General features: G+C 60.1%; 49 protein-coding genes and 4 tRNA genes (1 of these 53 cut by a window edge). 38 read left to right on the top strand and 15 right to left on the bottom strand.

What is annotated here, in order from left to right; genetic code table 11:
• Positions 1-501: 501 nt before the first annotated feature.
• The 12 genes from V7714_RS14730 to V7714_RS14675 form a co-directional block, all read right to left on the bottom strand.
• The gene (locus tag V7714_RS14730; protein ID WP_335710386.1) at positions 502-1,293 is read right to left on the bottom strand and encodes a TIGR00266 family protein; all 792 of its coding nucleotides are present in this window, start codon (positions 1,291-1,293) and stop codon (positions 502-504) included.
• 70 nt (positions 1,294-1,363) lie between these two features.
• Positions 1,364-1,972, bottom strand: coding sequence for a flavin prenyltransferase UbiX (locus V7714_RS14725; RefSeq protein WP_335710385.1), 609 nt, complete (start codon positions 1,970-1,972; stop codon positions 1,364-1,366).
• Positions 1,969-2,829 carry an RNase adapter RapZ gene (gene rapZ, locus V7714_RS14720; protein ID WP_335710384.1) on the bottom strand — a complete coding sequence of 287 codons (861 nt, stop codon included), beginning with the start codon at positions 2,827-2,829 and terminating at the stop codon, positions 1,969-1,971. The genes V7714_RS14725 and rapZ overlap by 4 nt, the downstream gene beginning before the upstream one ends.
• A gap of 6 nt (positions 2,830-2,835) precedes the next feature.
• Positions 2,836-3,777, bottom strand: a complete 942-nt coding sequence (gene hprK / locus V7714_RS14715) for an HPr(Ser) kinase/phosphatase (protein WP_284197147.1) — start codon at positions 3,775-3,777, stop codon at positions 2,836-2,838.
• Positions 3,778-3,847: 70 nt separating this feature from the next.
• The gene (locus V7714_RS14710) at positions 3,848-4,303 is read right to left on the bottom strand and encodes a PTS sugar transporter subunit IIA (protein WP_335710383.1); all 456 of its coding nucleotides are present in this window, start codon (positions 4,301-4,303) and stop codon (positions 3,848-3,850) included.
• Positions 4,304-4,491: 188 nt separating this feature from the next.
• Positions 4,492-4,839, bottom strand: a complete 348-nt coding sequence (hpf, locus tag V7714_RS14705) for a ribosome hibernation-promoting factor, HPF/YfiA family (RefSeq protein ID WP_284197149.1) — start codon at positions 4,837-4,839, stop codon at positions 4,492-4,494.
• Between the two features lie 43 nt (positions 4,840-4,882).
• Positions 4,883-6,343: an RNA polymerase factor sigma-54 gene (locus V7714_RS14700; RefSeq protein WP_335710382.1), complete on the bottom strand. Its 1,461-nt coding sequence runs from the start codon at positions 6,341-6,343 to the stop codon at positions 4,883-4,885.
• A gap of 17 nt (positions 6,344-6,360) precedes the next feature.
• Positions 6,361-7,086 carry an LPS export ABC transporter ATP-binding protein gene (gene lptB, locus V7714_RS14695; RefSeq protein ID WP_284197151.1) on the bottom strand — a complete coding sequence of 242 codons (726 nt, stop codon included), beginning with the start codon at positions 7,084-7,086 and terminating at the stop codon, positions 6,361-6,363.
• Positions 7,083-7,616, bottom strand: coding sequence for a lipopolysaccharide transport periplasmic protein LptA (lptA, locus tag V7714_RS14690; RefSeq protein ID WP_284197152.1), 534 nt, complete (start codon positions 7,614-7,616; stop codon positions 7,083-7,085). The genes lptB and lptA overlap by 4 nt, the downstream gene beginning before the upstream one ends.
• Positions 7,597-8,172 (bottom strand): LPS export ABC transporter periplasmic protein LptC, encoded by a 576-nt coding sequence (gene lptC, locus V7714_RS14685; protein ID WP_290331567.1) that lies wholly within the window; start codon positions 8,170-8,172, stop codon positions 7,597-7,599. The genes lptA and lptC overlap by 20 nt, the downstream gene beginning before the upstream one ends.
• Positions 8,173-8,174: 2 nt before the next feature.
• Positions 8,175-8,690 carry a 3-deoxy-manno-octulosonate-8-phosphatase KdsC gene (kdsC, locus tag V7714_RS14680; RefSeq protein WP_284197154.1) on the bottom strand — a complete coding sequence of 172 codons (516 nt, stop codon included), beginning with the start codon at positions 8,688-8,690 and terminating at the stop codon, positions 8,175-8,177.
• A 69-nt stretch (positions 8,691-8,759) separates the two neighbouring features.
• The gene (locus V7714_RS14675) at positions 8,760-9,746 is read right to left on the bottom strand and encodes a KpsF/GutQ family sugar-phosphate isomerase (RefSeq protein ID WP_335710381.1); all 987 of its coding nucleotides are present in this window, start codon (positions 9,744-9,746) and stop codon (positions 8,760-8,762) included.
• 138 nt (positions 9,747-9,884) lie between these two features.
• On the opposite strand from V7714_RS14675, the gene V7714_RS14670 reads away from it, so the two are divergent.
• On the top strand, positions 9,885-11,852 hold the full coding sequence (locus tag V7714_RS14670) for a monovalent cation:proton antiporter-2 (CPA2) family protein (protein WP_335710380.1): 1,968 nt from the start codon (positions 9,885-9,887) through the stop codon (positions 11,850-11,852).
• A gap of 42 nt (positions 11,853-11,894) precedes the next feature.
• On the opposite strand, the gene V7714_RS14665 is transcribed toward V7714_RS14670, so the two are convergent.
• Positions 11,895-12,554, bottom strand: coding sequence for a prepilin-type N-terminal cleavage/methylation domain-containing protein (locus V7714_RS14665; RefSeq protein ID WP_335710379.1), 660 nt, complete (start codon positions 12,552-12,554; stop codon positions 11,895-11,897).
• A 178-nt stretch (positions 12,555-12,732) separates the two neighbouring features.
• Between V7714_RS14665 and V7714_RS14660 the strand changes: the two genes are divergently transcribed.
• Positions 12,733-14,478 (top strand): sensor histidine kinase, encoded by a 1,746-nt coding sequence (locus tag V7714_RS14660; RefSeq protein ID WP_335710378.1) that lies wholly within the window; start codon positions 12,733-12,735, stop codon positions 14,476-14,478.
• On the opposite strand, the gene V7714_RS14655 is transcribed toward V7714_RS14660, so the two are convergent.
• Together V7714_RS14655 and V7714_RS14650 are read right to left on the bottom strand one after the other, a co-directional pair.
• Positions 14,475-15,323 (bottom strand): type II secretion system protein, encoded by an 849-nt coding sequence (locus tag V7714_RS14655; RefSeq protein ID WP_335710377.1) that lies wholly within the window; start codon positions 15,321-15,323, stop codon positions 14,475-14,477. The genes V7714_RS14660 and V7714_RS14655 overlap by 4 nt on opposite strands.
• A complete protein-coding gene (locus V7714_RS14650; protein ID WP_335710376.1) occupies positions 15,320-16,315 on the bottom strand; it encodes a hypothetical protein in 996 nt (331 codons plus the stop codon). The genes V7714_RS14655 and V7714_RS14650 overlap by 4 nt, the downstream gene beginning before the upstream one ends.
• Before the next feature lie 116 nt (positions 16,316-16,431).
• Between V7714_RS14650 and V7714_RS14645 the strand changes: the two genes are divergently transcribed.
• The 36 genes from V7714_RS14645 to rpsE form a co-directional block, all read left to right on the top strand.
• Positions 16,432-16,516: transfer RNA gene (locus V7714_RS14645), tRNA-Tyr, on the top strand.
• 70 nt (positions 16,517-16,586) lie between these two features.
• Positions 16,587-16,660 (top strand) — tRNA-Gly (locus tag V7714_RS14640).
• A 17-nt stretch (positions 16,661-16,677) separates the two neighbouring features.
• Positions 16,678-16,752: transfer RNA gene (locus tag V7714_RS14635), tRNA-Thr, on the top strand.
• Between the two features lie 39 nt (positions 16,753-16,791).
• Positions 16,792-17,982: an elongation factor Tu gene (gene tuf / locus V7714_RS14630; protein WP_284197161.1), complete on the top strand. Its 1,191-nt coding sequence runs from the start codon at positions 16,792-16,794 to the stop codon at positions 17,980-17,982.
• Positions 17,983-18,032: 50 nt separating this feature from the next.
• Positions 18,033-18,108 (top strand) — tRNA-Trp (locus V7714_RS14625).
• An 86-nt stretch (positions 18,109-18,194) separates the two neighbouring features.
• A complete protein-coding gene (secE, locus tag V7714_RS14620) occupies positions 18,195-18,551 on the top strand; it encodes a preprotein translocase subunit SecE (RefSeq protein WP_335710375.1) in 357 nt (118 codons plus the stop codon).
• A 22-nt stretch (positions 18,552-18,573) separates the two neighbouring features.
• Complete coding sequence (gene nusG / locus V7714_RS14615) at positions 18,574-19,107, top strand: transcription termination/antitermination protein NusG (protein WP_284197163.1); 534 nt, start codon at positions 18,574-18,576, stop codon at positions 19,105-19,107.
• Positions 19,108-19,211: 104 nt separating this feature from the next.
• A complete protein-coding gene (gene rplK / locus V7714_RS14610) occupies positions 19,212-19,643 on the top strand; it encodes a 50S ribosomal protein L11 (RefSeq protein WP_284197164.1) in 432 nt (143 codons plus the stop codon).
• A complete protein-coding gene (gene rplA / locus V7714_RS14605; RefSeq protein ID WP_284197165.1) occupies positions 19,644-20,342 on the top strand; it encodes a 50S ribosomal protein L1 in 699 nt (232 codons plus the stop codon). It abuts the gene before it with no gap.
• A 307-nt stretch (positions 20,343-20,649) separates the two neighbouring features.
• The gene (gene rplJ, locus V7714_RS14600) at positions 20,650-21,186 is read left to right on the top strand and encodes a 50S ribosomal protein L10 (RefSeq protein ID WP_290332236.1); all 537 of its coding nucleotides are present in this window, start codon (positions 20,650-20,652) and stop codon (positions 21,184-21,186) included.
• A gap of 56 nt (positions 21,187-21,242) precedes the next feature.
• Entirely contained in the window at positions 21,243-21,611 is a 369-nt protein-coding gene (rplL, locus tag V7714_RS14595; protein ID WP_290332237.1) for a 50S ribosomal protein L7/L12, read from the top strand.
• Between the two features lie 168 nt (positions 21,612-21,779).
• Positions 21,780-25,967: a DNA-directed RNA polymerase subunit beta gene (gene rpoB / locus V7714_RS14590; RefSeq protein ID WP_335710374.1), complete on the top strand. Its 4,188-nt coding sequence runs from the start codon at positions 21,780-21,782 to the stop codon at positions 25,965-25,967.
• Between the two features lie 113 nt (positions 25,968-26,080).
• Positions 26,081-30,274 (top strand): DNA-directed RNA polymerase subunit beta', encoded by a 4,194-nt coding sequence (gene rpoC / locus V7714_RS14585; protein ID WP_335710373.1) that lies wholly within the window; start codon positions 26,081-26,083, stop codon positions 30,272-30,274.
• 198 nt (positions 30,275-30,472) lie between these two features.
• A complete protein-coding gene (gene rpsL, locus V7714_RS14580; protein ID WP_072428335.1) occupies positions 30,473-30,847 on the top strand; it encodes a 30S ribosomal protein S12 in 375 nt (124 codons plus the stop codon).
• Between the two features lie 160 nt (positions 30,848-31,007).
• The gene (gene rpsG, locus V7714_RS14575; protein WP_284197170.1) at positions 31,008-31,478 is read left to right on the top strand and encodes a 30S ribosomal protein S7; all 471 of its coding nucleotides are present in this window, start codon (positions 31,008-31,010) and stop codon (positions 31,476-31,478) included.
• Positions 31,479-31,506: 28 nt separating this feature from the next.
• Complete coding sequence (fusA, locus tag V7714_RS14570) at positions 31,507-33,603, top strand: elongation factor G (protein ID WP_335710372.1); 2,097 nt, start codon at positions 31,507-31,509, stop codon at positions 33,601-33,603.
• A 62-nt stretch (positions 33,604-33,665) separates the two neighbouring features.
• Entirely contained in the window at positions 33,666-34,856 is a 1,191-nt protein-coding gene (gene tuf, locus V7714_RS14565) for an elongation factor Tu (protein WP_284197161.1), read from the top strand.
• Between the two features lie 87 nt (positions 34,857-34,943).
• Positions 34,944-35,255 carry a 30S ribosomal protein S10 gene (gene rpsJ, locus V7714_RS14560; protein WP_072428332.1) on the top strand — a complete coding sequence of 104 codons (312 nt, stop codon included), beginning with the start codon at positions 34,944-34,946 and terminating at the stop codon, positions 35,253-35,255.
• Positions 35,256-35,442: 187 nt separating this feature from the next.
• Positions 35,443-36,087, top strand: a complete 645-nt coding sequence (gene rplC / locus V7714_RS14555) for a 50S ribosomal protein L3 (RefSeq protein ID WP_284197172.1) — start codon at positions 35,443-35,445, stop codon at positions 36,085-36,087.
• Positions 36,087-36,710, top strand: coding sequence for a 50S ribosomal protein L4 (gene rplD, locus V7714_RS14550; protein WP_284197173.1), 624 nt, complete (start codon positions 36,087-36,089; stop codon positions 36,708-36,710). Before rplC ends, rplD begins: the two co-directional genes overlap by 1 nt.
• A 5-nt stretch (positions 36,711-36,715) precedes the next feature.
• Complete coding sequence (gene rplW / locus V7714_RS14545) at positions 36,716-37,012, top strand: 50S ribosomal protein L23 (RefSeq protein WP_284197303.1); 297 nt, start codon at positions 36,716-36,718, stop codon at positions 37,010-37,012.
• Between the two features lie 11 nt (positions 37,013-37,023).
• The gene (rplB, locus tag V7714_RS14540; protein WP_284197174.1) at positions 37,024-37,854 is read left to right on the top strand and encodes a 50S ribosomal protein L2; all 831 of its coding nucleotides are present in this window, start codon (positions 37,024-37,026) and stop codon (positions 37,852-37,854) included.
• A 6-nt stretch (positions 37,855-37,860) separates the two neighbouring features.
• Positions 37,861-38,136: a 30S ribosomal protein S19 gene (rpsS, locus tag V7714_RS14535; protein WP_028446086.1), complete on the top strand. Its 276-nt coding sequence runs from the start codon at positions 37,861-37,863 to the stop codon at positions 38,134-38,136.
• 9 nt (positions 38,137-38,145) lie between these two features.
• Complete coding sequence (rplV, locus tag V7714_RS14530) at positions 38,146-38,475, top strand: 50S ribosomal protein L22 (RefSeq protein ID WP_284197175.1); 330 nt, start codon at positions 38,146-38,148, stop codon at positions 38,473-38,475.
• 7 nt (positions 38,476-38,482) lie between these two features.
• Positions 38,483-39,187 (top strand): 30S ribosomal protein S3, encoded by a 705-nt coding sequence (rpsC, locus tag V7714_RS14525; RefSeq protein WP_308447043.1) that lies wholly within the window; start codon positions 38,483-38,485, stop codon positions 39,185-39,187.
• The gene (gene rplP / locus V7714_RS14520) at positions 39,171-39,587 is read left to right on the top strand and encodes a 50S ribosomal protein L16 (protein ID WP_335710371.1); all 417 of its coding nucleotides are present in this window, start codon (positions 39,171-39,173) and stop codon (positions 39,585-39,587) included. Before rpsC ends, rplP begins: the two co-directional genes overlap by 17 nt.
• A gap of 1 nt (position 39,588) precedes the next feature.
• Complete coding sequence (gene rpmC, locus V7714_RS14515) at positions 39,589-39,777, top strand: 50S ribosomal protein L29 (protein ID WP_284197176.1); 189 nt, start codon at positions 39,589-39,591, stop codon at positions 39,775-39,777.
• The gene (rpsQ, locus tag V7714_RS14510) at positions 39,778-40,041 is read left to right on the top strand and encodes a 30S ribosomal protein S17 (RefSeq protein ID WP_284197177.1); all 264 of its coding nucleotides are present in this window, start codon (positions 39,778-39,780) and stop codon (positions 40,039-40,041) included.
• 221 nt (positions 40,042-40,262) lie between these two features.
• On the top strand, positions 40,263-40,631 hold the full coding sequence (gene rplN / locus V7714_RS14505; RefSeq protein ID WP_072428322.1) for a 50S ribosomal protein L14: 369 nt from the start codon (positions 40,263-40,265) through the stop codon (positions 40,629-40,631).
• 11 nt (positions 40,632-40,642) lie between these two features.
• Positions 40,643-40,960 (top strand): 50S ribosomal protein L24, encoded by a 318-nt coding sequence (gene rplX / locus V7714_RS14500; RefSeq protein WP_284197178.1) that lies wholly within the window; start codon positions 40,643-40,645, stop codon positions 40,958-40,960.
• A 2-nt stretch (positions 40,961-40,962) separates the two neighbouring features.
• A complete protein-coding gene (gene rplE / locus V7714_RS14495; protein ID WP_284197179.1) occupies positions 40,963-41,502 on the top strand; it encodes a 50S ribosomal protein L5 in 540 nt (179 codons plus the stop codon).
• Between the two features lie 8 nt (positions 41,503-41,510).
• On the top strand, positions 41,511-41,816 hold the full coding sequence (rpsN, locus tag V7714_RS14490) for a 30S ribosomal protein S14 (RefSeq protein ID WP_284197180.1): 306 nt from the start codon (positions 41,511-41,513) through the stop codon (positions 41,814-41,816).
• 11 nt (positions 41,817-41,827) lie between these two features.
• Positions 41,828-42,223 carry a 30S ribosomal protein S8 gene (gene rpsH, locus V7714_RS14485; RefSeq protein WP_284197181.1) on the top strand — a complete coding sequence of 132 codons (396 nt, stop codon included), beginning with the start codon at positions 41,828-41,830 and terminating at the stop codon, positions 42,221-42,223.
• 10 nt (positions 42,224-42,233) lie between these two features.
• A complete protein-coding gene (gene rplF, locus V7714_RS14480) occupies positions 42,234-42,767 on the top strand; it encodes a 50S ribosomal protein L6 (protein WP_284197182.1) in 534 nt (177 codons plus the stop codon).
• A 14-nt stretch (positions 42,768-42,781) separates the two neighbouring features.
• Positions 42,782-43,135, top strand: a complete 354-nt coding sequence (gene rplR, locus V7714_RS14475; RefSeq protein ID WP_284197183.1) for a 50S ribosomal protein L18 — start codon at positions 42,782-42,784, stop codon at positions 43,133-43,135.
• 9 nt (positions 43,136-43,144) lie between these two features.
• Positions 43,145-43,190: the 5' end (the start) of a 30S ribosomal protein S5 gene (gene rpsE / locus V7714_RS14470; RefSeq protein ID WP_284197184.1), read on the top strand. 476 nt of this gene lie beyond the right edge of the window; 46 of the gene's 522 nt are visible here — the first part of the coding sequence; its start codon is at positions 43,145-43,147; its stop codon lies beyond the right edge, outside the window.

Genomic DNA, 43,190 nt, shown 5'->3' with positions numbered 1-43,190 from the left:
AGTGCTTTCTTGAGTTCAAGCGAACCGACGTTGGCGCCGAGCGACTCACTAGCACATCGATCAAACAGCCGATCTCCCGGTATGTTATTCGAGTAAAAAGCACGTCGCGTAGCTTCCGTCCAGACCAAGTGAGAAGTTTTCGGGTTACGCTTGAATCACTTCAAACGAAACAGGTGCTGGCAAGGACGGAGCTACTAATGAGCAGTGTGGCACCTCCTTGCCAAGACTTTGGGACCGAAGTCGCCAGCATGGTTATGCGCAGCTTCTCTGTCCGCTAATGGAACAGTGGCACCTTGCGCTGTAAGTGAAAACCGCAGGTGGCGGTATATGTGCTAGCTGCTGAACCAGTACAGGTTCCGCTGGGTCGTTACAGGTTTTCCTTGCTGCGCGGTGCTGATTGCACTCTCAGGGTGATGGGATGCACTCCCTGGTGTGGCGCAGCAGATATGGCGTCGGGCAAAATGACAAAGGCCGCTTATGCGGCCTTTGTTGTCGGCGGGTTTATTCGCTCTCGAAGATATTGCCCAGGTTACCCAGTACCGAGCCTTGCTCGCCGCCAGCGCTGCCGCCCATCTTGGAGGCGCCGACGATGCGGTTGGCCAGGCGGGCCAGGGGCAGGGATTGCAGCCAGACCTTGCCGGGGCCGCGCAGGGTGGCGAAGAACAGGCCCTCGCCGCCGAACAGGGCGCTCTTGATGTTGCCGACGTACTGGATGTCGAAATCTACAGTGGGGGCGAAAGCCACCACGCAGCCGGTATCGACACGCAAGGTTTCGCCTGGCTTGAGGGTTTTTTCGATAACGGCGCCGCCGGCGTGGATAAAGGCCAGGCCGTCGCCCTCCAGCTTTTGCAGGATGAACCCTTCACCACCGAAGAAGCCGGCGCCCAGCTTTTTCTGGAAGCCTATGCCCAGCGATACACCCTTGGCGGCACAGAGGAAGGAATCCTTCTGGCACATGAGGGTGCCGCCGACGTCGGGCAGGTGCACGGGGATGATCTTGCCGGGGTAGGAGGCGCCGAAAGCGACCTTTTTCTTGCCTTGGCCCTGGTTGATGAACACGGTGGTGAACAGCGATTCGCCGGTGATCAGGCGCTTGCCGGCGCCCATCAGCTTGCCCATGAACCCCTTCTGGGCGTCGGAGCCGTCGCCGAAGATGGTATCCATATGGATGCCGTCTTCCATGTAGAACAGGGTGCCGGCTTCGCCGACGGCGGCTTCGCCTGGGTCCAGTTCCACTTCCACAAACTGCATATCGTCACCGAACAGCTGGTAATCGATCTCGTCCATTGCCATTGCTTTTCTCCTAGTGAGGCGGTGCAAAAGAGGTTTGTTTCCTGTACCTGGCGTACCAGGTGCAGGAGGGCTACTCGCCCCAGCGCTGCATCAGCGCGTGGGGGACATTGATTTGATCCAGTATGCGTGCCACCACGAAGTCCACCAGTTGGCCTATGGATTGCGGATGGTGGTAGAAGCCTGGATTGGGGGGCAGGATGCAGACGTTCATGCGGGCCAGCTTGAGCATGTTTTCCAGGTGCAGGGCCGAATAGGGGGTCTCGCGCGGCACGATGACCAGCTTGCGGTTTTCCTTGATGGCGACGTCGGCAGCGCGTTCTATCAGGTTGTCACTCATGCCGGCTGCGATGGCTGCCAAGGTGCCCATGGTGCAGGGACAGATCACCATGGCATCGGCGGGGTTGGAACCCGAGGCGACCGGTGCAAACCATTCTTCGCGGCCGAACACCCGCAACTGGCTGTCGGCCACGCTGTGACGTTGGCGCAGCATGGTTTCGACTTCCTTGGCGCGCGATGGCCAGGTTTCGTCCAGCTCTTGCTTGATGACGATCTGGGCGGCTTGGGAGTACAGCAGGTAGACATGTACACCGGCGGCCAGCAGGCATTCGAGTAGGCGCAGGCCGTAGGGCATGCCGGAGGCGCCGGTCAGCGCCAGGGTGACGGTGCGGGGCTTGCTCATGTGGGGCTGGACTCCCTGTGCCGCACCAGCACTTGGCGTTCCTGCGCAAAATGGGCTGCCAGCTTTTCGGCCAGCCAGACCGAGCGGTGCTGGCCGCCGGTACAGCCTATGCCGACGGTGACATAGCTGCGGTTGTCGCGATCAAATGCGGGCAGCCAGTTTTCCAGATAGCGCAGGACATCGGCGTACATGGCCTGGGGGGCGGCCTCGGCCTCCAGAAACTGGATGACGGGTTGATCGAGCCCGGTGAGGGGGCGCAGGCTGGGGTCGTAGTAAGGATTGGGCAGGCAGCGGGCGTCGAACACGAAGTCTGCATCCAGCGGCAGGCCATGCTTGAAGCCGAACGACTGGAAGATAAGGGTGAGGCGGGACTGGTCCAGCGCCAGGAATTGTTTGACCCAGGCCCGCAGGGCGTTGGCGCTCAGCTCGCTGGTATCGACCCGGTGCGACAGATCGGCCACGCTGGCCAGGATCTCGCGCTCCAGGCTGATGCATTCCGCCACGGTGTAGTCGGTATGCAGGGTGGAGAGCGGGTGCTTGCGGCGGGTTTCGGAAAAGCGTTTGAGCAGCGATTCGGTCTTGGCTTCGAGGAACAATACCCGTACGTCCAGGCCCTGGCTCTTGAGGTCTGCCACGCAGTCGGGCAGGGCGGGCAGGCTTTGGGCGCCGCGTATGTCCACGCTGATGCCGACCCGCTGATGGCCTTCGCCTTGCAGCAGGCGCACGGTCTGCGGCAGCAGGGTGGCGGGCAGGTTGTCTATGCAGTAGTAGCCCAGGTCTTCCAGCAGTTTGAGCGCGACGCTCTTGCCGGAGCCGGACAGGCCCGATATCAGTACGATCTGCAGCACGGTGGCCATGGCCGCTTATTCTCCTGATTCCATGAAACGTTGGTGCCGCTCGATGAACTCACGGGTGGAGTCGATGCCACGCAGTTGCAGGATGTAGTTGCGTACGGCGGCCTCGACCAGCACGGCGAGGTTGCGGCCGGCGGCGACGGGCAGTACGACCTTGCGTATGGCCACATCCAGCACGGCCTGGGTGGCGGCCTGCATCTGCAGCCTATCCAGCGGGGTGATGGATTCGGCCTGCTTGGTCAGGTGGATGATGAGCTTGAGGTTCTTGCGCGGGCGAACGGCGGTTTCACCGAAGATGGTGCGGATATTGAGCACGCCCAGGCCGCGTACTTCGAGGAAGTCGCGCAGCAGGGGCGGGCAGCGGCCTTCCAGGGTGTCGGGGGCGATGCGGTAGAGCTCCACCACGTCGTCGGCAACCAGGCCGTGGCCGCGCGAGATCAGTTCCAGCGCTAGTTCGCTCTTGCCCATGGCGCTTTCACCGGTAATCAGCACACCGACCTCCAGCACGTCGAGGAACACGCCATGCAGGTTGGTGGAGACGGCCAGCGCTTTGGCCAGATAGAAGCGCAGCACGTCCATCAGGTAGGGCGATTGTTCGGGCGAGGTCAGTAGCGGGACATGGGCGCGTTCGCAGGCTTCGCGCAGCATATCGGGCGCTGGCTGGCCGTTGGCGATGATCATGGCCGCCATATCGGTGCTGAACAGGTGGTCCAACGACTTTTTCAGGGCGGTGGCCTCTACCTGCTGCAGGTAGGCGATTTCGGCCAGGCCCAATACCTGAATGCGGTTGGGGTGGACGAAATTGAGGTGACCGACCAGGGCGTGGGCCGGCTTCTGGTTATCGGCCTCGTTGGACAGCAGATTGTTGGCGCCACTCTGGCCAGCCAGCCAGGTCAGGCGCAGTTTCTCTGCGTTGTCGATGAACAGCTGGCGGACGGTGATTTGGGGCATGGTTCCGTTTCTGTATCAGGCCTGATAGCGACGGTGCCGGGGGCGGGCCGGGGCTGGCTGCCCCGGTGGCTTAGGCTTGCCAGTGGGTGAGCAGTTGGTGCACGTCTTCCGGTGTGGTGGCCTGGCTCAGCGCTTCGCGGATTTTTTTGTCACTGAACAGCTGTGCCAGTTCCGACAGGATCTGCAAATGCAGGTCGGTTGCCTGTTCGGGCACCATCAGTACGAAGGCGAGGTTGACTGGCTTGCCGTCTGGCGCCTCGAAGGGGATGGCTTGCTTGAGGCGCACAAACACCCCTACGGCCTCCTTCAGGCCCTTGATGCGGCCGTGCGGTATGGCGACACCCTGGCCCAGCCCGGTCGAGCCCAGCTTTTCGCGGGCGAACAGGGCGTCGAAGATGGCTGCGCGGGCGATGCCGTGGCTGTTCTCGAACAAGAGGCCGGCCTGTTCGAACAGGCGCTTCTTGCTGGTCAAGTCCAGATCGAGAAAGACGTTGGTCAATGGCAGGAGTGAGGCGATCAGGGCCATGGTTGTGCAATGCTGGAATAGGCCGCCATTGTACGCCGGTGGGCGGCCAGGACAAGGCGTGAAAGTCGGCTTGTGCTGGGGGTGTGGTGCCAGTGTGGCATGGTCTGCAGCAGAATGGAAAACGGGAACGGTGTCCCTGTACCGTTCCCGTTCCCTCTCGTCACTTGCGCTTTACTGCTACGGCGCCGTCAGGCGGCTGCCTGATCGTGGCTTTCCGGTTCTACGTGATGCTTCATGGCATCGGTGTGGCGGTCTCCATATCGCTTTTCTTTGTGCTTTAACACTTGCCGATCCAGCTTGTCGGCCACCAGGTCTATGGCGGCGTACATATCGGGCTCGGTGGCTTCCACATGGATATCCTTGCCGCGCAGATGCACATTCACTTCTATCTTCTGCTGCAGCTTGTCGACGCTGAGGGTGACGCCCATGTCGATCACATGATCGAAGTGGCGGGTGACCCTCTCCAGCTTGGTCTGCACGTATTCGCGGATGGCTGGGGTTACGTCGAGGTGGTGCCCACTGATGGTCAGGTTCATACGACTCTCCTTGTGTTAAGGACGCCGCCTAGCTGCGGGGCGGCTACAGGGACTTTCGTTGGTTCACGGGAGGGATCTGCAAGGCTTCACGGTACTTTGCGACGGTACGGCGGGCAACATTGATGCCCTGCTTGCCGAGCACTTCGGCCAGCGTACTGTCACTCAGTGGTTTCTTGGGGTCTTCGTTCTGTATCAGTTGTTTGAGAAGGGCTTTGATGGCGATGGCCGAGCATTCGCCGCCCGAGTCGGTATCTACATGGCTGCCGAAGAAATACTTGAACTCATAGATGCCACGCGGCGTGAGCATGTATTTCTGGGTAGTCACCCGAGAGATGGTCGATTCGTGCAGGTCCAGCTCCTCCGCAATATCGCGCAGCACCAGGGGGCGCATGGCGACTTCGCCGTGTTCGAAAAATCGCTGCTGCTTTTCGACGATGGCCTGTGCTACGCGGAGTATGGTGTCGAAGCGTTGCTGGACGTTCTTGATCAGCCACTTGGCTTCCTGCAGCTGGCCGGACAGGCCTGTGCCGTTTTCACGATGTTGCCGCAGGATGTTGGCGTACAACTGGTTGACCTTGAGTTTGGGCATCGCAGCTTCGTTCAGCTGGACCGTCCAGCCGTTGCGAAGCTTCTTCACCACCACGTCTGCTACCACGTAGCGGGTGTCAGTCTCGCCGAACACTGCTCCGGGCCGTGGGTTCAGTCGCTGTACCAGCAACTGCGCGGCTCGCAGGGCGGTGTCGTCGCATTTCAGCGTTTTCTTAAGCTTACTGTAGTCCTTGTTAGCCAATAAATCGAGGTGCTCGGCCACAATCTCAAGTGCCAATCCGCTGGCCGGTTCGTGCTGCATCAACTGCTGTAATTGCAACTTCAGGCAGTCCTTGAGATCGACTGCGCCCACGCCACAAGGTTCCAGCTGGCGTATCAATTGCAGGCTGACCTGCAGTTCTTCCAGCTCGATTTCCAGTTCGTCGCGCAGGGATTCGGGGATCAACTCAAAGATTTCGACCAACGGTAGGCCCAGGTAGCCATCGTCGTCCAGCGCGTCGATGACCAGGTTGGCCACGGCATGGTCGCGCTGGCTCAGGGGCAACAGGCCCAGCTGGGCCAGCAGGTGCTCGCGCAGGGTGCTGATGCGTGCGACGTTGGCCTGGGGGTCGAACTCGTCATCGTCTTCGCGCTGGCGCCCGCCGCCGCTTTCGTTCCAGTAGCTGTCGCCCAGCGCGCCATCCATGTCGAAATCGGGTTCGGCGGTATCGGTACTGGGGGCCTCGTCGAGCGAGGGGGGCGGCTCGGTCACCTCCACCGGGCTGCCGTCCTCGCGTACCGGGTGGATTTCCGGCTCGTTGTCGTCCTCGCGCTCCAGCATGGGGTTGTCCTGCAGGAAGCGTTCTATCTCCTGGTTCAGGTCAAGCGTGGAGAGCTGCAGCAACTTGATGGATTGCTGTAGCTGCGGCGTAAGCGTGAGTGACTGGGAGAGCTTGAGTTGGAGGGATTGTTTCATGCTGACACGGTAACAGGCTAAAGCCTGAAATGCTCACCTAGGTAAACCCGGCGGACATTGTCGTTATAGACGATCTCTTCGGCGCTCCCCGAGGCCAGGACGCTGCCTTCGTTGATGATATAGGCGCGATCGCAGATGCCCAGCGTCTCCCGCACATTGTGGTCGGTAATCAGTACACCGATCTTGCGCTCCTTGAGGAAGCGGATGATCTTCTGGATATCCATCACGGCGATGGGGTCTACCCCGGCAAAGGGCTCGTCCAGCAGGATAAAGCGAGGGTTGGCAGCCAGAGCGCGGGCAATCTCGCAGCGGCGGCGTTCGCCACCCGATAGCGAGAGGGCGCTGCTGTCGCGCAGGTGGGCAATGTTCAACTCGCGCAGCAGTCTGTCCAGCCGGCGTTCTATCGTTTCGCTGTTGGTGACATGCAGCTCCAGTATGGCGCGCACATTCTCCGCCACGGTCATGCGGCGGAAGATGGAGGCTTCCTGCGGCAAGTAGCCCAGCCCCAGGCGGGAGCGCTGATGCATGGGCAGGTGGGTGATCTCGGCGTCATCCAGGAAGATCTTGCCGCCGTTGAGAGCGACCATGCCGACTATCATGTAGAAGCTGGTGGTCTTGCCGGCGCCATTGGGGCCGAGAAGGCCGACAACCTCGCCGGCATCCACGTGCAGCGAGACATCGCGGACCACCGTGCGGGATTTGTAGCGCTTTTGCAGGTGCTGGGCGGACAGGCGTGCGGTCATGGCTTAGCTTGGCTCTCGGGCTTTTTCTTGGGCTGTATCACCAGCTTTACCCGGCCATCGGTGCCGGGTGTGGCGCTGGCATTGCCTTCGGCCCGGAAGATCTCGGTCACGCTGTTGTAGACGATATGGCTGCCGCTCAGCTCATCCTGGCCGCGCTTGAGCCAGGCGTTGCCGGTCAGCTTGACGTCGCCGGTCTTGCTGTCGTAGTCGAGCTTGTCGGAGCGGGCATCCAGCCAGACTTCCTGGCCTTCCATCTTTTGCTTGAACTTGACGGGGCGGCCGCTGGCCTGGACGGTTTGTTCGCCGTCGGCCTGTTCGGTGATCACGGCCTGGTCGGCGTCCAGTGACAGGGTGCCCTGTACCAGCCTGACGCCGCCTTCCAAGACGGAGCGACCGGTTTTCTGATCCTGGCTGACGCGGCCGGCATCGACATTGATGGGTTTGCCGCTGTCGGCCTTCTCGGCCAGGGCCAGGGGGGCCAGCAGGGTCAGGGCGCTGGTCAGCAGCAGCTTAGCGTTGAGGCGGGGCATAGTAGAGGCTCACATTGGAACGCAGGTTCAGGCGTGTGTTCGGGTGGTCGTAGTCAAAGCCGGTGCTGCGCATGCGGTTGCCGCCGCTCACCATGTCGGCGGGGGCGTCCGAGCTGGCCAGGCCACGGGTGATGTCCAGCTGCAGGCGGCTGCTCTTGAGTGTCATCGCGTCGACGCCGGCTGCTGCAGTGCGGTGCATGCGTACATCCTGCTCGAAGAAAACCCGGTCGCCGCCTTCGGTGATGCGGGCTTTTTCGGCATTGATGGTGAGCGTAGGCTCGCCGGGCAGGGTGCGTACCAACAGGGCATCTGCAAACTCGGAGTGATCATCATGCGGATAATGCCGCATGCCGCTGGCGGTCAACTGGTAGAGCGGCTTGCCATCGGGGCCGTAGCCGGTGGCCACAAAGCGGTTGATGGTCAGGTCGGGGTCGCGGCTGCCGGCGGGGGGCGAGAAGTAGGGCAGGTTGGTGGCGCGGTCCAGCAGCAGTGCCATGCCGGCCAGGAGGCCGAGCAGTAGCAGGGGGAAGGCGCGGGCCGCGCGGTCGGGCAGCATGCTCACTTTAGATAGGGCGCCAGTTGTGCGTCCAGGGTGCCCTGGGCTTGCATGATGATTTCGCAGGCTTCCCGCACGGCGCCGTTGCCGCCACGCGCGCCGGTGACGTAGTGGGCGTGCTGGCGCACCAGGGTGGGGGAGTCGGGTACGGCGACGGCGAAGGCCACGCGGCGCATGACGGGCAGGTCGATGACATCGTCGCCCATATAGCCGCAATCGGCCATGCTGAAGCCGGTGTCGCTCAGCAGTTGCTCAAATGCGGCTAGCTTGTCGTGCGCGCCCTGGATCAGGTGATCGATGCCCAGGTTGCGGGCACGGTGCTCTACCAGGCGGGAGTTGCGACCGGTGATGATGGCCAGCGCCACGCCGGACTGCCGCAGCATCTTGAGGCCGTGGCCATCGAGCGAGTTGAAGGCTTTCAGTTCTTCGCCGCTGTCGGTGTAGTAGAGGCTGCCGTCGGTCATGACGCCATCGACGTCGAATATCATCAGTCTTACGTTATGTGCGCGTTCCAGCACCGTATTTTCCTTGTCTGCCTGATCGCCCTGAGGCGCTGGCGTGCTATCCGATATTTAAAGGTATAGGGCTTACACCACGCCGGCGCGCAACAGATCGTGCATGCGCAGGGCGCCCACCAGTTTGCCTTCATCCAGTACCAGGACCACATAGACCTTGGCCTGCTCCATCAACTGCACGGCTTCGGCCGCCAGCTTGTGGGCGGCGATGGTCTTGGGGTTGCGGGTCATGAGCTGGGCAATGTCCACGGCCTTGAGGTCCAGCTCCCTATCCATGGCGCGACGCAGGTCGCCATCGGTGAAGATGCCCTGCAGCGTGCCGTGGTCGTCGACCACGGCGGTCATGCCCAGGCCTTTGCGGGTAATCTCGAACAGGGCGTCGCGCACGCTGGCGGTTTGCTTGACCACGGGCAGTTCGTCGCCCTGGCGCATGACATCATGCACATGCACCAGCAGGCGCCGGCCCAGGCTGCCGCCGGGGTGGGAGAGGGCAAAGTCGTCGCGACCAAAGCCCCGTGCTTCCAGCAGGCAGACGGCCAGGGCGTCGCCCAGGGCCAGTGCGGCGGTGGTGCTGGCTGTTGGGGCGAGGTTGAGCGGGCAGGCTTCTTTCTCGACCCGGGCGTTCAGGTGGATGTCGGCGGCCTGGCCCAGGGTGGAGTCGGGATTGCCTGTCATGGCAATCATCCGGGCACCCTTGCGCTTGATGGCAGGCAGCAGGGTGACCAGTTCATCGCTCTCGCCGGAGTTGGACAGGGCCAGCACGATATCGTCGGCGGTGATCATGCCCAGGTCGCCATGGGCGGCCTCGGCCGGGTGCATGAAGAAGGCGGGTGTGCCGGTGGAGGCCAGGGTGGCTGCCAGCTTGCGGCCGACATGGCCAGACTTGCCCATGCCCGCCACCACGACACGGCCCTGGCAGCCCAGCATCAGCTGGTGGGCTGCAATAAAGCTGTCGTCCAGCCGCCCGGCCACGGCCTGTATGGCCTGCGCTTCGATATTCAGCACGTCGCGGGCCAAGGCCAGCAACTCGGCTGCGTTGGGGGTGTGTTGGGTCGTCATAAGGCGGCAGTATAAGGGATGCCAAGGGAACGTCAGTATTCCTGTTTGGTTCCCGTCCCGGGCGTAATGTCGCGTGTGGGCGGGCGAAAGCCTGCTGTATTCGTATAATTCCACCGTTGACCGCCACTGATCGCCTTTATGCACCATGCGCTTGAGACTGTTCTGCTACTCCTGGCTGCCGCTGTGGCGGTGGTCACGCTCTGCCGCCGTTTCCAGCTGCCGGCCATGCTGGGCTATCTGCTGGTGGGTATCGCCATCGGCCCGCATGCGCTGGGCTTGATAGGCAGCTCTACCGAGGTGGCCGAGCTGGCCGAGTTTGGCGTGGTGTTCCTGATGTTCAGCCTGGGGCTGGAGTTCAGCCTGGCCAAGCTGACGGCCATGCGTACCCTGGTGTTTGGGCTGGGTTCGGCCCAGGTGGTCAGCTGCATGGCGCTGGTGATGGGGGCGGCATTGCTGTTTGGCCTGCCGTGGCAGGCGGGCCTGGCGCTGGGTGGCGCCCTGGCCATGTCGTCTACTGCCATCGTCAGCAAGATGCTGGCCGAGCGGGTGGAGATCAATGCCATACATGGGCAGCACGCTATCGGGATTTTGCTGTTCCAGGATCTGGCGGTGGTGCCGCTGCTGATCATGATTCCGGCCCTGGGCCGGGCGGGTGGCGACCCGTGGCTGGTGCTGGGGCTGGCCTTGATCAAGATTGTCCTGACCTTGGTGATACTGCTGTACTTTGGCCCCAAGCTGTTGCGGCCGTTGTTTCATCTGGTGGCCAAGGGGCGCTCTACCGAGCTGTTCGTGCTGAATGTGCTGCTGGTGACGCTGGGCATCTCTTACGCCACTTCACTGGCGGGTTTGAGTCTGGCCCTTGGGGCGTTTCTGGCGGGGATGTTGATTGCCGAAACCGAGTACCGCCACCAGGTGGAGGAGGATATCCGGCCGTTCCGCGATTTGTTGCTGGGGCTGTTCTTTATTACCGTGGGCATGCGGCTGGACCTGATGGCGGTCTGGCGCGAGCTGCTGACGGTGCTGCTGGTGTTTGCGTTTCTGCTGGTGGGCAAGGCGGCCATCATTGCCGGCCTGACCCGCTGGTTCGGCCGCAGCCCCGGCACGGCGGTGCGTACCGGTATTGCCCTGGCACAGGGTGGGGAGTTCGGCTTTGTGCTGCTGGCGCTGGCGGCCGGTTCGGGCATCCTGCCGCCGGTGGCCGAGCAGGTGGCGCTGGCGGCGATCCTGCTGTCTATGCTGGCTGCGCCCTTTCTCATCCAGCAGACCGAGACTATCGTGCGCCGCTTTATTGCGTCGGACTGGATGCTGCAAGCCATGCGGCTGACACAGCTGGCGGCCAAAACCATGGCGACCTCGGACCATGTGATCCTTTGCGGCTACGGCCGTAGTGGGCAGGCGCTGGCCCGGCTGCTGCAGCAGGAGCAAATAGATATCTATGCCTTGGACCTGGACCCTGAGCGGGTGAAGGAGGCGGCGGCCGCCGGCGAGAATGTGTCGTTTGGCGACGCCACCCGGCGCGAGGTGCTGATGTCGGCGGGCCTGACCCGCGCCCGTGCCTTGATCGTGACCTATGACCACACCCCCTCGGCGCTGAAGATATTGCATGTGGTGCGGGAGGAGCGGCCTGATCTGCCGGTGATTGTGCGTACCTGGGATGATGCCGATATCGAACGGCTGCGCGCAGCCGGGGCGGACGAGGTGGTGGCAGAGATCATGGAGGGCAGCCTGATGCTGGCCTCGCACGCGATGATGCTGCTGGGCGTGCCCTTGAACCGGGTACTACGCCGCATACGCGACGCACGGGAGGCGCGTTACAGCCTGTTCAAGGGTTTCTTCCGTGGTGCGACCGACGATAGCCTGGAGGAGCAGGCTCAGCCCAGATTACACTCGGTGGCGCTGGACACCCAGGCTGCGGCGGTGGGCAAGCCCTTGGCCGACCTGGATCTGGCCGAGATGGGGGTGCTGGTGAAGACCCTACGTCGTGGTGGGCGCCGTATTGATGAGCCGGGCAGCGAGGAAGTGTTGATGGCCGGCGATGTGGTAGTGCTGCTGGCGGGGCCGGAGATGCTGAGCCGGGCGGAGCGGCGCTTGTTGAGCGGGGAATGAAAAAAGCCCGCCGGGTGGCGGGCTGGGTGTGTCTTGCTAGCGTCAGGCGATCTGGCGGCAGACTGTGTAGACGCTGTCTTCCGAATAGGGGACGGTGGGCTGGGCGCCAGGCGCGGTGTTGGCGCCAGCTGCGCTGATTGTGGCGCGGAAGGAGCCGCGATTGGGCGTGCCATCATCCAGTTGTACATCCAGGGCTGCGGCAGCCTTACCAGGTACGCGCGACATGCACAGCGACAGGCCCTGTATGCCGACGACGGCATTAGAGATGCCGGTAAGACCGCCAAAGGCGTTACGAGGCAGCGAATCGATGGCAGTGGCGGCAGGGTCGCCACTGATCAAGCCAGCAGCACGCATTTGGCGCCAGAAGATTTCGTTCTCGCCAGCGCCAGTGAAGGTCTGGGCATTGGTGGAGGCGACGATGCCGTTGCCGTCGCCCTCAGGTATGCCGACCCAGTTGGCACCACGCGTGGTGATGGCGGCTGCGCCAGCACTATCGTCACCCGGCATGGCACGGAAGCGGTCGCGGTAGGCGTTGAGGGCGGCGGCGGTGCCATTGAAGTCGTTGACGGCATTCTTGACCTTGCCGTTTTCTATCATCTCCTGGCCTTTGAGCACACCGCCCAGCAGCAGGCCGATGATGACGAGGACGATGGCAATTTCGATCAGGGTGAAACCCTGCTGTTTGCGCGCGATGGAATTCATGGGGGCAATCTCCTGCTGTAGGGAATTTCGCTCGAAGGCGAGCTGAGCAAACACTAAGCAATGCATGTGCCAATATCTATAGTCCAGCTTGAGCCGCTTGTCAGCTTGCTGTTGGCATATTAACACTTGCTGATGTTGTGATTTCAACAGCCCCTGTCGGCATATCGTCGGAGCCTGAATGTCGTTTGATTGGTTGTCTGTGCTGTCGCGCAAACTGCTGGCGCCTGAGGTGCGCTTGCGCTGGTTGCCCCTGCTGCTAGTGTGGCTGCTATTTTTGGCGGCCTGGCTGCCGCAGGGGCATGCGGCCTTGCGTCTGCTGTTGCTGGCGCAGCTGGGCCTGTTGCTGCTGTGGCAACCGGTCTATGCGCCCCAGCGTGCCGTCAGTGGTCGGGGGCTGGTGGGGATGGGGGCGGCGGCGCTGGCCTTGGCACTGTTCGCAGGCCCAGCCTTGCTGTTGGGTTGGATAGCACTGGTGGCGGCGCTGGTGGGTGGGCGGGCAGCGGGTATGCAAGAACCTGGCTTGCGCCGGCTGCATCTGGGCCTGGCCTTGTTGGCGCTGCTCTTGCTCTGGCTGCAGCTATTGCCGGCCGCGCTGCTGCAGGCGCCGCCCTGGCCACGAGTGGTGTCCTATTTGTTGCCAGCGGGCCTGCTGCTGTTGGCCGTGTGGCCCATACCGGCGGCCGAGCCACCGCAGGCGCAAGCGCTGGATTTTCTCTACAGCCTGTTGCTGCTCTTGCTGACCCTGCTGGTCTCGCTGGGCACTGCGGCCTTGGTGCGTGGCTGGCAGTACCCGTATGTGGCTGCCTTGGCCACCATGCTGGTGGCGACCGGTGGGCTGCTGGCAGCCTTGGCCCTATTGTGGAATCCGCTGGGTGGCTTTGCCGGTATAGGGGCCTTGTTCTCGGCCCAGCTATTCCAGTTGGGCGCCCCTTTTGAGCTGTGGTCGGCACAGGTGACGGCGCACTATGGCCGAGAGACGGATGCTGAGGCATTTCTGCAGGCAGCATTGCGGGCATTGCTGATGCTGCCCTGGGTGGCGGGCGGGCATTGGCGCGGGCCGGGCGGGGAGGGGGAGTTTGGTGTTAGGCGTGGGGCGGGTATCTCGCTGACGGCGGGAGGTTTGCAACTAATGCTGAATACGCGGGGGGCGATTACCACGGCGCACAGGTTGCAACTGCAACTGGCAGTGCGTCTGCTGGAGCAGCTCTACCTGGCCAAACAGCGCGAGGCCAGGCTGGCGGAGCATGTTTATATAGAGGCGGTGTACGAGACGGGCGCGCGCCTGACCCACGACATCAAAAATCTGCTGCAGGCCTTGCAGGGCTTGATCGGTGCGGCCCAGGTCAGCAGTGACCCCCATAGACTGGCTAGCCTGTACGCCAGGCAGTTGCCGGAGATAGGGCGGCGGCTGGCGGTAACGCTGGGGAAGTTGAGTGCGCCGACGGGGGGCGACTTCGGGCACCAGACTACGCTGCCCGCAGCTGTTTGGTGGCAGGGCGTTGCCATACGCTATGCCGATGCCGGAATCGCGCTTCACCCTTTGCCTTTGGAGAGTCCGCCGGTGTCGGCCGAGTTATACGACTGCGTAATAGACAACCTATTGCAGAATGCCTTGAACAAGCGTGCTGTCGCCGACACGCTGGTGATCAGCGCCGGGTTGGATGAGCGCGGCAGCCTTTGGGTGGAGGATGATGGTGAGCCTGTGCCGGCATCGCTGGTAGCCAAGTTGCTGCAGGCGCCAGTGGAGTCTGCTTCTGGCTTTGGCTTGGGTTTGTATCAGGCGGCGCGGATGGCGGTGGCGCATGGGGCGCGCCTGAATCTTGCCGAGAACCGGCCAGGGTGCGTGCGCTTCTTCCTCATCCCTGACGGGCAGCCGTCTGGCGAGCGGGAGGAAGGTGACGCTCACGAATCTGGCGGGTGCTAAGGCAATTGCCCGGCGGTGACTAGCCTGTTGTAAAGGAGAGGGGCCGATAGCCATACCATCTGGTCGTCGAAGGGCCCGCCAGGCAGGGTGGTGTCCTGGCTTTGACGGTTATGCCAGACAAATACGGCATCGTTGTTGGGGCTATTCGGGTTGGGGTTGGCGGCTTCATCGGGGCCGGTTCCGCCGGAGACTGCATTGGCGCCGGGGGTGTAGATGATGGCCGGAAGGGCCTCCGCGATCGCTGTGGGAGCCGGCGCGATGGCGCAGTTGGTAGGGGTGACGCCGACGGCGGTGCTGCAGACGTTGAGATTGGGGTTCAGGCCAGCGAATCCCGTGGCACTGCGCACGATACTGCGCATTCCTCCCGGTGCGGTAAAGGTATAGGTGTTGGTAGTAATATCGAATTGTGTTGCAACGGCGTATCTCAATCGGTGGGCCGGCAGATTGCTTGATCCATCAGTGGCATAGCCGCTGCCATCGGTATTGGAAATGCCTAGCGCAACAGCTGGCAGGAAGCCGTTGAAAGGGTTGGTGCAGCGGCCATGGATCGGCAGGATGGTCGTAGCTGCGCCGCAACCGCCGACTGCATTGCTGCAAAAGGACTCCTGGCCGTTGCTGGTGGCGGAGGCGGGGCAGGGGAGCCGGCCATTGGCAATGGCAAACCCGAGCAGGGCTTCTCTGGCCTCTTCCAGTGTGTCATCTGTGGCGCGCGTTCGCTGCTGCTCTAGTTGCGTAGGCAGGCTCATCATGAAGCCACCCAGCACCAGGGCGACAATCACCATGACGGTGGCTACTTCGGCCAGCGTGAAGCCTTGGTGCCTGGTCGGTGCGGGTAGGGCCTTCATGGGCATGTCCTGATGCTCGTACTAATTTCGGTGCGTGAGTTTTGCCACTCTAGCCTGTATAGCGTGTATTGATAGGTGGCAGGTGGTGCGGCTGGTAGAGGGGCTGGGCAGGTGCCGAAGCTGAGCTCAACCTCGGTGTCGCTAATTTGAATGTACCTGATGTTAGCGTACATATTGCTACTGCCATTCAGCCATGGCGCAGTTGCTGTGAGTGCGCAGCCTGGGCCATACGGCAGGAGTGCGCCGGGGCTGCTGCAGTTTCCGAAATCTGCGGCGGGGGCTGGGTATTCGCCGTTGGTGATGGCGTGGCTGTCGAGATCATTGGCTATCCAGCGTGCGAGCCGGTCGGTGATATCTTTCTTGCTGATGGCGATGGGGTGGTCGTTGAATGTGCTTGTCGCGCTGGCAGCAATCAAGACACCGTTATTGCTGGCGTTGTTGAGTGGTGCCGTGCAGTCTGTTGTTGCCCCTGCAATACCTTCCAGATAGAAATTGACATTGTCATTGGGGTTGCTGGCGTTCCGATTGACTTGGCTGGCAAGCGCTTGTCCTGGCGCGATGATCACTAGGGCAAGCTCATCAATAGATGGGCTGTTGCCATTACAAAGCCTTAACCAGTGGCGATTGTCGATGTCAAACAAGGGATATCCGGAGGAGGCATACCACAAAGGGCTGGTTGGCTCTCTGGCGGGGGTTAGCCCGTAGGTCGCATAGTCCAAGCGTCTGGTTTGCCAATTGTCGGGTGTTATCAGTGCAGCTGGCAGGCGACCGTCTGAGCCTAACTGGCTTACGATGATGCCCATCAGCACTTCCTTAGCTTCAGCAAGCTCCTTTGTCGTTTCTGTCTGCGGCAGTGGCAGGCCGGGTTGGCTAGCTAATTTGCTGACCAGCAGGCTCAACATCCCCATCGCAACCAGTAAAAAGAAAATAAGCAGGGCATTTCCCCGCTGTTTGCGTGGTGGGCAGGCCTTGGGGTTTGCTTGGTTTTGCATGATGAAGCTCCTAAGCAATGTTGATGCCTAACAACCACTTAGCGAATTTGTGAGATTTTTTTGCAGGAAGTGTTTGACAGGGGGCTAAAGCACCACCATAATGCGCCGCTCATTCAGGAGGGGTTCCCGAGCGGTCAAAGGGATCAGACTGTAAATCTGACGGCTCTGCCTTCGAAGGTTCGAATCCTTCCCCCTCCACCAGAATTCAGAAGTAGGTAGCGTCGCGGTGTGAAGTGCTCCGCGTGGCAAGTGGGTTTAGAGGTCTTGTCGAGCGGGTGTAGCTCAATGGTAGAGCAGAAGCCTTCCAAGCTTACGACGAGGGTTCGATTCCCTTCACCCGCTCCATCTGTTTTGTGTGGAATGCCCATGTAGCTCAGGGGTAGAGCACTCCCTTGGTAAGGGAGAGGTCGGCAGTTCGAATCTGCCCATGGGCACCATCGCTTGATACGTTTCTATTCGCAATCAAGGACTCCAAAATGGCAAAAGAGAAATTCGAGCGGACTAAGCCGCACGTAAACGTTGGCACTATCGGTCACGTTGACCACGGCAAGACCACGCTGACCGCCGCGATCACCACGATCCTGTCGAAGAAGTTTGGCGGCGAGGCCAAGGGCTACGACCAGATCGACAGCGCGCCTGAAGAAAAGGCCCGCGGTATCACCATCAACACCGCGCACGTCGAGTACGAAACCGAAAACCGCCACTACGCTCACGTTGACTGCCCCGGCCACGCCGACTACGTCAAGAACATGATCACCGGCGCAGCCCAGATGGACGGCGCTATCCTGGTGGTATCGTCGGCTGACGGCCCCATGCCGCAGACCCGCGAGCACATCCTGCTGGCCCGTCAGGTTGGCGTGCCTTACATCATCGTGTTCATGAACAAGGCCGACATGGTCGACGACGCCGAGCTGCTCGAGCTGGTCGAAATGGAAGTCCGTGAACTCCTGAGCAAGTACGACTTCCCCGGCGACGACCTGCCCATCATCAAGGGTTCGGCACTGAAGGCCCTGGAAGGCGACCAATCGGAAATCGGCGAACCCGCCATCTTCCGTCTGGCCGAAGCCCTGGACAGCTACATCCCCACCCCTGAGCGTGCCATCGACGGCGCCTTCCTGATGCCCGTGGAAGACGTGTTCTCGATCTCCGGTCGCGGTACCGTGGTGACCGGTCGCGTTGAGCGCGGCATCGTCAAGGTCGGCGAAGAAATCGAAATCGTCGGTATCAAGCCCACCGTCAAGACCACCTGTACCGGCGTGGAAATGTTCCGCAAGCTGCTGGATCAAGGTCAGGCTGGCGACAACATCGGCGCGCTGCTGCGTGGTACCAAGCGTGAAGACGTCGAGCGTGGCCAAGTGCTGGCCAAGCCGGGTTCGATCACCCCGCACACCAAGTTCTCAGGTTCGGTCTACGTGCTGAGCAAGGATGAAGGCGGCCGTCACACCCCGTTCTTCAACGGCTATCGCCCGCAGTTCTACTTCCGTACCACCGACGTGACCGGTGCGGTTGAGCTGCCAGCTGGTACCGAAATGGTGATGCCAGGCGACAACGTTGAAGTGGTTGTTGCCCTGATCGCTCCGATCGCCATGGAACAAGGTCTGCGCTTCGCTATCCGCGAAGGCGGCCGTACCGTTGGCGCCGGTGTGGTTGCCAAGATCATCGAGTAATAAAGAGTTTCAGGTTGTGGGCGTGGCGTTAGCTGCGCTTGCGACTTTGCAGGCGAGTAGCTCAATTGGCAGAGCACCGGTCTCCAAAACCGGGGGTTGGGGGTTCGAGACCCTCCTCGCCTGCCACCTAACAAGTGGTTGTGTTAACTTTCTAAGAGAGCCGTTTTCCGACTGGAAAGCGGCTGTCTTTATTTTCGGGCAAAAGCCGACGCATGGAAAAAGTAGACAAATTGAAGTTGTTCGCCGCCTTGGTGCTGGTGGCTGCCGGTATTGCCGGCTACTACCTGTTGCCGGCCGATCAGCAAGCACTGCGCGTGGTGTCTGTGTTGGCGGGTGTGCTGTTTGCCGTGACGGTGGTGTGGTTCTCCGTGCCTGGCCGTGACTTTGTCGATTACGCCCGTGATTCCGTCAAGGAAGCCGAGAAGGTCGTCTGGCCTTCCAAGAAGGAAGTCTGGCAAATGACCGGTGCGGTCTTTGTCTTTACCGTGGTGTTGTCGTTGTTCATGTGGCTGGTTGATTCCGGTCTGAGCTGGCTGCTCTACGACCTCTTGTTGAAGCGCGGCGGCTGATTTATTCCCCGGAGAATGCTTGATGGCGATGCGTTGGTATGTGGTTCATGCCTACTCGGGTTTCGAGAAGAGTGTGATGAAGGCACTCAGGGAGCGTATTGATCGTTCCGATATGCAACATCTGTTCGGCCAGATTCTGGTTCCGGTCGAAGAGGTGATGGAAATTCGCAACGGCACCAAGGCGCTGACTGAGCGCAAGTTCTTCCCTGGCTATGTGCTGGTGGAGATGGAAATGACCGACGAGACCTGGCACTTGGTGAAGAATACCCCCAAGGTGACCGGCTTTATCGGTGGTTCGGGCATGCGTCCCACCCCGATCTCGGTCAAGGAAGTCGAAAGCATCATGGCTCAGATGCAGGAGGGCGTGGAGAAACCCAAGCCTAAGGTCCTGTTCGATGTGGGTCAGGTGTTGCGCGTTACCGAAGGTCCGTTCGCGGACTTCAATGCGACCGTGGAAGAAGTCAACTACGACAAGAGCAAGCTCAAGGTGTCGGTGTTGATATTCGGTCGTGCCACTCCGGTGGAAGTTGATTTCTCGCAGGTCGAAAAGGTTTAAACTCTCGGGTTCTGCCTTTCGGGCTGTTTTAGTGCCTGGCGCAAGCCGGGTTTTGTCAAGGGGAGCGGGTTCGCCTGCGTTTGTACCCATTCTAGGAGCATACCGTGGCTAAGAAGATTATCGGCTACATCAAGCTGCAGGTGCCGGCTGGCAAGGCTAACCCCTCGCCACCCATCGGCCCGGCACTCGGCCAGCGCGGCCTGAACATCATGGAATTCTGTAAGGCGTTCAACGCCCAGACCCAAGGCGTTGAGCCTGGTCTGCCGATTCCCGTGGTGATCACTGCTTTTGCGGACAAGTCTTTCACCTTTGTGATGAAGACCCCGCCGGCCACCATCCTGATCAAGAAGGCTGTTGGTATCACCAAGGGCAGCTCCAAGCCCCATACCGACAAGGTTGGCACCATCACCCGCGCTCAGCTGGAAGATATTGCCAAGACCAAGACTCCCGATCTGACCGCTGCTGACCTGGACGCCGCTGTGCGTACCATCGCTGGCTCCGCTCGTTCGATGGGCCTGAATGTGGAGGGTGTGTAAATGGCTAAGGTTTCCAAGCGCGTCGCAGCCCTGAAGGCCAAGATCGACCGTAACAAGCTGTACGCCATCGACGAAGCACTGTCGCTGGTCAAGGAAGGCGCCACCGCCAAGTTCGGTGAGTCGGTTGATGTTGCCATCAACCTGGGCGTGGATGCGCGTAAGTCGGACCAGGTTGTGCGTGGTTCGGTCGTGTTGCCCAAGGGCACCGGCAAGAGCGTTCGCGTTGCCGTGTTCGCCCAGGGTGCCAATGCCGAAGCCGCCAAGGGCGCCGGTGCTGACATCGTCGGTTTCGAAGACCTGGCAGAGCAGATCAAGGGCGGCATGATGGACTTCGACGTGGTGATCGCCACGCCGGACGCCATGCGTATCGTCGGTCAGCTGGGTACCATCCTCGGCCCGCGTGGCCTGATGCCTAACCCCAAGGTGGGTACCGTGACCCCGAACGCTGCCGAGGCCGTGAAGAACGCCAAGGCCGGTCAGGTTCAGTACCGTACCGACAAGAACGGCATCATCCACAGCACCATCGGCCGCGCCAGCTTTGACGCTGCTGATCTGAAGACCAACCTGACCGCGCTGATCGACGCCCTGCAAAAGGCCAAGCCAGCATCGTCCAAGGGCGTGTACTTCAAGAAGATCGCCGTCTCCAGCACCATGGGTGCCGGTGTACGCGTTGATGCTGCTACCGTTCTGGCTGCATAAGTTTTAGTAGTACCGGGGTGCGGCGCAAGTCGCACCTTAATCGGACTTTGGGCCGCAATGCTCGCAAGAGCTGCGCGGATTATCAAAGACCGTAGGGGCTGGCAGTGCTTTGTGCTGCTGTCTTAATCGGCAAGCGATACGGGATGAGCAATTGTCCGCGTCGCCCCGCCCTACGCAGATGGTGTACCCAAGAACAGGATTTCCCTCCCGTCGCCTATCTGGCGTCGGTTAGTTCTCCTGATGATTGGTCGCCATTTCTTTAGGCTCCATCCCCGTTGTGGGGAAGGATTTTCCAGGAGGGTAGACCTTGAGTCTCAATCTCGACGATAAAAAGGCTGTAGTGGCTGAGATCTCGGCAGAAGTTGCCAAGGCTCAAGCCATCGTGGTGGCCGAATATCGTGGCATCCAGGTCAGCGCCATGACCAAGCTGCGTGCTGAAGCACGCGCCAAGGGCGTTTACCTGCGCGTGTTGAAAAACACGCTGGCACGCCGCGCTGTTGCCGACACCGCATTTGCCGATCTGGCCAACCACATGGCTGGTCCGCTGGTGTACGGCATTTCTGCCGACCCGGTGGCCGCTGCCAAAGTGCTGGCTGACTTTGCCAAGACCAACGACAAGATCGTGGTCAAGGCTGGCTCCTTCGACGGCAAGACGCTGAACGCCGCTGAAGTTGTCCAACTTGCTTCCATTCCGAGCCGCGAAGAGCTGCTGTCCAAGCTGCTCTACGTTATGCAAGCTCCGGTTGCCGGCTTTGCCCGCGGCCTGGCTGCACTGGCAGAGAAAAAGCAAGGTGGTGCAGCTCCGGCCGAAGTGGCCGCCGAAGCACCTGCCGAAGCCGCCTGATCGCGCGCTACACGTTTTAGATCTCACGACTTATCTGTATTCAGGAGTAATTAAACATGGCTCTGACCAAAGAAGACATCCTCGACGCCGTTGCTGGCCTGACCGTTCTGGAACTGAATGACCTGGTGAAGGCATTCGAAGAGAAGTTCGGCGTTTCCGCTGCTGCTGTTGCTGTTGCTGGCCCTGCCGGCCCTGCCGCTGTGGTTGAAGAAAAGACCGAATTCGACGTTATCCTGACCGGCGCTGGCGCCAACAAGGTTGGCGTGATCAAGGTTGTGCGCGAACTGACTGGCCTCGGCCTGAAGGAAGCCAAGGACCTGGTCGACGGCGCTCCCAAGACTGTCAAGGAAGCCGCTGCCAAGGCTGATGCTGAAGCCATGGTCAAGAAGCTCATCGAAGCTGGTGCTACCGCTGAGATGAAGTAAGTCTCCCTAGGGGACTTGCTAAAGGCTGGCGATTTCGGTCGCCAGCCTTCTTGCGCTTGTGGGAATTCGCTGTACCGACTGTACTGATTGTGCGTTGCCAAACCGGAAATCCTGCCCATTGCGGGTTTTGTGGTTTGGTTTTAGCGCCCCAACTCGACCGGAGACTCTATGAGTTACTCGTTCACTGAGAAGAAACGCATTCGTAAAAGTTTTGCGAAGCGGGCGAACGTTCTGGACGTTCCTTATCTGCTCGCCACCCAAATCGACTCCTATACAGAGTTTCTTCAACTGGGCGTTCCCATGGAGCAGCGCCGCACCAGTGGCCTGCAGGCAGCATTTGCCTCGATCTTCCCGATCACCAGCCATAACGGCTATGCCAAGCTTGATTTCGTCAGCTACCAGCTGGGCGAACCGCCGTTCGACGTGGTCGAGTGCCAGCAGCGCGGCATCACTTTCGCCGCACCGCTGCGCGCGCGCGTACGCTTGACCATCTTTGATCGCGAGTCGTCCAAGCCCGTGGTCAAGGAAGCCAAGGAGCAGGAAGTCTACATGGGCGAGATTCCGCTCATGACCAGCAATGGCTCCTTTGTCATCAACGGCACCGAGCGTGTCATCGTGTCGCAGTTGCATCGCTCGCCCGGCGTGTTCTTCGAGCACGACAAGGGCAAGACGCACTCGTCCGGCAAGCTGCTGTTCTCCGCTCGTATCATCCCCTACCGTGGTTCCTGGCTGGACTTCGAGTTCGACCCCAAGGATCTGCTGTACTTCCGTATTGACCGTCGCCGCAAGATGCCGGTGACCATACTGATGCGGGCGCTGGGTTACAACAACGAACAGATTCTGGCGGACTGCTACGACTTCGACACGGTACGCCTGTCGAAGAAGGGTGTGTTCCTGGAAGTGGTGGCTGATCGCCTCAAGGGCGAAGTTGCCAAGTTCGACATTGTTGCCGGCGACGGTAAGGTGCTGGTCCAGAAGGACAAGCGCATTACCGCCAAGCATATCCGCGATCTGCAGGCTGCTGGCGTGACCGAACTCGAGATTCCGACCGACAACCTGGTTGGCCGCGTACTGGGCGCCAATGTGGTGAATCCGGATACCGGTGAGATCGTGGCCCGTGCCAACGAGGAGATCACCGAGGATCTGCTGATCAAGTTTGAATCGGCTGGCGTCACCTCGATCAAGCTGTTGTATATCAACGACCTGGATCAGGGCGCTTATATTTCGAACACCCTGCGTCTGGACGAAACGCCAGATCGCCAGGCTGCCCGCGTGGCCATCTACCGCATGATGCGCCCAGGTGAGCCGCCCACCGAAGATGCAGTGGAAGCGCTGTTCAACGGCCTGTTCTTCTCGGAAGATCGCTACGATCTGTCGGCCGTGGGCCGCATGAAGTTCAACCGCCGCGCCTACCCCGACCGTCTCGATGAGAAGGCGCCGGGCTGGCAGAAGCGTTTCTACGAGCGGGTGGGCCCGCAGGGCACCACCGGTTCGGGCGTGCTGAACACCGACGACATCGTTGCTGTGATCGGCATTTTGCTGGAACTGCGCAACGGCCGTGGCGAAGTGGACGATATCGATCACCTGGGTAACCGTCGCGTTCGTTCGGTCGGTGAACTGGCTGAGAACCAGTTCCGCGCCGGTCTGGTGCGGGTTGAGCGTGCCGTGAAGGAACGTCTGGGCCAGGCCGAGAGCGACAACCTGATGCCGCACGACCTGATCAATGCCAAGCCGGTCAGCGCTGCTATCAAGGAATTCTTCGGCTCCTCGCAGCTGTCGCAGTTCATGGACCAGACCAACCCGCTGTCGGAAATCACCCACAAGCGCCGTGTGTCGGCTCTTGGACCGGGCGGTCTGACCCGCGAGCGCGCTGGCTTTGAAGTCCGTGACGTGCACCCGACCCACTATGGCCGTGTCTGTCCGATTGAGACGCCGGAAGGCCCGAACATTGGTCTGATCAACTCGCTGGCCATCTATGCCCGCACCAATGAGTACGGTTTCCTGGAAACCCCGTACCGCAAGGTGGTGGACAACAAGGTGACCGACGAGATCGAATACCTGTCTGCCATTGAGGAAGGCAAGTATGTGATCGCCCAGGCCAACGCCAAGCTGGATGACAGCACGGGCGAACTGATCGACGAGCTGGTGACCTGCCGTGAGCACGGTGAAACCATCGTGGCCCGGCCTGAGCGCGTCCAGTACATGGACGTGGCGCCTAGCCAGATCGTGTCGGTTGCTGCCTCGCTGATTCCCTTCCTGGAGCACGATGACGCCAACCGTGCCCTGATGGGTGCCAACATGCAACGCCAGGCCGTGCCTTGCGTGCGTGCGCAGAAGCCGCTGGTGGGTACCGGTATCGAACGCACCTGTGCGGTCGACTCGGGTACGGCCGTGAAGGCGCTGCGCGGTGGTCGTGTCGACTATGTCGATGCCAACCGCGTGGTGATCCGGGTCAATGACGATGAAACCAGCGCCGGCGAAGTCGGTGTGGACATCTACAACCTGACCAAGTACACCCGTTCCAACCAGAACACCAATATCAACCAGCGTCCCATCGTGGAAGTGGGTGACCAGATCTCCGCCCTGGACGTGATCGCCGACGGCGCATCCACCGACCTGGGTGAGCTGGCACTGGGCCAGAACCTGCTGGTGGCCTTCATGCCCTGGAACGGCTTCAACTACGAAGACTCGATCCTGATCAGCGAGAAGGTAGTGGCCGATGACCGCTACACCTCCATCCATATCGAGGAACTGTCGGTTGTTGCCCGCGACACCAAGCTGGGACCGGAAGAAATCACCCGCGATATCTCCAACCTGAGCGAGCGCATGCTGGGCCGCCTGGATGAGGCAGGTATCGTCTACATCGGTGCCGAAGTGGAAGCCGGTGACGTGCTGGTCGGTAAGGTGACGCCCAAGGGCGAAACCCAGCTGACGCCGGAAGAGAAGCTGCTGCGTGCCATCTTCGGTGAGAAGGCTAGCGATGTGAAGGATACCTCGCTGCGCGTGCCGTCGGGCATGAGCGGTACCGTCATTGACGTGCAGGTGTTCACCCGCGAAGGTATAGACCGCGACAAGCGCGCCCAGGGCATCATTGACGATGAGCTGAAGCGTTTCCGTCTGGACCTGAACGACCAGCTGCGTATTCTGGAAAACGATGCCTTCGAGCGTCTGGAGCGCTTGCTGGTCGGCAAGAAGGTCAATGGCGGTCCGAAGCGCATTGCCAAGGGCACTGAACTGACCCGCGAATACCTGGCCGATCTGACTCGCCACGACTGGTTTGATATCCGTCTGTCGGACGAGGATGTGGCCAAGCAGCTGGAGCTGATGAAGGACAACCTGTCGCAGAAGCGCGCTGAGTTCGACCTGCGCTTTGAGGACAAGAAGCGCAAGCTGACCCAGGGCGATGAGCTGCCCCCGGGCGTGCAGAAGATGGTCAAGGTCTATGTGGCCGTGAAGCGTCGCCTGCAACCTGGTGACAAGATGGCCGGTCGTCACGGTAACAAGGGTGTGGTGTCCAAGATCCTGCCGATCGAGGATCTGCCGCACATGGCTGACGGTACGCCGGTCGACATCGTGTTGAACCCGCTGGGCGTGCCTTCGCGTATGAACGTGGGTCAGATTCTGGAAGTCCACCTGGGTTGGGCTGCCAAGGGTCTGGGCAAGCGCATAGACCGCATGCTGGCGGAAGAGTCGGGCAAGGCTGCCAAGAAGGCCGGTGAGGTGCGCAAGTTCCTCGAAGAGGTCTACAACAGCCGCGGCAAGCCGGAAGACCTGGGCAGCATGAGCGACGAGGAAATCCTGGAGCTGGCCGACAACCTGCGCGATGGTGTGCCGTTTGCCACCCCGGTGTTCGACGGCGCCAAGGAAGAGGACCTGATGGCCATGTTGCAACTGGCTTATCCGACCGAATCCGAGCATACCCAGCGCCTGGGCTTCAACGACACCCGTACCCAGCTCAAGCTGTATGACGGCCGTACTGGTGAGGCTTTCGAGCGTCGCGTGACCGTGGGTTACATGCACGTGCTGAAGCTGCATCACCTGGTTGACGACAAGATGCACGCCCGTTCCACTGGCCCGTACTCGCTGGTTACCCAGCAGCCGCTGGGTGGTAAGGCGCAGTTCGGTGGTCAGCGTTTCGGTGAGATGGAAGTGTGGGCGCTGGAAGCCTATGGTGCTTCGTACACGCTGCAGGAAATGTTGACGGTGAAGTCCGATGATGTGAATGGCCGTACCAAGGTCTATGAAAACATCGTCAAGGGCGATCACAAGATCGACGCCGGCATGCCGGAATCCTTCAATGTGCTGGTGAAGGAAATCCGCTCGCTGGGTATCGACATCGATCTGGAACGGTACTAAGTCAGATGGCGCGCGGGGTGAGGCGGTGAGGCCGCACCCCGTTGGCGCCGAAAGAGTGTCGCGCAGTGGCGCGGCGCTTGGCAGGGCCTCACTCGTGAAACGAGGATAAAGACATGAAAGCTTTGCTCGACTTGTTCAAGCAGGTGACCCAGGAAGAAGAATTCGATGCCATCCGCATCGGCCTGGCCTCGCCCGACAAGATCCGTTCGTGGTCGTACGGTGAAGTCAAGAAGCCTGAAACCATTAACTACCGTACCTTCAAGCCTGAGCGCGATGGCCTGTTCTGTGCCCGCATCTTCGGGCCGGTCAAGGACTACGAGTGCCTGTGCGGCAAGTACAAGCGCCTCAAGCATCGTGGCGTGATCTGCGAGAAGTGCGGCGTTGAAGTCACGCTCAGCAAGGTGCGCCGTGAGCGCATGGGCCATATTGAACTGGCTTCGCCGGTTGCCCATATCTGGTTCCTGAAGTCCCTGCCCAGCCGTCTGGGCATGGTCTTGGACATCACCCTGCGCGATATCGAGCGGGTGCTGTATTTCGAAGGCTTTATCGTCATCGAACCGGGCATGACACCGCTGCAACGCGGCCAGCTGCTGTCGGAAGACGACTACCTGGCCAAGGTGGAAGAATACGGCGACGAGTTTGTCGCGTTGATGGGTGCCGAAGCGGTGCGCGAACTGCTGCGCACGCTGGACATCAACAACGAGATGGAAACCCTGCGGCATGATCTGCAGAACACCGGTTCCGAAGCCAAGATCAAGAAGATCGCCAAGCGCCTGAAGGTGCTGGAAGCCTTCCAGAAGTCGGGCATCAAGCCTGAGTGGATGATCATGGAAGTGCTGCCGGTGCTGCCGCCGGAACTGCGTCCGCTGGTCCCGCTGGATGGCGGCCGTTTCGCCACCTCCGACCTGAATGACCTGTATCGTCGCGTCATCAACCGTAACAACCGTCTCAAGCGTCTCTTGGAGCTGAAGGCCCCTGAAATCATTGTGCGCAACGAAAAGCGCATGCTGCAGGAAGCTGTCGATTCGCTGCTGGACAACGGTCGTCGCGGCAAGGCCATGACCGGCGCCAACAAGCGTCCGTTGAAGTCGCTGGCTGACATGATCAAGGGTAAGGGTGGTCGCTTCCGTCAGAACTTGCTGGGTAAGCGCGTCGACTACTCGGGCCGTTCGGTCATCGTGGTGGGCCCGACCCTCAAGCTGCATCAGTGCGGCCTGCCCAAGAAGATGGCGCTGGAGCTGTTCAAGCCTTTCATCTTCCACAAGCTGGAAGTGCTGGGCCTGGCTACCACCATCAAGGCGGCCAAGAAGCTGGTTGAGCAGGAAGTACCGGAAGTCTGGGACATCCTGGAAGAAGTCATACGCGAGCATCCGGTTCTGCTGAACCGTGCGCCTACGCTGCACCGCCTGGGTATCCAGGCGTTCGAGCCGGTGCTGATCGAAGGCAAGGCCATCCAGCTGCATCCGCTGGTTTGTACTGCCTTCAACGCCGACTTTGACGGTGACCAGATGGCTGTACACGTGCCGCTGTCGCTGGAAGCACAGATGGAAGCCCGCACCCTGATGCTGGCCTCCAACAACGTGCTGTCGCCAGCGCACGGCGAGCCTATCATCGTGCCGTCGCAGGATATCGTGCTGGGTCTGTACTACATGACCCGTGAGCGTATCAATGGCGTGGGCGAAGGCCTGCGCTTCGCTGATCTGGAAGAGCTGCTGCGTGCCTACGAAACCCGCCAGGCCGAGCTGAATGCCCGCATCAGTGTGCGCCTGAAGGATTGGTACAAGGACGAGAGCGGCGAATGGCAATACAAGCTGGTGCGTCGTGAGACCACGGTCGGTCGCGCCATTCTGTCGGAGATCCTGCCCAAGGGCCTGCCTTTCGAGAACGTCAATAAGGCGCTCAAGAAGAAGGAAATCTCCAAGCTGATCAACGCTTCTTTCCGTCGTGTCGGCCTGCGTGAGACGGTCATCCTGGCGGACCGCCTGATGTACACCGGTTTCACCTACTCGACCCGCGCTGGCCTGTCCATCTGCGTGGACGACATGCTGGTGCCGGCCGAGAAGGCGACGCTGCTGGCCGAGGCCGAGCGTGAAGTGAAGGAAATCGAAGCCCAGTACACCTCGGGTCTGGTGACCCAGGGTGAGCGCTATAACAAGGTCGTGGATATCTGGGGCCGCTGTGGTGACCAGGTTGCCAAGACCATGATGGCCCACCTGGGTAAGGAAAAGACGGTAGACCGCGAAGGCAAGACGGTAGACCAGGAATCGTTCAACTCCATCTACATGATGGCCGACTCCGGTGCACGGGGCTCGGTGGCGCAGATTCGCCAGTTGGCCGGTATGCGGGGCCTGATGGCCAAGCCGGACGGCTCGATTATCGAGACGCCGATTACCACCAACTTCCGCGAAGGCCTGACGGTTCTGCAGTACTTCATCTCGACTCACGGTGCCCGTAAGGGTCTGGCCGATACCGCGCTGAAGACCGCCAACTCGGGTTACCTGACCCGTCGTCTGGTCGATGTGACGCAGGATCTGGTGGTGACCGAGGACAACTGCGGTACCAAGAACGGCGTGGCTATGAAGGCCGTGGTGCAGGGCGGTGACGTGATCGAAGCCTTGCGCGACCGTATCCTGGGACGTGTGGCTGCCATCGACGTGATCGATCCGGCTACCCAGGAAACCGTGTACGAAGCCGGCACCCTGTTGACCGAAGATATCGTTGAGCGCATCGAAGCCCTCAGCATCGATGAAGTGAAGGTGCGTACGCCGCTGACCTGCGAAACCCGCTACGGTCTGTGCGCGCAGTGCTATGGCCGCGATCTGGGCCGTGGTCAGCGCGTCAACGTGGGCGAGGCTGTCGGTGTGATCGCGGCGCAGTCCATCGGTGAGCCGGGTACCCAGCTGACCATGCGTACCTTCCACATCGGTGGTGCCGCTTCGCGTGCTGCGTCGGCCAGCCAGGTGGAGACCAAGTCCAATGGTAAGGTCGGCTTCGCCGGTACCATGCGTTATGTCACCAACACCAAGGGCGAGCAGATCGTCATTACCCGTTCGGGTGAAGTGGTGGTGTTCGACGATGCTGGCCGTGAGCGTGAGCGTCACAAGGTGCCGTACGGCGCGACCCTGATGGTCAACGATGCCCAGTCCATCAAGGCCGGAGCCGTGCTGGCGACCTGGGATCCGCATACGCGCCCCATCATTACCGAGTACGCCGGTCAGGTGCGCTTCGAGAACGTCGAAGAAGGCGTGACCGTGGCCAAGCAGATCGATGAAGTGACCGGTTTGTCCACCCTGGTGGCGATTGATCCCAAGCGCAAGGCTGGCGCGACCAAGAGCGTCCGTCCGCAGATCAAGCTGCTGGATGAGAACGGCGTGGAAGTGAAGCTGGCTGGATCCGATGCTGCGGTGAACATCACCTTCCAGGTTGGCGCCATCATTACCGTGAAGGATGGCCAACAGGTGGGTGTGGGTGAAGTGCTGGCCCGTATCCCGCAGGAATCGGTGAAGACCCGTGACATTACCGGTGGTCTGCCGCGTGTGGCCGAGCTGTTCGAAGCCCGTTCGCCGAAGGATGCCGGCATGCTGGCCGAAGTGACTGGTACCTCGTCGTTCGGCAAGGACACCAAGGGCAAGCAGCGCCTGATCATCACCGATCTGGACGGCACGCCGCATGAGTACCTGATACCGAAGGACAAGCATGTGCTGGTTCACGACGGTCAGGTGGTGAACCGTGGCGAAACCATCGTGGACGGCCCGGCCGACCCGCACGACATCCTGCGCCTGCAGGGTATCGAGACGCTGGCTCGCTACGTCACCGAAGAAGTGCAGGAAGTGTACCGTCTGCAGGGCGTGAAGATTAACGACAAGCACATCGAGGTGATCGTTCGCCAGATGCTGCGTCGTGTGGTGATCGCCGATGCCGGTGATTCCGACTTCATCATGGGTGAGCAGGTCGAGCGGGCCGAAGTGCTGGAGGCGAATGACAAGCTGATCGCCGCCAACAAGCAGCCGGCCGTATTCGACAACATTCTGCTGGGTATCACCAAGGCCTCGCTGTCGACGGATTCCTTCATCTCGGCCGCTTCGTTCCAGGAAACCACGCGTGTCCTGACCGAAGCCGCCATCATGGGCAAGCGTGACGAACTGCGTGGCCTGAAGGAAAACGTGATTGTGGGTCGCCTGATACCAGGCGGCACGGGTCTTGCCTACCACAACAACCGTCGTCGTCAGAAGGCAGGCCAACTGCCAGGCATGACCGAGATGGTTGCTGCGGTTGTCGATGCAGAACCCAGCCAGGAAGAAGTCTGACCCGGTGGCTGCGCAAGCAGCCGCTGGTTGACGTATCGACAACCCTTCCGTCGGCCCTTCACTACAAAAGTGATGGGCGGCGGGAGGGTTTGTTGACATTAAGCGCTTGATTTACCTATAATCCGCGCTCTTTTGTGGGGGCGGCCCCTCGTGCGTCTTGCGCGAGGCACGCCATTTTTTACTTTTGGGAAAAAGATAATGCCAACCATCAACCAGCTCGTCCGTAAAGGACGTGTGGCGGAAACGGCCAAGAGCAAGGTTCCTGCGCTCGAAGCCTGCCCGCAAAAACGCGGTGTTTGCACTCGCGTGTACACCACGACCCCGAAGAAGCCTAACTCGGCTCTGCGTAAGGTCGCCAAGGTTCGCCTGACCAACGGTTTCGAAGTGATTTCGTACATCGGCGGTGAAGGCCACAACCTGCAGGAACACTCGGTCGTGCTGATTCGCGGCGGTCGTGTGAAGGACTTGCCAGGTGTGCGTTATCACACCGTGCGCGGCTCCCTGGATACCGCTGGTGTCAAGGACCGTAAGCAGGCTCGTTCCAAGTACGGCGCGAAGCGTCCGAAGGCTTAATTCGCCTGGGTTGGGTCGCGAGCCCGGTCTTGCTCGTTCAAGACATTCGCGACGACGGCGTAGCGCCCCTGTGCGCATCGTCGAGTAAGTGACCAATCCATCGGGATGGTCGCGAGCGCAAAATTTCTTGCGCTCAACTGAATACTACTGAGGTTGAAACATGCCACGTCGTAGAGAAGTACCCAAACGCGAAGTATTGCCGGATCCAAAGTTCGGTAGCGAAGAACTGTCCAAGTTCATGAACGTCGTCATGCAGGATGGCAAGAAGTCGGTTGCCGAACGCATCGTTTACGGCGCGCTGGAAATCGTTGAAAAGAAGACCGGTAAGGCCCCCCTTGAGGTGTTCTCCCAAGCCCTCAACAACGTGAAGCCGGTCGTTGAAGTGAAGAGCCGTCGCGTCGGTGGTGCAAACTACCAGGTGCCGGTTGAAGTGCGTCAGACCCGTCGTATGGCGCTGGCCATGCGCTGGCTGCGTGAAGCTGCCCGCAAGCGCGGCGAAAAGTCGATGGGTCAGCGTCTGGCTGGCGAATTGCTGGATGCGGTCGAAGGCCGTGGCGGCGCGATGAAGAAGCGTGACGAAGTGCACCGTATGGCTGAAGCCAACAAGGCCTTCGCCCACTATCGCTTCTAATTCACCCTTTTAAGCAAAGGTATTGGCTGTGGCACGCATTACACCCATTGAACGCTACCGGAACATCGGTATTAGCGCGCACATCGACGCGGGTAAAACCACGACGACTGAGCGTATTCTTTTCTACACCGGTGTGAACCACAAGATCGGTGAAGTGCACGATGGCGCCGCCACCATGGACTGGATGGAGCAGGAGCAGGAGCGTGGTATCACGATCACCTCCGCTGCGACCACCACGTTCTGGAAGGGCATGGCTAACCAGTTCGAGCAACATCGCATCAACATCATCGATACCCCCGGTCACGTCGACTTCACCATCGAGGTGGAGCGTTCGATGCGCGTGCTGGACGGTGCTTGCATGGTTTACTGCGCTGTGGGCGGTGTTCAGCCCCAGTCGGAAACCGTTTGGCGTCAGGCCAACAAGTACAAGGTGCCGCGCTTGGCCTTCGTGAACAAGATGGACCGTCAAGGTGCCAACTTCTTCCGCGTGGTTGAGCAAATGCGCCTGCGTCTGCGCGCCAATCCGGTGCCTATCGCGATTCCTATCGGCGCTGAAGATGGCTTCACCGGCGTGGTTGACCTGTTGAAAAACAAGGCCATCCTGTGGGACGAAGCTTCGCAGGGCATGAAGTTCGACTACGTCGATATCCCGGCTGACCTGGTCTCTGTCGCTGCCGAATGGCGCGAAAAGATGATCGAGGCGGCTGCCGAGTCGTCGGAAGAGATGATGAACAAGTACCTGGAAACGGGCGAGCTGACCGAAGACGAAATCGTCGCCGGCCTGCGCGCACGTACCCTGGCTTGCGAAATCCAGCCTATGCTGTGCGGTACCGCCTTCAAGAACAAGGGCGTGCAGCTGATGCTGGACGCTGTCATCCAGCTGCTGCCGTCGCCGGTTGATGTGCCGCCGGTTGAAGGTGTGGATGATCGTGATCAGCCCGACACCCGTCAGGCTTCCGATGAGGCGCCGTTCTCGGCGCTGGCCTTCAAGCTGATGAGCGACCCTTACGTCGGTCAGCTGACCTTCTTCCGCGTTTACTCTGGCGTCGTCAATACTGGCGATACCGTGATGAACTCGGTCAAGGGCAAGAAGGAGCGGATGGGCCGTATCGTTCAGATGCACGCCAACAACCGTGAAGAAATCGCGGAAGTTCGTGCTGGCGATATCGCTGCCGGTATCGGTCTGAAGGATGTGACGACGGGTGAAACCCTGTGTTCGCCTGATCACGTCATCACCCTGGAGCGCATGGTATTCCCTGAGCCGGTGATCCACGTTGCCGTTGAGCCTAAGACCAAGGCTGACCAGGAGAAGATGGGCGTTGCCCTGAATCGTCTGGCCAAGGAAGATCCTTCCTTCCGCGTGCGTACCGACGAAGAGACCGGCCAGACCATCATGTCGGGCATGGGCGAATTGCACCTGGAAATCCTGGTGGATCGCATGAAGCGCGAATTCGGCGTGGAAGCGAACGTGGGTGCCCCGCAAGTGGCCTACCGCGAAACCATCACCAAGACCGCCATCGACATCGAAGGCAAGCATGCCAAGCAGTCGGGTGGTAAGGGTCAGTACGGCCATTGCGTGATCACTGTCGAGCCTTCGGGCGAAGGCAAGGGTTACGAGTTCGTCGACGAAATCAAGGGCGGTACCATCCCCCGCGAATTCATCCCGTCGGTGGACAAGGGTATCCAGAACACGCTGAAGTCGGGCGTGCTGGCTGGCTTCCCGGTGGTTGACGTTCGCGTTCGCCTGACCTTCGGTTCCTACCATGACGTTGACTCGTCGCAGATCGCCTTTGAACTGGCCGGCTCGCTGGCCTTCAAGGAAGCCATGCGCCGCGCCGGTCCCGTGATCCTCGAGCCTATGATGGCCGTTGAAATCGAGACGCCGGAAGAGTACATGGGCGACATCATGGGTGACATCTCGTCGCGTCGCGGCATGCTGCAAGGCATGGACGACAACCCTGCTGGTGGCAAGATGGTCAAGGCGGAAGTGCCTCTGTCCGAGATGTTCGGTTACTCGACCACCCTGCGCTCCATGTCGCAAGGTCGTGCTACCTACTCGATGGAATTCAAGCACTACTCCGAAGCGCCTAAGAACGTCGCTGAAGCCATCATCAACAAGAAGTAAACCGACTGCCGGGCCAATGGCCCGGCGGTTGTAAACCCAATTCAAGACTAAGGATAGAAGCAATGGCAAAGGAAAAGTTCGAGCGGACTAAGCCGCACGTAAACGTTGGCACCATCGGTCACGTTGACCACGGCAAGACCACGCTGACCGCCGCGATCACCACGATCCTGTCGAAGAAGTTCGGCGGCGAAGCCAAGGGCTACGACCAGATCGACAGCGCGCCAGAAGAAAAGGCCCGCGGTATCACCATCAACACCGCGCACGTCGAGTACGAAACCGAAAACCGCCACTACGCTCACGTTGACTGCCCCGGCCACGCCGACTACGTCAAGAACATGATCACCGGCGCAGCCCAGATGGACGGCGCTATCCTGGTGGTATCGTCGGCTGACGGCCCCATGCCGCAGACCCGCGAGCACATCCTGCTGGCCCGTCAGGTTGGCGTGCCTTACATCATCGTGTTCATGAACAAGGCCGACATGGTCGACGACGCCGAGCTGCTCGAGCTGGTCGAAATGGAAGTCCGTGAACTCCTGAGCAAGTACGACTTCCCCGGCGACGACCTGCCCATCATCAAGGGTTCGGCACTGAAGGCCCTGGAAGGCGACCAATCGGAAATCGGCGAACCCGCCATCTTCCGTCTGGCCGAAGCCCTGGACAGCTACATCCCCACCCCTGAGCGTGCCATCGACGGCGCCTTCCTGATGCCCGTGGAAGACGTGTTCTCGATCTCCGGTCGCGGTACCGTGGTGACCGGTCGCGTTGAGCGCGGCATCGTCAAGGTCGGCGAAGAAATCGAAATCGTCGGTATCAAGCCCACCGTCAAGACCACCTGTACCGGCGTGGAAATGTTCCGCAAGCTGCTGGATCAAGGTCAGGCTGGCGACAACATCGGCGCGCTGCTGCGTGGTACCAAGCGTGAAGACGTCGAGCGTGGCCAAGTGCTGGCCAAGCCGGGTTCGATCACCCCGCACACCAAGTTCTCAGGTTCGGTCTACGTGCTGAGCAAGGATGAAGGCGGCCGTCACACCCCGTTCTTCAACGGCTATCGCCCGCAGTTCTACTTCCGTACCACCGACGTGACCGGTGCGGTTGAGCTGCCAGCTGGTACCGAAATGGTGATGCCAGGCGACAACGTTGAAGTGGTTGTTGCCCTGATCGCTCCGATCGCCATGGAACAAGGTCTGCGCTTCGCTATCCGCGAAGGCGGCCGTACCGTTGGCGCCGGTGTGGTTGCCAAGATCATCGAGTAATGGTCACTGGGTGGGCCATCAGGCCCACCCTTGTTCTTTCATGTTGTCCAGGCAACCATCCGGTTGTCTCGCTCTTTAGGAAAAATCATGGCTAACCAAAAGATCCGCATCCGCCTCAAGGCTTACGACTACGCACTGATCGATCGTTCCGCCCAGGAAATCGTCGACACTGCCAAGCGCACTGGCGCTGTGGTCAAGGGCCCGGTTCCGCTGCCCACCAAGATTGAACGTTTCGACGTGCTGCGTTCGCCGCACGTGAACAAGACCTCGCGCGACCAGCTCGAGATCCGTACCCACCTGCGCCTGATGGATATCGTGGACCCGACCGACAAGACGGTTGACGCCCTGATGAAGCTGGATCTGCCGGCTGGTGTGGACGTAGAGATCAAACTGCAATAATTTCTTGCATAAAACCAAGACGTTGCAGTATCATCGCGGGCTCGCTGTAATGGCGAGCCCGCTTTGTATCTATTGCTGCCGTAAGGTGGCGGTGCAAGGCAGGTAGTTTCGTTCGATGCAGGCCGCCCTGCGCGGCTTGCGATGATCGCCGGCCAATCGTAGCTGGCCCTTTTAAAAGGAAAGAACGATGAGCTTAGGACTTATCGGGCGCAAGGTCGGCATGACCCGCGTGTTCGTCGAGGATGGTGCTTCCATCCCGGTGACCGTGCTGGATCTGTCGTCCAATCGCGTCGCGCAAATCAAGACTCCTGAAGTAGATGGCTATGCCGCTGTGCAAGTCACCTTCGGCGAGCGTCGCGCCAATCGTGTCAACAAGGCTGAAGCCGGTCACTTTGCCAAGGCAGGTGTCGAGGCTGGTCGTGGTCTGCACGAGTTCGCGCTGACGGCTGACGAGCTGGCCAAGTTCCAGCCTGGCAGCCAGATCACCGTTGAAATCTTCACCGTGGGTCAACTGGTCGATGTGACCGGTACCTCCCAGGGTAAGGGTTTCTCGGGTGCTATCAAGCGTCACAACTTCAGTTCGCAGCGTGCCTCCCACGGTAACTCCGTGTCGCACAACGCTCCTGGTTCGATCGGTATGGCGCAGGATCCGGGTCGTGTATTCCCCGGTAAGCGCATGGCTGGTCAGTACGGTAACGTCAAGAGCACCGTGCAAAACCTGGAAGTGGTTCGTGTTGACGCCGAGCGTGGTCTGTTGCTCGTCAAGGGTGCCGTTCCCGGCTCCAAGGGCAACGACGTTGTCGTGCGTCCCAGCGTGAAGGCAGGTGCGTAATGGAACTGAAAGTCATCAATGCAAGTGGCCAAGCCGCTGCCAGTGTGACCGCTTCCGACGCGCTGTTCGGTCGCGATTACAATGAAGCCCTGGTTCACCAGGTTGTCACCGCCTACCTCGCCAATGCCCGTAGCGGCAACCGTGCCCAAAAGGGCCGTAGCGATGTGGCCAAGTCCACCCGCAAGCCGTGGCGTCAAAAGGGTACGGGCCGTGCTCGTGCCGGTATGGCGTCCAGCCCGCTGTGGCGTGGTGGTGGCAAGATTTTCCCGAGCTCCCCTGACGAAAACTTCACCCAGAAGGTCAACCGCAAGATGTATCGCGCTGGCCTGGCGACCATCCTGTCGCAACTGGTGCGCGAAGAGCGTCTGGTGGTGGTTGACGGCTTCACCGCCGAAACCCCGAAGACCAAGGCATTTGCTGCCAAGCTGGCTGCCATGGGTCTGAACGAGCGCACCCTGATTGTCACCGACAATCTTGACGAGAACCTGTACCTGGCCTCGCGCAATCTGCCCAACGTGCTCGTGCTCGAGCCGTCGCAGGCCGATCCGGTCAGCTTGGTTCGCTTCAAGAAGGTGCTGGTCACCCGCGAGGCGCTCAAGCAAATCGAGGAGATCCTGGCATGACTCAGCTGAATCAAGATCGTCTGCTGCAGGTACTGCTGGCTCCGGTGATCTCTGAAAAGAGCACGCTGGTTGCTGAGAAGTACGAGCAAGTGGTTTTCCGCGTCGTCAGCGATGCGACCAAGCCGGAAATCAAGGCTGCGGTTGAGTTGCTGTTCAAAGTGCAGGTCGAATCCGTCCAAGTCACCAATGTGAAGCCGAAGCAAAAGCGTTTCGGCCGTACCACTGGCTGGCGCAAGGGCTGGAAGAAGGCCTACGTTGCCCTTAAGCCCGGTCAAGAAATTGACCTCCAGGCTGCACAGTAAGGAGAACGACGATGCTGGTAAAAGTTAAGCCCACATCCCCCGGTCGCCGCGCCGTTGTCAAGGTTGTCAGCCCTGAGCTGCACAAGGGCAAGCCGCACGCTGCCCTGGTGGAAAGCCAAAGCAAGAACGCCGGTCGTAACAATCGCGGTGTGGTTACCGTTCGCCATCAAGGCGGCGGCCACAAGCAGCACTACCGCCTGATCGATTTCCGTCGCAACAAGGATGGCATTGTTGCCACCGTTGAGCGTCTGGAATACGACCCTAACCGTACCGCCCACATCGCGCTGCTCTGCTACGCTGATGGCGAGCGTCGCTACATCATCGCTCCGCGTGGCCTGAAGGCCGGCGCGCAAGTGGTGAGCGGCCCGGAAGCGCCGATCAAGGCGGGTAACACCCTGCCGCTGCGCAACATCCCGGTCGGTAGCACCATCCATTGCATCGAAATGCAACCTGGCAAGGGCGCGCAGATTGCTCGTTCGGCCGGTGCTTCCGTGCAATTGCTGGCTCGCGAAGGTGCCTACGCCCAGCTGCGTCTGCGTTCCGGTGAAATCCGCAAGGTGCACGTCGATTGCCGCGCCACCATCGGTGAAGTCGGTAACGAAGAGCACAACCTGCGCAAGATCGGTAAGGCCGGTGCCAATCGCTGGCGTGGTATTCGTCCGACCGTTCGCGGTACGGCGATGAACCCGATCGATCACCCGCACGGTGGTGGTGAAGGTCGCACTGGTGAAGGTCGTGTGCCGGTTAGCCCGTGGGGTACCCCGACTAAGGGTTACCGTACCCGCAGCAACAAGCGCACCGACAATATGATCGTGCGCCGCCGGTATTCGAATAAGGGGTAATTAGACATGGCTCGTTCCGTTAAAAAAGGCCCGTTCGTCGACGCTCATCTGCTCAAGAAGATTGAAGCAGTGCGTGCGACCAACGACAAGCGCCCGGTAAAGACCTGGTCCCGTCGCTCCACCGTGCTGCCCGACTTCGTCGGTCTGACCATCGCGGTGCACAACGGCAAGCAACATGTTCCCGTGTACATCAACGAGAACATGGTCGGTCACAAGCTGGGCGAATTCTCGCTGACCCGTACGTTCAAGGGTCACGCTGCCGACAAAAAAGCCAAGAAGTAAGGTGCCGCCATGCAAACTTCCGCTATTTTGACTGGCGCACGCCTGTCGGCTCAGAAAGCTCGCCTGGTCGCTGACCTGGTGCGCGGCAAGCCGGTTGAGCACGCCATCAACATTCTGACCTTTAGCCCTAAAAAGGGCGCGGTCATCATCAAGAAGCTGTTGCTGTCGGCGATTGCAAATGCCGAACACAACGATGGCGCCGATATTGACGCCCTCAAGGTGACGACCATTTATGTGGACAAGGGGCCTTCCCTGAAGCGTTTTGCCGCACGTGCCAAGGGCCGTGGCAACCGCATCGAGAAGCAAACCTGCCACATCACCCTGACCGTGGGCGAATGAGGACGATATGGGACAGAAAATTCATCCGATTGGCTTCCGTCTAGCCGTCAACAAGAACTGGGCCTCGAAGTGGTATGCGAATAGCAAAAACTTCCCGGCCATGCTCGCCGAAGATATCAAGGTGCGCGAGTTCCTGAAGAAAAAGTTGTCGCATGCCTCGGTTGGTCGCATCGTTATCGAGCGTCCGGCCAAGAACGCCCGCATTACCATTCACAGCGCCCGTCCGGGTGTGGTGATTGGCAAGAAGGGTGAAGACATCGAGATCCTGAAGCGCGACCTGGTCAAGCTGATGGGTGTGCCGGTGCACATCAACATCGAAGAAATCCGCAAGCCGGAAACCGATGCACAAGTGATCGCTGATTCCATCGCTGCCCAGCTGGAAAAGCGCGTGATGTTCCGTCGTGCCATGAAGCGCGCGATGCAGAACGCCATGCGTCTGGGTGCCCAGGGCATCAAGATCATGTCGTCGGGTCGTCTGAACGGCATCGAAATCGCCCGTACCGAATGGTATCGCGAAGGCCGTGTGCCCCTGCACACCCTGCGCGCTGACATCGATTACGCGACGTCTGAAGCCAAGACCACCTACGGCATCATTGGTATCAAGGTGTGGGTGTACAAGGGTGACGTGAAGGCTGGCCAGGAAGTGGCCGCTCAGCCGGAACAAGCCGAACGCAAGCCGCGAAAGGGACCTCGAAATGCTGCAGCCAACTAGACTCAAGTACCGCAAACAGCAGAAAGGCCGTAACACCGGCGTTGCTACCCGCGGTAACAAGGTTAGCTTCGGCGAGTGGGGCCTGAAGGCCGTTGGCCGTGGTCGTCTGACCGCGCGTCAAATTGAAGCCGCTCGTCGCGCCATGACCCGTCACATCAAGCGTGGCGGTCGTGTGTGGATCCGCGTATTCCCGGATAAGCCTATCTCTTCCAAGCCCGCCGAAGTTCGGATGGGTAATGGTAAGGGTAGCCCGGAATACTACGTTGCCGAGATTCAGCCTGGTAAGGTGCTGTATGAGATGGACGGTGTGGACGAGACTCTCGCCCGCGAAGCCTTCCGTCTGGCCGCCGCCAAGCTGCCAATCGCGACGACTTTCGTAACCCGACATGTGGGGCAGTGAGATGAAAGCGACTGAATTGCGTAACAAATCGGTCGATGAGCTCAAGACCGAGCTCACCTCGCTCCTGAAGGCCCAGTTCGGCCTGCGCATGCAGCTGGCTACCCAGCAGCTTGCCAAGACCAGTGAACTGAAGCGCGTTCGCCGCGATATCGCGCGCGTTCGCACCATCCTGGCTCAGAAGGTGGCGTAAATGACCGAGACCAAACTGAAGCGTTCGCTGACCGGCCGTGTGGTCAGCAACAAGATGGACAAGACCGTGGTTGTGCTGGTTGAGCGTAAGGTTAAGCACCCGCTCTACGGCAAGATCATCCGTCTGTCGAAGAAGTACCATGCGCACGATGAAACCAACGCCTACGGCGAAGGTGACATGGTGACCATCGAGGAAACTCGTCCTCTGTCCAAGACCAAGTCCTGGATCGTGACCAGTCTCATCGAGAAGGCGCGTACTGCCTAATCAAGTGATCTGATCACTTTTTTAGCGTAAGTGCTTGTCAGGGCATTCTGCATATCGTAGAATGCCCTGCTGTTTATCCTTCGTCCGAAATGGTGTTCCATCATTTCGGTGTCGGAGTTTTATCCCTATCGGGGTCCAAAACTGGCCGTTGTGCCGTGGTTTGCTACGGCGCTGCCGGGTATGCCGGCGGAATTGACGGGTTAAGTTGGAGGTTTGTTTCCATGATTCAAATGCAATCCATGCTGGATGTTGCTGACAACACCGGTGCGCGCTCTGTTATGTGCATCAAGGTGCTGGGTGGCTCCAAGCGTCGTTACGCTTCGGTGGGCGACATCATCAAGGTGAGTATCAAGGACGCCGCACCGCGTGGCCGCGTGAAGAAGGGCGACGTTTATAACGCCGTCGTTGTTCGCACTGCCAAGGGTGTTCGTCGTGCCGATGGTCAGCTCATCAAGTTTGATGGCAATGCCGCCGTGCTCCTCAACAACAAGCTTGAGCCGATCGGCACCCGCATCTTCGGGCCGGTGACGCGTGAACTGCGCACCGAGCGCTTCATGAAGATCGTCTCGCTCGCGCCAGAAGTGCTGTAAGGGGTACGCGCATGAATAAGATTCGTAAAGGCGACGAAGTCGTCGTTATCACTGGCAAAGACAAGGGCAAGCGCGGCACCGTCCTGCGTGTTCTCGTCAATGACAAGGTTATCGTTGAAGGTATCAACGTCGTGAAGAAGCACCAGAAGCCGAACCCGGTTCGTGGTGTTGCTGGCGGCGTGGTGGACAAGACGATGCCGATCCAGGTTTCCAACGTAGCCATCTTCAATAAGGCGACCCAGAAGGCTGACCGCGTCGGCTTCAAGTTGCTCGACGACGGCAAAAAAGTTCGCGTGTTCAAGTCGAACGGCGAAGTGGTCGGGGGCTAAACATGGCACGCTTGCAAGATTTCTACAAAGAAACCGTCGTTCCGCAGCTTACTGAAAAGTTCGGCTATACGTCGATCATGGAAGTGCCGCGCATCGAGAAGATTACTGTCAACATGGGTGTTGGCGAAGCTGTGGCCGATAAGAAGGTCATGGAACACGCCGTTGGCGATCTGACCAAGATCACCGGCCAAAAGCCCGTCGTGACCCTGTCGAAGAAGTCGATTGCCGGCTTCAAGATTCGTGACAACTACCCGGTTGGCTGCAAGGTCACCCTGCGTCGCGATCGTATGTATGAATTCCTGGATCGTCTGGTGACCATCGCCCTGCCGCGCGTGCGCGACTTCCGCGGTGTATCGGGCAAGTCCTTTGATGGCCGTGGTAACTACAACATGGGCGTCAAGGAACAGATCATTTTCCCGGAAATCGAGTACGACAAGATCGACGCCCTGCGTGGTATGAACATCACGATTACCACCACCGCGAAGACCGACGAAGAAGCCCGTGCGCTGCTCGCCGCGTTCAAGTTCCCGTTTAAGAACTGAGGTTTGCCATGGCTAAACTCGCTTTGATCAACCGTCAAGAGAAGCGCGAAAAGCTGGTGGCGAAGTTTGCCGCCAAGCGCGAACAGCTGCTGGCAATCATCAACGACCAGAACCTGAGCGACGAAGAGCGCTTCGCCGCCCGCCTGAAACTCCAGGCCCTGCCGCGCAACGCCAACCCGACCCGTCTGCGTAACCGTTGTTCGGTTACCGGTCGTCCGCGTGGTGTGTTCCGCAAGTTCGGCCTCGGCCGTAACAAGCTCCGTGAGATCGCCATGCGTGGTGAGATCCCCGGTGTTGTCAAGGCCAGCTGGTAAGGAGATCACGAATGAGTATGCATGATCCCATCGCCGATATGCTGACCCGCATCCGTAACGCTCAGCGTGCGGACAAGCCGTCGGTAACGATGCCCTCCTCCAAGATCAAGGTAGCCATCGCTACCGTGCTGAAGGATGAAGGTTATATCGAAAACTTCGCCGTGACCGGCGATGAAAAGAAGCCCCAGCTCGATATCGAGTTGAAGTACTACGCCGGCCGTCCGGTTATCGAGCGCATCGACCGCGTTTCGAAGCCTGGTCTGCGTATCTACAAGGGCGTGAACGATATCCCCAAGGTCATGAACGGCCTCGGTATCGCCATTGTCTCCACCTCCATGGGTGTGATGACTGACCGCAAAGCACGCGCCCAGGGTATCGGTGGCGAGCTGCTCTGCTTCGTGGCGTAAGGAGTAGAACATGTCCCGCGTAGCTAAAAATCCAGTCGTTCTGCCTGCCGGCGTTGAAGTCAAGATGGCCGGTGGTGAGATTGTTGTTAAGGGCCCGCTCGGTACCGCATCGCGTCCTCTGGATAGCGCTGTCGAGATCGCTGTCGAAAACAACGCTCTGGTCTTCAAGGCAGTTGATGAAAGCAAGCACTCCCGCGCCATGTCCGGCACGATGCGTGCTCTGCTGAACAACATGGTAACCGGCGTCTCCAAGGGCTTTGAGCGCAAGCTCAACCTGGTGGGCGTGGGTTATCGTGCCCAGGCTCAAGGTGAAGTTCTCAATCTGACGCTGGGTTTCTCTCACCCTGTCGCGCACAAGATGCCGGCTGGTGTGAAGGTGGAAACCCCGACGCAGACCGAGATCCTCCTGAAGGGTGTCGACAAGCAACAGGTTGGTCAGGTTGCCGCCGAGATTCGCGCATACCGTGCTCCAGAGCCCTATAAGGGCAAGGGTGTACGTTATAGCGACGAAGTGGTGGTCCTGAAAGAAACCAAGAAGAAGTAATCGAGGCTGAAATCATGGACAAGAACGAAACTCGCTTGCGCAGGGCCCGCAAAACCCGTGCCCGCATTGCCGGCTTGAAAGTGGTGCGCCTTTCGGTTCATCGCACTAACAGCCATATCTACGCCCAGGTCATTGATGAGACCGGCGGTAAGGTGCTGGCCAGCGCGTCGACCCTGGAAGTGGATGTCCGTAAGGACATCGCTAACGGTGGCAACATCGCTGCTGCAGCTGCTGTTGGTAAGCGTATCGCCGAAAAGGCGAAGGCTGCCGGCGTAAGCGCCGTTGCCTTCGACCGCTCGGGCTTCCATTACCATGGCCGCGTCAAGGCTTTGGCCGACGCCGCTCGTGAAGCCGGCCTCGAATTCTAAGGAGTAATCATGGCGAAGTCAGAAATCGAAGATCGCGGCGACGGCCTGCGGGAGA

Source organism: Chitinimonas sp. JJ19 (genome assembly GCF_036961565.1).
Lineage (GTDB): Bacteria > Pseudomonadota > Gammaproteobacteria > Burkholderiales > Chitinimonadaceae > Chitinimonas.
The sequence above is the reverse complement of the archived record's forward strand: the minus strand, read 5'-3'. Positions and strand labels throughout refer to the sequence as shown.

Bases quoted from the DNA above. Each gene is read 5' to 3' on its own strand.
- V7714_RS14730 (WP_335710386.1), bottom strand. From the start codon at position 1,293: ATGGCAATGGACGAGATCGATTACCAGCTGTTCGGTGACGATATGCAG.
- V7714_RS14725 (WP_335710385.1), bottom strand. From the start codon at position 1,972: ATGAGCAAGCCCCGCACCGTCACCCTGGCGCTGACCGGCGCCTCCGGC.
- rapZ (WP_335710384.1), bottom strand. From the start codon at position 2,829: ATGGCCACCGTGCTGCAGATCGTACTGATATCGGGCCTGTCCGGCTCC.
- hprK (WP_284197147.1), bottom strand. From the start codon at position 3,777: ATGCCCCAAATCACCGTCCGCCAGCTGTTCATCGACAACGCAGAGAAA.
- V7714_RS14710 (WP_335710383.1), bottom strand. From the start codon at position 4,303: ATGGCCCTGATCGCCTCACTCCTGCCATTGACCAACGTCTTTCTCGAT.
- hpf (WP_284197149.1), bottom strand. From the start codon at position 4,839: ATGAACCTGACCATCAGTGGGCACCACCTCGACGTAACCCCAGCCATC.
- V7714_RS14700 (WP_335710382.1), bottom strand. From the start codon at position 6,343: ATGAAACAATCCCTCCAACTCAAGCTCTCCCAGTCACTCACGCTTACG.
- lptB (WP_284197151.1), bottom strand. From the start codon at position 7,086: ATGACCGCACGCCTGTCCGCCCAGCACCTGCAAAAGCGCTACAAATCC.
- lptA (WP_284197152.1), bottom strand. From the start codon at position 7,616: ATGCCCCGCCTCAACGCTAAGCTGCTGCTGACCAGCGCCCTGACCCTG.
- lptC (WP_290331567.1), bottom strand. From the start codon at position 8,172: ATGCTGCCCGACCGCGCGGCCCGCGCCTTCCCCCTGCTACTGCTCGGC.
- V7714_RS14675 (WP_335710381.1), bottom strand. From the start codon at position 9,746: ATGACGACCCAACACACCCCCAACGCAGCCGAGTTGCTGGCCTTGGCC.
- V7714_RS14670 (WP_335710380.1), top strand. From the start codon at position 9,885: ATGCACCATGCGCTTGAGACTGTTCTGCTACTCCTGGCTGCCGCTGTG.
- V7714_RS14665 (WP_335710379.1), bottom strand. From the start codon at position 12,554: ATGAATTCCATCGCGCGCAAACAGCAGGGTTTCACCCTGATCGAAATT.
- V7714_RS14660 (WP_335710378.1), top strand. From the start codon at position 12,733: ATGTCGTTTGATTGGTTGTCTGTGCTGTCGCGCAAACTGCTGGCGCCT.
- V7714_RS14655 (WP_335710377.1), bottom strand. From the start codon at position 15,323: ATGAAGGCCCTACCCGCACCGACCAGGCACCAAGGCTTCACGCTGGCC.
- V7714_RS14650 (WP_335710376.1), bottom strand. From the start codon at position 16,315: ATGCAAAACCAAGCAAACCCCAAGGCCTGCCCACCACGCAAACAGCGG.
- tuf (WP_284197161.1), top strand. From the start codon at position 16,792: ATGGCAAAAGAGAAATTCGAGCGGACTAAGCCGCACGTAAACGTTGGC.
- secE (WP_335710375.1), top strand. From the start codon at position 18,195: ATGGAAAAAGTAGACAAATTGAAGTTGTTCGCCGCCTTGGTGCTGGTG.
- nusG (WP_284197163.1), top strand. From the start codon at position 18,574: ATGGCGATGCGTTGGTATGTGGTTCATGCCTACTCGGGTTTCGAGAAG.
- rplA (WP_284197165.1), top strand. From the start codon at position 19,644: ATGGCTAAGGTTTCCAAGCGCGTCGCAGCCCTGAAGGCCAAGATCGAC.
- rplL (WP_290332237.1), top strand. From the start codon at position 21,243: ATGGCTCTGACCAAAGAAGACATCCTCGACGCCGTTGCTGGCCTGACC.
- rpoB (WP_335710374.1), top strand. From the start codon at position 21,780: ATGAGTTACTCGTTCACTGAGAAGAAACGCATTCGTAAAAGTTTTGCG.
- rpoC (WP_335710373.1), top strand. From the start codon at position 26,081: ATGAAAGCTTTGCTCGACTTGTTCAAGCAGGTGACCCAGGAAGAAGAA.
- rpsL (WP_072428335.1), top strand. From the start codon at position 30,473: ATGCCAACCATCAACCAGCTCGTCCGTAAAGGACGTGTGGCGGAAACG.
- rpsG (WP_284197170.1), top strand. From the start codon at position 31,008: ATGCCACGTCGTAGAGAAGTACCCAAACGCGAAGTATTGCCGGATCCA.
- tuf (WP_284197161.1), top strand. From the start codon at position 33,666: ATGGCAAAGGAAAAGTTCGAGCGGACTAAGCCGCACGTAAACGTTGGC.
- rpsJ (WP_072428332.1), top strand. From the start codon at position 34,944: ATGGCTAACCAAAAGATCCGCATCCGCCTCAAGGCTTACGACTACGCA.
- rplC (WP_284197172.1), top strand. From the start codon at position 35,443: ATGAGCTTAGGACTTATCGGGCGCAAGGTCGGCATGACCCGCGTGTTC.
- rplD (WP_284197173.1), top strand. From the start codon at position 36,087: ATGGAACTGAAAGTCATCAATGCAAGTGGCCAAGCCGCTGCCAGTGTG.
- rplB (WP_284197174.1), top strand. From the start codon at position 37,024: ATGCTGGTAAAAGTTAAGCCCACATCCCCCGGTCGCCGCGCCGTTGTC.
- rpsS (WP_028446086.1), top strand. From the start codon at position 37,861: ATGGCTCGTTCCGTTAAAAAAGGCCCGTTCGTCGACGCTCATCTGCTC.
- rplV (WP_284197175.1), top strand. From the start codon at position 38,146: ATGCAAACTTCCGCTATTTTGACTGGCGCACGCCTGTCGGCTCAGAAA.
- rpsC (WP_308447043.1), top strand. From the start codon at position 38,483: ATGGGACAGAAAATTCATCCGATTGGCTTCCGTCTAGCCGTCAACAAG.
- rplP (WP_335710371.1), top strand. From the start codon at position 39,171: ATGCTGCAGCCAACTAGACTCAAGTACCGCAAACAGCAGAAAGGCCGT.
- rpmC (WP_284197176.1), top strand. From the start codon at position 39,589: ATGAAAGCGACTGAATTGCGTAACAAATCGGTCGATGAGCTCAAGACC.
- rpsQ (WP_284197177.1), top strand. From the start codon at position 39,778: ATGACCGAGACCAAACTGAAGCGTTCGCTGACCGGCCGTGTGGTCAGC.
- rplN (WP_072428322.1), top strand. From the start codon at position 40,263: ATGATTCAAATGCAATCCATGCTGGATGTTGCTGACAACACCGGTGCG.
- rplX (WP_284197178.1), top strand. From the start codon at position 40,643: ATGAATAAGATTCGTAAAGGCGACGAAGTCGTCGTTATCACTGGCAAA.
- rplE (WP_284197179.1), top strand. From the start codon at position 40,963: ATGGCACGCTTGCAAGATTTCTACAAAGAAACCGTCGTTCCGCAGCTT.
- rpsN (WP_284197180.1), top strand. From the start codon at position 41,511: ATGGCTAAACTCGCTTTGATCAACCGTCAAGAGAAGCGCGAAAAGCTG.
- rpsH (WP_284197181.1), top strand. From the start codon at position 41,828: ATGAGTATGCATGATCCCATCGCCGATATGCTGACCCGCATCCGTAAC.
- rplF (WP_284197182.1), top strand. From the start codon at position 42,234: ATGTCCCGCGTAGCTAAAAATCCAGTCGTTCTGCCTGCCGGCGTTGAA.
- rplR (WP_284197183.1), top strand. From the start codon at position 42,782: ATGGACAAGAACGAAACTCGCTTGCGCAGGGCCCGCAAAACCCGTGCC.